The sequence below is a fragment of the uncultured Butyricimonas sp. genome, assembly GCF_959596855.1.
GTDB lineage: Bacteria > Bacteroidota > Bacteroidia > Bacteroidales > Marinifilaceae > Butyricimonas > Butyricimonas muris.
This window is the reverse complement of sequence record NZ_CAUFYA010000031.1, coordinates 1-57,671: the sequence shown is the minus strand read 5'-3', so window position 1 is coordinate 57,671 and position 57,671 is coordinate 1. Positions and strand designations below refer to the sequence as shown.

Here is a 57,671-nt window from a genome sequence, read left to right as displayed (position 1 = left end):
TGCTTGGCAAGAACCGGAATAGTGAAGAGGTTATTTACGCTATTTCGAACAACGCATTAGATTATGATCGGAATTATGAATCGTTCCAGAAAGAAGCTCCGGGGCATTTCCTGATTTCTTATCCTTATCTCACGGAAGATAAAAGTGAGATTGCCAACTTGGTGAATAATAGTAAGAACGCGTATACCAGAATAAAAGTGACCACGGTAAAGGAAATCTATCCGGAGGAAAATGATTTGAGAAGAAAAGAGTTTTGGTATAAATTGGGAGAGTTGAAGTATTATTCTAAATCGGAGTCAGAATCAGAGTCAGAGTCGGAAACAGACTTGGAGTCGAAAGAGGATAGCTTGTATTCTCCTTACGCTCATATCGCAAAGTGGCGTTATATGGTTCGACAAATGAAAGAAGATATCGCGGGTATGCCTGCAATCTTGACTGATTGCGATTGGGTGTTCTGGAGATTGGCGGACCTGATTTTATTACGTGCCGAGTGTCGGGTGCAGTTGGATATGACGGAGGAGGCTGTTAGTGATTTGGACCGCGTGCGTGAACGTGCAGGATTAGCAGGATATGCCGGTAGCACGAGCAAAGAGGCTTTGCGTGAAGAGGTGTTCTTGGAAAGACGTCGGGAGTTGTTCGGCGAGGGGCAGTATTATTTTGATATTGTGCGGAACGGGTATTTCCGGAAATATCTGTTGGGAGGCTATCGTACGCTGACCGACGAGGATGTTAAGAATGGCGCTCTTTACACGAAAGTGCATTCCAATGCTTTTAGAAAGAATACGTTAATGACTCAAAATACTTATTGGCAATGGCAAGAATAATGAATAATATATTGAAAATTGCGATTTGCATCGTGATGGTAGGATTGGTTTCGTGTACCAAGTGGAATTACGATGACGGGGGTGTGTCGAACGGGGTGCACGATTGTTCCATGTGGGAATACCTGCATACCCAATCCCGGGATTGGGATTCTACAATTGTGATGATTGAGCGTGCAGGGTTGAGAGAGTTGTTCGAGGGGAAAGGGGAACACGAGCAAATTACTTTCTTAGGATTGACGAACTATTCGATTCGTACCTATTTGTTGGATATGGGATACAAGCAGGTGAACAGTATGTACTGGGATGAGTGTCAAGCTATTTTAAGCAAGTTGATTATCACGGAACGAGTGATGGTGGCAGACGTGCCTCGCGGAACATGGGATAGCCAGACAGGCGAGGTGATGGGAGGCAAGGAATATACATTGCTGGATGGCACAACCGCGATATTGTGGACGACTCAAGAGCCTTATATGGATATGAATACCAGTGAAGTGGGTATCGTGCGATTGAATTTCAAGCTGGAGGAAACGAATGTGTCGCGGGCATTGATATTCTCTTCGGATATTCAGACGAACAATGGTGTAGTGCAAGCACTGGGATATGATTTTAACGTGTCGGATATATATTAAAATGAAAGCGATGAAGAAATTATTATATGCACTCGTGTTATTGGGATGTAGCTTTTTGTATGCTTGTAATGACGTGACTGTCGGGTATTTGGATTGTGCTAATGCCGGATATTCGAAAGATTCCTTGGAGATTGTGCGTTTTTCTAATCTAGCCACGGAGATGGAAGGTTTGAAAACGACATTGGATGCCTTGTATTCCAACGAGGAGTTGGCAGGGCTGTTTGACCAAATGGAGTCGTTGGATGTCGAATTGAAGGAGCTGGAAGCTAAGATGGAAGAGATGTATGAGCAAGCGTATGCGCTCATGGAGGAGATGGACATAGAGAATGGGGCGATGAATCCGGACTTCGATAAAATAGCAGAATTGCAGGCGAAAGCTGATGAAATGAATAATATCATGGAGAATGAATACCTCCCTCTGCAAATAGAATTGGAAGATGAAATCTATGCATTGATGGATCAAATCATTGAAACATGCACGGATATGGGGCAAGATGATCCTTTCATGCTGGAAGAACTGATCACGGAACGGCAAAACCAGATTGATAAAAATACCCCGTGGACAACCTCGACGATTGGTCAGATTCTGGGGACAGAGCCTATGCGCTACTACTTGGAAAGCGTTCGTAGTGACCGGGGAGAGGAAGCTGCGAAGGATTTTGCCTCTTACGTGCAAGTTGTCGGTGGCGGTCGGATTTACGTGGATATGCAGGTTGATTCTCCAGCAGGTAATTATTGGGTATCCTTGAGGGTGGAGAATGAAGGGCATTCGGCTGTCTTGCGGGATGTGTTTAAGTTTATATTAAAAGATTAGATTCAAAAGAAGGAAATATTATGAGAAGGATTAAATACGTGTTGGTGTTCCTGTTGATGGGGATGGTTGGAAATCTATCCGCTCAAATTACTTTTTTTCAAGGTACTTTCGAGGAGGCTTTGAAAAAAGCGAAGGCAGAGAAAAAGGATGTTTTCGTCGATTTTTACACGGAGTGGTGCGGACCTTGCAAGGTGATGTCGCAAAAAGTGTTTACTGTTCCGGAGGTGGGTGACTATTTTAACACGCATTTCGTGAGTTGCAAGTTGAACGCGGAAGCTCCCGAGCAGGCTGAACTGGTGAAAAAATACGGGGTGGAGGCTTTTCCCACGATGATATTCGTGAACGTGAAAGGAGAGGTGTTGCGCGTGGTGCGGGGGGCGAAAGCCCCTGCCGCGTTGCTCAATGAAGCGAAGATGGTGACGGGTGATATGCTGACTTTCGAGAAGTTGTACGAGAAATCGAAGAAGGAAAAGAAGAATACCGACCTGCAACAGGAGTTGTTGTTTCGGGCTCCAGAGTTTATCGCTACCCAAACCGGGTATAACCGGGATAAATGGATGGTGCGTATCGAGGCTCTTTTCCCGGAGTACGTGAAGAACAAGAAGTTGGAGAATATGATTAACGCCGAGGATTTGTATATCATCAGCATGTATCACAATGAAATCAAGGATAATGATGAGATTTTCGATTTTCTGGTGAAGAATTACCAGCAATTCGGAAAGATTGTGGGGAAAGAGAAGATTCAGGATTTCATCTTGGGCGTTTATAATAATTATATCATCTCTTTTTGTAAAAACGGAAAACAGGATTACAAGAAACATTTGGAGCGAGTAAAAGGAGATTTGCAGTCGGTATATAGTGATATTTCATTCGGTTCGCTTTCCGCTTTTGAGGCGATATCTTTGTTATCGGACGGGTATTACAGTCTTTTCCGTAAGGATATAAACACGTTTTTCGAGAAGATGAATCAATACTTTTCCGGCGCAGAGAAGGCTTTGACGGTAAACGATTATACCCAACCGATTGAAGATTTGTACACCGTGTACCGGGGTAATTTGCCGGAGGGTGCGAACGAGAAAGTGATAGTGTGGTTGGACAAGGCTTTGCAATACGAGATGGCGGCACAGTTGCGTACTCGTTTGTTGTATATGCTGGGAGATTGTTTCAATGCCACGGGTAATCCGGAAAAAGCAAAACAAAGTTTGAATCAAGCTTTTGTCGTTAGTTCCGGAATCGAAGAGGTGGAGTTGATGAAGCAGTTGCAGAACATGATACAAGAGAAGTTGAGGGAGTTATGAGAAGTTTGTTACTATTGTTTTTTGTTTTTTTATCCTTCGGGCAATCGATTTTAGCGCAAGAGGAATCGGTGAATTTCCGGCAGGGGCGATTGGAAAACGGGCTGACGTATTACATTCGCCGTACGACAAGTTCGCCGGGACGTGCCGATTTTTATCTCGTGCAGAACGTGGGAGCGTTGATGGAGGAGGAGCAGCAGAATGGTTTGGCTCATGTGCTCGAGCACATGGCCTTCCATGCCACGGATAATTTCCCGGATGGGGTTCCGGCTTTTTTGAAACGGCACAAGATAAGTAATTTTAATGCTTACACGGGACACGACGAAACGGTGTATAACGTGAATAATGTTCCTACTGCTTCGAAGTTGTTGGTTGATTCTTGTATTTTGGTATTGAGGGATTGGTCCGGTTTTCTTAAATTGTATCCCGAGGAGATGGAAATCGAGAGGCAGGTGATACAGGAGGAACGGCGTGCGGGAATGGATTTGTCCGCTCGATTGCAGAAGCAGGCGAACTTTTTCATCTACAACGGGAGCAAGTACGCCACGCATGACGTGATTGGTTCCGTGGAAGTGTTGCAGAGTTTCACGGCGGAACAAGTGAGGGATTATTACAAGGATTTCTATCGTCCGGACCAACAAGCCGTGATTATTCTCGGGGATATAGACGTGGATGCGGTGGAAGCGGAGGTGAAACGCTTGTTCGCTCTCATTCCCCGGCGGGAGAATCCGAAACCTCGCCTCGTGTACGATATTCCGGATAGTCCGCAACCTCAATATTATAAGTTGATAGACAAGGATGTGCCGACGAACGGGATGGTGCTTATGAAGCGTTTCCGGAAGAATCCGGTGCGTTCGTTACGGGATATGTTGCGGGAAGATTTGATGCGGGAGTTTTACAACAAGATGATGCGCGACCATTTGGCGGAGTGTATGGAAAATTCCGATGTGGCGTTTCTTAACGCGAGTATCGGTATCTTCGATATCGTTCGGGGTTACGAGGGATTGAATGTCGTGGTGTCGTCTTTGCCCGGGCAGGAAATCGAGGCGTTGGAACAGTTGATGGAACAGATGGTGCGGGTTCATCAGACGGTGATAACCGATGAAAAGTTACACGGCATGGCGTCCGGTTATCTCAAGCGCTTGGAGCAGTTTAAGTTGCAAAAAGAGCGATTCCCGAATAGTATGTACTTGCAAATGTACCAGAATAATTTCTTGTTGGGGTACCCGATTAGCGAGTTCGAGCAGAATATAGATACGACGGCAGCGATTCTTAACGGTCTGACCGCCGAGGATTTCCGGAAGTGGATTGCTCGCTGGTTTGACGACGACCGGAATTGGATTTATATCATGCAAGGAAATAGCGCGGATTATCCTTTCCCCGCGGAAGAACAGATTTCAACCGTGATGCAGGAGGCTCGCGAGTGGACATTTGAAGCCGGGGAGGGGCAGGAGAAGTTGGCGTGCAACGGTGTTTTGGTCGATTTCGAGATTCCGGCGGGTAAAATTGTCAAGGAGAAAGCGTTGAAGCCGATAGAGGCGGAAGAGTGGACGTTGAGTAACGGGGCGAAGGTCTATTACAAGTACACCGATTACAACAAGGGTATGTTTAATGTTTTGATAGGTAGCCGAGGAGGACGTTCCTTGCTTCCGGCAGAGGATTTGCCGTCAGCCGACGCTATGGTGGCTTTATTCTTGAAGAGCGGTTTGTACAAGTACGGGACTCGAGAGTTGAACGCGCTCGTGCAGGAGCATTCCATCAACATGGATATTTCCTTGGAGGAGAACTCCGAAAGTATCAATTGCACGAGTACGACGCGTGACGCAGATTTCGCTTTCCAATTTTTGCATTTGGTGGTGGAAAAACCTCGTTTCGATAAAGCCGCTTTTGACAAATATGTGCACGTGAATAAGTTGACATTGGCTTACTCTCGTAAAACGACGGACGACACTATCAATGACGTGTTGCGTGAGTTGCGGATGGTGAAGTCGCCTCGGCTTTGGGTGAGGGATACGCGGTATTACGAGGCGATGGATTACGAGAAGATGGTTCGTATTTTCAAGGAGCGTTACCGGAATGCCTCGGACTTTTCTTTCTATATCGTGGGTGATTTGGAACGGGAGGTAGCCCGGGAGCTTGTTACTCGATATATCGCTTCGCTTTCTTCTACTTACCGCAAGGAGAAGCCCGTTAAGTACGAGTACTATAAAAAAGAGAGCGTGGCGAAAGATATTGCCGTGGATATTCCGGAGCAAAAGTACATGGTGGATATGGCTTTCACGAACACGTTGAAGACGAAACCGGCGGATAAGCTTTGCATGATGATTCTTCAGAAGCATTTCGAGTACTTGTTTCAACAGCGTATCCGGGAAGCGGAGGGCGGTTCGTACGGAGTACACGTGCGGACGGATGTTACCGGTCAGCCCGACCCCTCGCAGTTATTTAACGTGCAATTCGAGAGTTCCTTGGAGAAAGGGCCTCGTATGCGGGCTATCGTGCACGAGCAGATTGAGCAGTTCTTGAAAGAGGGAATGTCCGATGAAGACGTGGAGGATTTTATCCTGTTATTGAAAAAAGAACGGGATGCCGCTCCGGATTTTGGAAGTATTCCTTTTTGGACGGAAAATATCCAGTTTTATCAACGCACGGGAAAAAGTTTGGATGCTCCCGAGTTTTTCGAGAAAGTGATTGATAAGATTAAGGCGAAAGACGTGTTGGCTTTTGCCCGTAAGTTTTTTGCTGATGCGCAATGCGTTGATATCGTGGTGAAATCACGATAGCCGTCACGAAGGCAAAAATGGGAGGGCGTGCAAAACACGCCCTCCCATTTTTGCCTTTATTTTATCTTCCAAGAGCCGAAAATGGTTTTCTTGAAGCGGGTCTTGTTTTTCTTTGCTTCTTCCGAGTCGTATTCGATGGCTCTGTCAAAGTATTCTATCGCCAAAGGAATGTTTTGTTCTGTACCTCTTCCGAAGCCATAGGCAACACCGAGGGCGTTGAGTACCATGGCGTCAAGTGGTTCCCACACGTCGTCGAGCATTTCATTCCCTTCAAGTTCGGAAAGGAATTGAAATGCCGTGTCGTCATCTTGAAAAGTCCCAAGACCGTCTTGATAGCAGATGGCAAGTTCGGCGGCAGGCTGCTAGCAATCCTCGGCTTCCATGTTTTGGTACGCTTTGTTGAGCCACGTTACGGCCTTGGCGTAATCCTGTGCAATATTGCCTCTTCCCTCGAAGTAAAAGTTGCCAACTTGAAATTGTGCGCCCGGGTGCCCGGCCTCGGCGGCAATCATGTAATTCTCGAAAGCTTTGTCCAAGTCTTGTTTTACGCCGTAGCCTGTCGCGTGGCACACTGCTATGTTGTAGGACGATTGGATATCACCACGTTCCACTTTATTTAGATGGCGCAAAAATACTCGATTATCTCTAAAAGTAGCCTTTGTACGGGTGTAGATGCACTCGATTACCACTAAAACGAAGAAAGCACCTACTTTCGTAAGTGCTTTTGATACCCGCTTGGTAGGTATCCGGATTGTTGTCAGTGTGTAGTATTTGTATTTATTTTAGGTAGTTGTTCCGCCAGTTCGTTGATGGAACTGCCGGAAAAGACGATTCGTCCTTCGCTATCAATGATAAAGAAGGTTGGAATACCAATGAGATTATATTGTTCCGCGAACGCTTTGGTTTGTTCGGGCAAGCTGCGGAATTGTGCCCACGGCAGGTTTTCTTCTTTCAAGGCTTTTTGCCACTCTGCCTCTTGTTGATCGAGGGACACGCTGATAAAACGGATGGAATCCCCGTGAGTTTTGTACACTTCGCGTAGGTATATCAGGCTTGCTCGGCAGGGAATGCACCATGATGCCCAAAAATCAATCAGCGTGTATCCATCTCGGTTTAATTGGGCGAGCAGCGATACGCTCTTTCCTTTATCATCGACCACTTCGCCTTCTTGTAATGGTGAGCCTTGAACCAGCCGGGAGGCGTCACGGAGATAATGGCGAAACTCCCTCAATGCGGCACAAGTGTCTTGACAGGAAGCAAAGAGTTCTTCCAGTTCGTCGAGATAAGCCTGATTGTAGGTGAAAGCGGGTTTCTTCAATGTTCCGACAATGTAGAGGTTCGTTGCCAGATTATCGTTGTTGCGGATAAATGCCCGGCTTGCTTTGTCCAGTTCCGATTTCATGGTTTCCAATCGGCTGTTATAGTCCGGGGTTTGCTTCTCCTGCTTGCGGAGTTCCTGTATACCGTAACGCAACGGAAAGGTTTGTTGTTGGTAGCGGTAGTATGCTTCTTGAGCGCTGGAACCTTCCACTCGGTAGTTCTTTTCTTTCCGGATGTCGTAAAGCCAGTACGCTTGTGGTAGGCTGTCGATATGTGGCGTGGTAAAGGTGAGTTTGCCGTTTTCGACAAAGAAATTAAGCTCGTAACAATATGCCGATTCTTGATTTTGCTTCGAGCGTAGGATATAATCCGTGTTACTCACGCTAAATTTACACATGGAGGGAGCGTCCAGTTGCCCGCGCAACTCGAATTTCCCGTCAATGACGTAAGCGCTGGCTAAATCTTTGTCCCATCGGGTGATGGTTCGTAGGGTAACTTTCGTGCTGTCTATGGCACCGGGAACCGTACCCCGTAGGATAAAGTGGTCGGCAGGCTGCCGTGTACAAGCGGCAGCACTGAGCAGTAATATAAAACAGAGTTTTTTCATTGTTCTCTTATTTTTTTGTTTTAATCTTTGGAATATCTTATTTTTCCAAATATTCTTCAACAGTTACTCGTAATGCGTTGGCATCGTTACCGCTGAAAACGATTTTGCCATCGGGTGCGATGAGCATCAGGCGCGGAATGCCGCTGATATTGTAGGCACGTTGGGCAGCGGTAACTTGGTCACGATTGCCTGTCCATAATTGAGTCCAAGGCATGGCTTCCTCTTTCATTGCCGTTTCCCAGTCTGTTTTCTTTTGGTCGAACGATACGCTGATTACGGTCAGGCGGTCTTTTGGGGAGTGTTCATAAATTTGCTCCACTTTGGGGATGGCCCAGCGGCAGGGACCACACCACGATGCCCAGAAGTCTACCAACGTGTAGTGGTCGGGAAGTATATACTGTGATAGTTTCACGGTTTCGCCTGTCGGATTGGTCAGTTCAATGTCCTTGTATGATGCTCCTTTGTATAATATGCTTGCAATTTCTGCCATCTTTAATACTCGGGGACGACGCACTGAATCTTCGATCTGTTTGGCAATGCGTGTCAGTTCTTTTATCTCTTCGGGAGTGCGCGTAAAAGTGGTGTTCAACAAGCCTTCCGCGATGAAAAGCGATACCGGTGATTGTGGATGTTGGCGGATAAATTCCATTTTAGCAGCATCAATAGCTGCTTCCGCTGCCAGCTTCTTAGGATATAGTTCGTCAAATCGGTTGTTGAATTCCTCCGTTGTGTATTGGTTTTCTTGCATATTCAGCGTGGCTGAAGCGATATTCACTTCCGAGGCAGCCAACAGCAAAGGCATTAAAGCATCACGATATTCATAATATTCTCGCTGTAGTGGACCTCCTTCTACACGAGCTTTCGATTCGGCAGTTTCAGCCACGAAGGGGTGGATGAATTGCAGACTGTCGAAATGGGCTGTGTTTACCGTCAGTTCGGAATTGTCTAGAAACATGTAAATATTAACCATTTTGCCCATGTGGGGGGAAGAGGTGTTAGAGCTGATCAATAAATTGCAGTATTGCGGTGAAGCAGTTACGCCCTGCAATTCAAATTTGCCGTCTTGAATGGTATCTGTTGCCAATATCGCTTCACCTTCCATGGAGCGAAGCGTGACCAGCATCCCGTCTTGTAACCCGGGAAAATTGCCCCGTATCACGAATCCCTCGGGGCGGGAAGTACAGGCACCACACAATAGCAGTGCCGCGATAAAAAAGAAAATTCTGTTCATAGAAATTATTTAGAAGTTTATATTATTTCTCTGCATCTCGGCAACAACGTATGCGCATCATTCTTTCCAGTGTCACCGTTCCTCGGTAGACAGTCGTGTAATGGGCACATATTTTCCGGAACCAGACCGTTGTGGTTTGTAAACCGTTGTTCTCCACCTCTGAAGCCGACCAAAAATACCCGTACTCGCCGACAAAACACAAGAACGGGGAACGTCCCCAAGCTTCAGCATCTGCAACCTCGCCTCCTAATTGGAGTGCCATGCCTGTTCCTTCTGACCCTTGGCGAAGAAGGGTGGCTTCCTGATTTCCCCGCCAGCCTTCCGAATCGGCTTCTCCGGCAGACATGCCCAATGCTGTTTCCAGATTCTTCCAGTCCTCATCGGTGGGCAAACGCCAACCTTCAGGACAAAGCGTGCGGGCTTCCTCCCAAGTATAGAAGTTCCCATATTCCTTGTAATCTGCCGCAAAATCGATATCGAGGAGATGGGACTTAATCTTGACCGGATAGTTAGCCCTAAACAAGTCGTACGTGCATTCGTAATAAGGTGCCTCGGAATAATATTTTAGATTGGAAGTCATCCATTCCAAATTGCCGATTCGAACCCACCCGTAGGTGTTGCCGTCACGTTCGTCTGTGTACTCGCCGGTAGTGGAGGGACTGACTCTCGGCAAATTATCATCGTCACTGCATGAGCAAAATATAGCACTGCAACATACAAATAAAGCTATTATATACTTTCTCATAATCAATTAAATTTAATTCCGGTTGCTTCGAGCAACGGTTTGATGATATCATATTTTTTTCTGGTATATCCATTGATGTCGTTCTCCCCGTATTTTTCAAAGAATTCTTCCTCCGTCAGCAACAAGCAGGCTTTGATATAAGCCACGGCATCTTCTTTCGGGGAGGAGAAATTATTTTCATAAGGATCTTCCAGAAATCCCATCTCCAACGGATTCAAAATCTCCGTGGGAGCCCACCAGTATGACTTGGGGGTGGAATAATTGTTGTAGTTGACCGCGAAGAACTCTCCAGCTTTTCCGTCTGTATACTTGTTGCCCGCTGTTCCCCCGAAAGAGGCAAAAATGATCTCGCAGCAAATATCCTGTGCGTAGGCTTTACGTTCTTCTTGAGTCAATTCCCACAATCCGCTGACATTTAATGCCAAACAACGCAAATTGTTATAGGTCAACGGGGAGCCGACATAATCATAAGTAACGTCCGTGGTATTTCGCTGGTATTCATCAATACCGTTAGCCACTAGCAGGGAATAAGGCATCACGTTTTTAATATACGGTAGTAAATCGTTCTGCAAGAAAGTTGTGACTTGACGCTTTTGTTCTAACGTTTGCAAATAGTCGAACTTAAAGCGGAGATTGCTTGTATTCGTTAGCTGGTATTCCAGGCCCAAGAGTTCTGTTTCATAAAAAGGCTTGCCATTCTCGTCCGTCCCTTTGTATTCGTGTCGGAGCGTATCGTTGAAAAGGAGATGACATCCGGTGGTATTGAAAAACTCCTCTTTGAGTTTTGACTCCTCGTCCGTGGCTCCGGGCGAAATGGCAAAAGAATTGGTCACGGCAAGCGGCTCCAACTCGTCTTCTTGCTGGCAAGCATATAAACTACCAGCCAAAGCAATTATAAAGATTAATATTTCTGATTTCATATCTTTGCGTTTAAGTATCTGTTAATTACCGATAGGTATCGATTTCCCTTTTCGAACCGGACGTTGGTTTGTCTGTAGTGTATTCTGAAAATCTAAAACCTCTTTGGGGAGCATCAGCGTGTAAGCGTCGTCGTTCTCCTCCAAAACGTATTCCACGATTTCAGTCGGGGTCGATATGACAGGAATGAATCCCGATTTCACGTATTTGATATAGCGGTGTGTAATCTTTTTGGAATATGGGAATTTGTCACATACCGTGTAACGACGTAAATCGAACCAACGATGACCTTCAAAGCATAGCTCGCACTGGCGTTCGCGACGGATGAGGTCTACCAGTTCCTTGCCGCTTGCTGTCACTTCACGACTTTCTTTCAAGCGATGATTCAACAGAGTTTTGAGCATCGTGCGGGCTGTTGTTTCGTCACCCGAGTAAGCTGCCGCTTCAGCCGCATTCAAATAGGCTTCCGCTGTCCGGAACATGAAGTGGTCGGAAGCTTCCTTGTAACCGAATACCCAACCTTGTACTTTGGATAGTACCCATGCATCCGTGTAGACGTAATTAGTCGACATACCTCCTATTGATTCTTTCATGATATAATATTGTGTGCGCCAATCATTATCGCCTTCGGTAAAAGCCGATAGCAAATCTTGGGAAACGACGTAAGCCGGGAACTTCTCCTCTCCTTCTCTTGAACAATACATGCAACCGGCCAACGGGTAGCCTCCCATGGAGAAGATAGTTTCGGGCGAGGCTTTGGTTAATATTTCTGTGTCCGGGGTATGTGTATTCAAGTCCAATAATCCGTTCCGCTTGTCCAATACCATGTTAGCGTATTCCAAGGCTTTTTCCCAATTTTGCATGTAAAGATACACTCTGCTTTTTAATAAATACACGGCAATGATATCTGCCCGGTAAGGATAGTTTTTCACCTCGTTATCTTTTAGATAAGTTTCGGCTTCGTCTAAATCGGTAAGTACTTGGATGTACACTTCCTCTACCGTGTTGACGGTATACTCTTTGTCTTCCACGTACTCCGTCAATTTAAGCGGTATGGCCGGAGTGCCTAGCGTTTGTGTACAATAAGGCTGTCCGTATAGATTACCTAAGGTGAAATAGTAAAGCGCACGAAGGAAATGAGCTTCTCCCTTGATACGTTTTTTTTGTAGTTCCTCCACTAGATTATTTACGGACAAGTCATTGACGGAAGTCAGTACCATATTGCAAATGTTGATACAAGAATATGCCTGCTTCCAATCTCTGCTTTCCGAAGTACGGGAATTGCCCTCGTAAGGTAGACCAACGCTTTGCTGCCACGTGTACCAACCGAACATTTGGGGTTGTATTCCTGCAAGATCGCCTAAATTGCTTCGTTCGTTAAAAGCCAATTCATCTGCCATGTGATGGGTAGCTTGGAAAAAAGCATTCACGGGTGATACTCCATACTCATTATTCTCGAATCTGCCTGATGGCATATAACCTTTTCCCAATAGCACTTCATCCAGATCGGAAAAAGTTTCCACTTTAGCAAGGTCCTGCGAGTGTTCTTCCAAAAAATGGGAACATCCGCAAAATAAACCCGCCATGCAACATAGAACAAGTATTTTTTTCATGTAATCGATGTTTTAAAATGAAACGGTTAATCCTAAAGTATATGTAGGTCGATCGCTCAACTGGATGCTGGCAAAACCTCCTTGTGTCGGGGCTTGTCCCTTCAACTCTTTGGCCGAAATAGTGAACAGGTTAGTGGCTGAAAATGATACATCCAATTGTGACAGACGCAGTTTTTTCAGTATCGTTTCGGTGAACTGGTAGGTTAAACTCAAGTTGGAACATTTCAAATAATTACCGCTTACCACACGGTGGTCACCGTAATCATACATTTCCCATGCGGAAATTGCTAAAGGTTGAATATCTTGATATTTATCGCTCCAGTGTCTTTCATATAGCGTATAATTGTCATCGCCTTTTCCTATAATCGCCGGGATATTCGTGTGGCGCTCGTCGCCCGGTTTGCGCCAGCGGTTCAAGAAATATTTGCTGACGTTATTTTCGGGGCGGATATTTTGGGCATCCATTACCGCATCGCTAGCAGCATTGTAAATGGCAAACAGACGAATTTTATTTCCCATGCTGTACGCGAAGTTTCCGCTCAGACGGATATTTTTCCAACGTAGTGTCGTGTTCAAATTCCCTGATATTGTCGGTTCGCGTCGTCCGGAAGGCTTTAAAACGCGTGTGTACGTGTCATATTTATTCAGACCGCGCAATACTTCGGGATTGTCGGCATAATCATCGAACATCGGTCCGCCGTTTACAGGACTCAGCCCGATGAATTTATAGGAGTAAAAAGTACCGATAGGTTGACCTTTCACGAGAGCCGAACCATTAAGGAAGTTCGAGAGTTCATACTGATCGACATCCGCTTTACTCTTCATTTTATTAAAAGACTTGGAAATTGAAGTCGATACGGACCAGAACCAATCTTGGGATTGCAATGGCATGAATGTCAGCGAAACATTGTACCCGTGATTGTCAATGTCACCTTGATTTACTTGGTAAACGTCATTGGGCACCCCGTTCATTGTCGCGATAGCTTTATCCATAAAAGCATCCTCGGTGTGTTTCCACCAGTATTCAGTTTCTATCATTACTTTTCTCTGGAACAACCCGAGCTCTATTCCTAAATTATAGGAAGTGGTGGTTTCCCATTTCAAATTTGGATTAGGATAGCGTGAAACTGAAGCCACGTTCTCCCCGAAATGGGAATCGAGTGGCTCTTTGGAAATAATCATTACCGGACTTTGGTCACTGAGCATATTACCTTGGTACCCAAACGACGCTTTCAAGCGGAGAAAATCCAACCAGTTTGCTTCTTTTAGCCCCCATAATTCCGAAATGTTCCAGTTGGCAGAAGCGGACCAGATGGGCAATAATTTGTTATTGCTTTGATCACCGAATGCGTTGGAACCATCAATTCGGGCATTGGTATTCACGGTAAAATAATTGTAGTAGCTATATGATATGGAAGCATAGCTTGATACAGTATTGCTTTTACTATCAGTCAACCGAGCAGGATTTTGAAATACCCATCGGGCGTAATCGGGAAATTTCTCGTGGTCAATGTTATTCACGAAACTCATCCCCCGGTCTTTGTAATAACCGCGCTCGGTACGCACGTAGCCGCGGGTGCGGGTTGAACTCATTTCAAAACCAATGGAGCCGTTGAGGTTATGCTGGTTTGATTTACCGAAAAAGTAGTTCCCATCTAACTGTAAACGCACCGTATAAGACTGATTTCCCGATTGATCGTGTGTTAGTTCTCCACCATAGGGCAATAGACTTGTTCCCCCGATATAGGTAGGGTTGCCCAAGTAATCCGGTTCTCCTTCGGTTCTTGGTGCCGGCAATACACCGTATTCTGTGCCCCGTAACATTGCGGCATAGCTGGTCTTCTCACCCCACCAGTTTTCTTGAGTCGTGTTCGACGTCTGGTAGGATGCGACAACGTTAGCTTTTAACCAATCTAGCAAACTGAATTGCAAATTTGTCGTGATGGTTAATCCGGAACCGTGTTGATTGTAGGAACTGTTTTCCAATTCATTGAGAATATTGTATTGGTAATATTCCGGACTCATCGTTCCCCATTTTCTTTTCAAGAAATAGAAATATTCCCCGTTCTCGTCATAGGCGGGTAATGCGCGAGTTGTTTTGTAGGCGTACTCCATGGGTGACAACTCCTGTTGGTAATATTGGCGGGAAGAAATATTCCCGTTCATGTTCAAAGAAGCGTTTAGCCAAGGTGTGAGGTTGGCATTCAGTTTCATCGTGGCAGTATAACGCTCGTTGTTACTGTCCCAAATCACATCATTATCGCGCGTGTAACCGATCGAGGCGTAATAAGTGGCTTCCGGCGACCCTCCGGAAATACTGATCGTGTGTGAATGTGATACGGAATTTTTAGTCAGTAAGTCGAACCAATCCGTGTTGATAACGCTAAGGCGTCCTACTTCTTTTTCGAATTGTTCGTCGGTCAGTTCATGATTGTATAATTGATTCAACAGACCTTCATAACCAACCATGTTTATATCATCCGGGAACGGGTAATGTTGTGCTACCAATTCACGGGAAAACTGGATGCGCTCCTTGGAATTCATCACGTTAATTGCCCGGTCGTTGTAGGAGGGGCGTTGACGAAGAGTTGTTGTCAAGTTGTAATTGACAATAGGTCGTCCGATGCGTCCCTTTTTAGTTGTTACCACGATCACCCCGTTGGCGGCGCGAGTTCCGTAAAGAGCGGTTGCGGCAGCATCTTTCAGTACGTCTATACGCTCGATATCTTGCGGGTTGATTCCGGCGATGGCATTACCGATACGGTTGATATAGTCCGGGTCATTCAAATCCGAAGCCGGCACGTTTACGGGATCCTGCATAATGATTCCGTCGAGTACCCACAGCGGTTCGCGATTGCCGATTAGCGTGGAGGTTCCACGGATACGCAGTTTGGGAACTACGCCTACCTCTCCGGAATTACTCATCAAAATCAAGTCCGGGATACGTCCCTGCAACATCTGATCTATAGAGGAAACGCCCGGGATGTTTAAATCCTCCATTTTAATGGAGGTCACGGAACTGGTGGATTTCCGGCGGTCTACCGTTTGGTAGCCGGTGATTACAACCTCGTCCATTTGGGTGGTTTCCTCTTCCATCGTTATATGTAATTCGGGTTCTCCCTTCCAAATGACTTCCCGCGTTTTCATTCCCACGAAAGAAAATACCAGAGTAGTTTCCCGGGAAGATACTAGAACCAGTTTGAAACGACCGTCTTTGTCGGACGTTACTCCTGTGGTTGTCCCTTTTATAATAATGGTCACTCCCGGCAATGGTAATTTATCTTTATCTCTGACAATTCCTTGGATGATAGTGTTTTTTGTTTTTTGAGGTTTGATGATCACCGTTTGTTCGTTAAAAACAAAGTCGAGTTCCAAATTTTTGAATAGTCGTTTCAGTAAAGTTTCCACTTCTTCGTTCTTTGCTTGAACGTTGAGTTTTTCGATGTGTTTGAAATTCATGTGATTATAGACAAAAAACAAATCTGTCTGTTGCTGTATAGCTTGAAAGAGTTCCATTACCGTACACTCTTTCAAATCTAACGTGACACGTTGTTGTTGGGCTGACGCTCGTGCCGACACACTTAAACCGCTTAACGTCAACAAGACTATTACTAGTAATTTCATGACTTTTCCGGTTTTCTGTAGATAGATTGTTCCGGGCCATCGAATGGTTCGATTTTTTTTCATACTTTTGAATGTTGATTAATACTACAAATACTTGACAAAATGTTAGTTTAAGGTTTTGATCATTCCGGGAGAAAATGGCCGTTTTCTTCCGGATTTTATTTCAATACCCGACGATAATCTTATTTTGTACCATTTTAAAATGCACGTATGAGGTTTGCTCTATTTTTTGGAGAATGGACATAACTGATTCTCCCCGGGGCAAATATCCACTGAACTTTTCCTCTTTTACTCTCGAGTTTTGGTATTCAACCCGAATGTCATACCATAATGACAATTCTTGCATAATTTCTTCTATAGTCGCTTCTTCGAAACAGAAACGTCCATGACGCCATGCGATATATTTTTTGATATTTACTTGTTCTACAGTGGTTTGTCCGGAAAGTAAATCCGTCGTTGCCATTTCTCCCGGGGTTAAAGTATATGGAATGCCTTCCTTGAACGCTACTTGTACTTTTCCTTCCACCAAGGTAGTCCGTATGCTGGTTGGAATTCGGGTATTGACATTAAATTCTGTTCCTAGCACCGTGACAGTCAATTCACCGGTACGCACGATAAAGGGTTTGCTCGCGTTGTGACTTACTTCGAAATAGGCTTCACCGTGTAATTCCACTTCGCGTATGCTTTTTTCGAAATTTGTCGGGTAACTCATGCGCGTATCCGAATTCAACCATACCCGGGTGCCGTCACTCAGTACCAAACGATATTCTGCACCTTTCGGCACTTCTATTTCGTTATACATAGGTTGTTCGACTTGTGGTTCCTCGGGGTTTTTCTCGTAGATAAGGGTTCCTTGGTCTTTAACAAGTTTGGCTCCGTCAATCTTCAACGTATCCGATATAGTTTGAGATGACAAGTTCAATACCTTTCCGGAGGCTGTTGTCAGATGTACAGCATTCCGACTTGGTTCTTGTGCGAAAGGCTCTACAATGGTATGCGGTTTGTTTTCCATGCTTAACCACCAGTAACCGCTTCCTAGAAACAAAAGTAAAACGGCAGCAGCCACTGACAATTTTAGAAATATGCGCTTCTTTTCCTGTCGTTTACGTGCAATTAGTTTTTCACGGAATGCTTGGCGCCAGCGAGTAAATTCTGCGGTGTTGTCGTCCATGTTGTTGGCACATTTGATTTTATCGTACAGCATCCTATGCTTAGGGGAGGCCTCTAACCACTCGTCGAAGAATTGCTTTTCTTGAGGTGTTAATTTCTTATCTAAACTTTTTTCAATAATCCACCAATCTATCATAGTGTATAATTTATATGATTTTACCCTAGTAACACGGTAAATAGTGAATGGTTACAAAAAAAATCATATTTTTTTTGTAATTTCGGTGGAATTTAAAATTTGTGGAAAGGTTATTACTTTGAATTATTCCCGGTTGGATGGCGAAGGTACGGTTGGTGAGAGTATGGGGAAGATGAACATTAATATCCCTATAATGTGTTCGTTACTATTGGTCAATGCTTCTTTTATTTTCTGTACGGCTCTGTGAATTTGGACTTTTGCAACATTTTCACTGATACCAAGGCGTTCGGCAATCTCCGAATACTTTAGATTATAGTAAAACCGGAGTTCACAGATATTCCGATACTTTTCTGGTAATCCGGTAATAATTTTCTTTATATCTTTGATTAATTCTTCATCGTCTAGCCATTCTAATGCTTCCGCTTGCTCGATGGCTTGAAGATAAAGAATCTTATGACGATCCTCCACTCCCCGATCTCGTAAATAATTCAGACAACTATTGCGTATTGTCACGCAAAGATATGCGCCGATATTTACTTCCGAATTAAGTAGAGAAATATTTTCATATAGTTTGATTAAAGCATTCTGAACGATGTCTTTAGCAACTTCTCCATCAAATACAAAATTCCGGGCAAATCCATGTAGCCTGGCAAAATAATGATCGTACAATTCCATGTAAGCACGATTTTCTTTTTGCTGTAAACGATGTATAAAATTCTTTGCCATTTTTTTGAGTATGTTTTCTGTTTGCAAATATATAATCAAAATGGAGCAAAAAACAAATTTTCGTAATAGAATTGAAGAATACCTATGAAAACAGTTTTATTTCCTATATTTACGGTTGAAAAATCAGATTTACAATGGAATCATTGCCTCAAGAGTACGTGTTGTTGAAGAAAATCAATACATATATTGATAAATTGTTAAACGAGTCTGCCGCATCGGAAATCGCTCGATTGAATGATATATATGACTATATTAAAGGTAAAGAGGATTTCGCTAAACATTTTCCGACTCCGGTGGATTTTAGTCGTTTTATGAGAAAAATGCACGATCAGGGTATTTTGAAGCAATTGATTAGAAATTGCACGGTGGATACCACTATTTATCATCATTACCAGTGGCGTTTTTTTCCTAAAGCCAGAGTGATTAAAAAGGAAACCACTTGTGAAGATCGGAATGTGGCGGATTCGCATCCCGGGGCGGGAACATTTTTCAAGAGTGCTAAAAAGTATGAAGCGGCTAATGGAGTACTCGTGCGTTCGACGCAGGAATTGTATATACTGAATCAATTGTTGGCTGTGGATTTTTTTGACGTGTATTATGAGGCGCCTTTGGCTGTCGGAAAACAGAAAAAGTTTCCCGATTTCACGGTACGTAATAAAATCACGGGAACGATATTTCGGTGGGAGCATTTCGGTATCAATGATGAATCGGATTACGGGGAGGCGATGGCAGATAAGCTATCGTGGTATAGGGATATCGGATTTCGGAGTATCGAGGAGGGGGGAAGATTGGTGGTGACGATTTATCAAGACGACGATCAATTGGTGGCAGCTGTCACACGTTTAATCGAGAAGATGAAAGGGAATTGATCTTATTTTTCTCAAAAAATGAAGCGTGGTTGACATTTTGGTTGACAAAAACTATTCAAGTCTCATGAAAACCGTTTAAAAGTAAAAAGCACTTACCTTCGTAAGTGCTTTAAAATGAGAGCGGAAAACGGGACTCAAACCCTAAATATAATATATTAATATAGAGGTGCTTGAATGTAACTCATGGTATACTTACACCTCAGGTTATACCTGTGCTTGGTTAAACAATATTTTTCTTACAAATCATATTCTCTTTATTCTTCCCATCATAATGGAAATGTAGAGGCTGAATAAGTATCATGTTACTGTGCTCATAATTCAATCATTAATTTCTAGTTTATTAAAGTCAATAATCCATTTGTGCTTTTTGAGAAAGTTTGTTCCTAGTACCCCAGAAAACATCTTCTCTTTGGATGTGCAATAGGAGCATAGGCTTTGGTCAATGTAAAATAGTTCAGAATAAGTCTTTCCATTATATTCAAATTTGAGTATAGTAGATTCACATCCCATTATAACCCCATTTTTACATCTAACCTTCTTGATGCCTTCTCTCTTCTGGAACACCTCTCTAAACAAGTACAAAGGGGCTTTTATGGGGTATTCTGGAGTGGGGAAGTTTAAGTTCAACCACTCATGAGATTTAATCTTTTCCTGTGAAGCTGGATATTCCTCATGAAAGAAGTCAACAAAGCAAGGAGCAAGTAGATTGTACTTACAACTAGTATCCACCAAGAAAGTGAAGCCTACACCCTTGACTTGAATTAATATCATAGGTTGATCCTTAAATTTTTCCATTGCTTTTTACTTCAAGTATTTCAATATTTACAACTATTCATTTTGAATCGGAAATGATATACTTTATGTGTCTATATAATTGCTTATAGATAATATATGCTATTAAAGATATTTTTGAGCCTCTACCTTACCATGTTTAACAGCTTTCTTTAAATCTTTTCTTGCTTCTGCTTTTCTTTGTAGTTTTAATTTTGCTAAGCCTCTATAATAATATGAGTTATCATAGGAGGTTTCTCCATCTGTGATAGAAATGGCTCTGTTCATATCTTGAATACACTTTTCATATTCACCCAAATGATAATGTAGTTCACCTCGTGTATCCCATATAAAGGATACAGCACTGCTAAATTCTAGGGCTTTATTCACAAGTGGTAGTGCCTCAGTATATTTTTGAGCCTTGATTAATCCATAAGCTTTATTATTGTATGACATAGCTAAAATAGTTTTGTTGGAGCATCCTCTATTAATGATGGTATTGTAATCGTTTATAGACATTTGTTCATTACCTATCATATCCCAGCATCTTGCTCTATAAAACATGATTATGCCATTATATTGATTATTCAAGTATAAATCATAGTTTACTATTGCATTCGAGTATTCTTTTCTTTGTGTATGCCATTGAGCTGCTGATGCAAAATATTTGTTAGCTTCTATAAAGTTTTTAATGTGATTTAGGCATACTCCTTTTTGATTTAATAATTTTCCCCAATTGAACAAAGTTCCATTAAAACGGGTATTTAACTCTATACATTTGTCATAATAGAATGATACTAATGTGTAATTAGGCTCATTTGTCCCTAATTCTGTTATTGCTTTGATATAATATTTTTCAAAATCTTTTTCAGCTGCTTTATAAGCTTCTGTTGCTATTTGAAGAGGTTTAGCTCTTTCATCAAAAGTTATAGCCCTAAATTTCGACGTAACTTGTGATTTAGTTTCTGTTGTGGCAAATAGTATTATTAAGATAGAGACTATTTTTAATAATGATTGTGAATTTACTTTTATCATATGCTTAATTATATATTTCTAGTTTATTAAAGTCAATAATCCATTTATTGTTAATCAAGAATTGTATTCCAAGTACCCCGTGTATCTGTATTCCAGTTTCATTTTGAACTTCTCTTATAGCCTTATTTGCCTCTAAAACAGAGAAAGTTGATGTGTAATCCCTCCCTTCAAAATTGAATGTGGCTTCAATGATAGGAGTTTCTTTGTAGTGTCCTTCTATTCCCATGATAGCCTGTGTATTATCCAGTATTTTAAATTCATCCCTAAAGTGTTTATGTACAAAATCAAATAAGATATTATGTGTTGAGCCTGTATCAATCAAGAAACAAAGATTCTTTAGTTTACCTGATGTTAGCACTAAGGGTAATCCGGCTTTTTGTAGTCCTAATATTAGTGGAAATTCCATTTTTCATCTATTTATAATTAGTCATTATTTCATCTTGCATCTAAATCACCCTCATAAGCATCTGCTAAGCCATTATCTACACCTTCTTTACTCCAACCATCATAATAAGCTTGCTCATCTCCATAAGGGTCATCCCAATTATCCACATCATTCATCCTCTCTTCTTCATAATCCCAAAAAGAAGTTCTGTGGGAATGTGTTTTTGGAGTAACTTTTTTAGGAATCACCTTAGCAATAGGCAATGTTGTTTTTCCTATGTCTGACTTTTCCATCAGCAAAGGGAATATCTTACCACTACTATTTACAACAATGGCTATTACAGGCTCTTTAGGAACCCCTGTTACTGCTACAAACCCTATATTACACCCATAGGTGAAAAGTACTTGATTTATATTGGAGAATGCTTTAACGTATAATGTTTCACAATTTGTCAATTGTTTGAATGCTTCCACTGAATAGGTATTGATATAGGTTAATCCATCAAGGATGACCTTATTTGCTAATTTATAAAGGTTTAGCTTCTCTTCTTTATCACCTATAAATGCCTTGATAGAAAAAAGATATTCTTCTTTTATTGCCCATATCTTATCATATTTGAATGGAACAACAATATTACCTAATGTATCTATGATTCCCCATTTATTATTTTCTTCTAAATAATGGTATTCTGTTGCACGGGTAAAACCACAAGTAAACTGAGGGTCACACCAAGAATATCTCCCAAATGGTACAACTTGCTTGTTCATATAATTGATGTAAGCATATTGATATTGAGAGTTTCTAACTAATGCCAAACCACAACTGAATGGCTGAATCTCTTTATATTGAGGTGGTATGACAATTTCACCCACTTGGTTCTTTACTCCAAACAAGTCCTCTTCTTGGAAAATGTGCAAATTATTATCCATCTGATACACTTTTTGTAGCCATAGTACAAAAAGAAGGTGTGAGCCAAACCTCAATTGCAAGTCCAAGGTATTACCACACACCTATAATCACACAATATAAGGGAAGCCCACACCATATGGTATGAGTATCCACTACTTACTGTTGTGATTATTAGTCTTCAAGGTGGTAATTTTAGGACTATCACGAGTAAGAAGCAAACACTTCTTTTTCTAGTATGTCTTGATTAAACTTCTATTTCATTAGCAATCATTTAACTGTTACTACCGCAAAGTTATGACTTTTCAGCAATAAACAATCATTTAAAAGCTATTTTAGAAGGTTTTCAATCCATGCTAGTACCACAGGCATGAGCTTGTATCCTTGTTTGTGTTCAATACACTCCAGAAGAGGAAAGAAGTACTTCAATCCTTCATTCTTGATGGCAAATGTACCACATTTCTATCATTTGTCCCTGATTCTCATATCAATTCAATTTGAAAGCCCCAATCTTTACCAGAAAGGGGCTTGAAACAACAATAAAACAATCACACGAGGGATACCCCTCATTCATCCTTGGCTATAACACATATCATTATTATCCAGATAATAACATGAACAATAGCCTCGATAATCATATTCATTAGACCATATTTATCTTGTACAACTTTAAGCCTGTTATCTAAAAGCTACTCCAGAATAGGGTATTGTTGATAAACAGGGGATACATCAACCCTTCTAGACACTATAAACCACCTTCAACGCGTAATCACGTCTTTAATTCCAGTGGCAGGTTGTATTCACTTCTCCTTTATTAAACAATGGAAGTGAATACATGGCTCACTTTAATGATATAATCTATTATTATATACCCAAGTGAGCAATGTCGAATTTTTCCTGTTTAACCTTATACGGTGTAACATCAATTTTTTCGACACTATAAAATTTCCCATCATAATGGATAAAATGTAACTGGTAGCTCCAGAAGTTGAGTTATGGTGAAGAGAATTACTGGATAAACCATGAATACTCGTTTCTTTCATTTAGAGCCTTGTTTAGCCCTTCTGTCAATTGGGTGGCATTAAGAGCCCTATCAATGAAATTATCAATGTAGGATGACTTGTTAGCCCCTGTAAGAAGGTTGTAGACTCTCCACATGCTGATTTCCCTGTTGCCTTCTTGAATGGCAAAGTTTTCATCATTGTAATATGCCTTGGCTACAAGTCCTATCTGGGTATCAGTCATAAGCATTGAAGGCAGCCTCTTCTTCTGCTCACTGGGTAGGAATTGATACATCCTGCTCTTTCCCAAGAACTGTGCAAACTGGCTTTCAGTCATGTAACAATCCTTGTAAGTAGCCATGTTGTGAAGGTGTTGGGCTGCATTATACTCGTGAATTAGCCTTATTGTGGCATTAAACAGGTCTGCAACACTCGTCACCTTCAACTCTGACTTGTACCCGTCGGTTGAAACACACATGTTGCAGCAAACCATGTTCTTGAAGCCAATAAACACCTTGAACTTCTCGATGCCCTTCTTGCTGTAAAGATTTTCATGATTGTAAGTCCTAACCCCTCCAACAGTGAGATTGAGCCTGTTGCCCTCTATATCCTCGTGAATGGAGGGGATTTGAATACAAAACATCATTCTTTCATAGTAGATGGTCTTGTCTTCATCCAGCAAGTCTTTCACTGGCTTGTGAATGGCATCCGGTGTTCTACCTTTAATAACATGGCTAACCCTGATGGAGGGTTCTTCAATCTCTTCCCTTGGAAATGCTTGATTGGCAGCTTCCCAGACAGTTTCAATGAAAGAAGGGTGAGAGATGGTTATTTCATTATCCTTGCTGAATACAGGCACCACGCAATCATTTTTCAGGTGTTGCATGGTGGCTTCTCTAGTGTTTGCCTCGATGAAAGGAAGTTGCCTCTCTATTAATATAGCATCTTCTGGAGCCCCTTTCATTACTCCAGTTTCAGGAGCAACAGGTGGAGAGCCTGCTCCAGCATTGTAGGTAGTGATGATGCTTGGATAAATATTAGTTCTGACGGGCTGTAATAGCATTGTTTCCATATCTTGTAAAATTAGGTTGGTAATTGATACTGGGTTGTTTCATGGCTTCTTGTAGTTGGACTCTCCTCGTGGTGAAGTCACTTGATAATTGAATGTTCCATTCAGGGTAGGCATGGTAAATAGTGGTCAGTTCTTCAATGGTTCTGGCTTGGTTAATCTTGCTTTTAACTATCTCCATGCTTACCCCTTCATTGCACCAGTCTAAAATAGCCTGTCCTGTAGTGGGGGTAATGATAAACTCTGGTTTATTTACAAACAGTGCTGTTCTATCCTTTGATGCAATAACTTGATGCTTCATGTTGATATCAAACACTATGGTAAACTCGTAATCTATCCCATCTCTCATGACAGCCTTTAATCCCACTTTCTCTGGAATCATCTTGCCATTTTTTTCACTAAGTACATAATCCTGCTTACACCTCATTGTGCAAATAACATGGCTTGGGGATTGTAGAATCTTCTGCATGAAGGCATTAATTCTTGGTGTAATCTTCTGCCAGTTAGTGAATGAATTGCCTTGTAGATTAGCATGATACTCCAGAAGGTTATCCCAACACTGGGAGATACTGTCAATGATTATCACCTCCATTTTAGCCTCTTCACATATCTTTATAGCTTCAATATAAGTTTCAGGTGTGAAGTTGTCTTGAAGGGGTAAAACATTGTAGTTACCTAAACTAGCATATAAATCAGCACTTCCATTCTCACTGTCAATGATGGCTATTTTAGTCCAGTCACCACAAAGTCCATAAGCTAACAATAAGGCTGAATAGGTCTTTCCTGAGCCTGCACAGCCTTGAAGGGCAAGCTTTATCTTGGCTTGCTTCTTTGATGATACTCTTAAATTTAACATGAATATATTCTATTAATGATTAACTACTTAGAAAAATGAAAAAGGCAGTCAGACTATTAATCCAACTGCCCTTCTGGAGTGTATTCATTAGCTATTACAAGGTAGCCAATGTAGTAGCCCCTCCTTCTCCTTTCTGGTGCAACAAGAAGAACATCTCTCCAGTTGTAGCGGAGCATACTTCAGAAATTACTGGTACTGTTAGTTCTCCTGTTTCTACCTTCCTTGAACAAGCACCAGTTTCAAAGCCATAGACAAAGAAACATTTGCCAGTGTGTTCATTCCTTTTCACTTCAATCTTTTCTACATTGTGGTGTGCTTTAAACTCTGCTACACTCATTGTTTTCACGAACTTTAAATCTCTTTCCATGATTGTGAATTTATTATTGTTGTAGGGGGGGGCTATCCCCACCTGAGTGATGGGGAGGGTGATTGGGATGGAGTATATCACGTTTATAGTAACATGAAAACTTGGATAAATGCTAAATTTTTTTTTAATAATTGAGTTCAAGGCAGTAAATATAGCTATATATTACCAGTGTGATAAATAAAATATCCCCTGAATTAGTGATAAAAACAGGGGATATGAGGTAATAGAGGCTATTTAATAATGATTCTCTCGTGTTTATAATCAATTATCCAATTATACTTATCAAAAAAGTCTGTTCCTAGTAGACCTGCAATATCAGGTGCAAGATTGGAAGTTATTGTTTTCATTTCATAACAAAAGACCTCAAAATCTTGTTGGGCAATAGTAATATTGATGCTTCTTAGTATTAATTCGTATCTATCTCCAACAACTCCAAAAGCTTCAGTTTTTCTCCTGCATTTCTTATAAGATACTCCTTTTAGAGCCTCTCCTGTTATTGAAGTGCGAGAACAACCTGTATCAATTATAAAACATAATGTTTTCCCCGAGCAACTACAATCTATCGTGATGTAACCCTTATCTTTATAATCAGTATTAAAAGGGATGTAAACTTGATGAAGTTCTCTCTTTACAAACTTTGTAATAATAAGCCCTTCTACAATTACAATTAAAACAAGTAAAATAATAATCCAAATCATAGTATATTCAATTTAGTATTTCAACTTTAAGCTTAGGTAACAAACCAGTACTTTCAGTAAGAACTTGTTCCATTATCTTGTTTACAAATTCAGTATTATTAACAGTAGTACAGATTGAATCATGAATAGTGAATACAGGTACTTGATGATACCCTTCTTCCCATATTCTCTTGCAGCACCTGTGCAATATAATTTCACTTTCAATGGATTGTAATAAGCAAGCCAAATCTTCTTTGTGATTCGATTTAGTTAGCCTGATAAGTTCATATATACTAGGAAAATGCTGATTGAAAACTCTCTTCAACTTGGCATCTACTTGATGAAAGTACCTGTTGCTTGAGAAGAAAACTACTAGTATCATTGTTTTAACAGTATCTCTATCAACTAGGTTGCTTGTGCTCCTTGAGTTTATTATATTTACCATGTAGTCATATATTTCTCCTTCTGATGCTTTGGTGATATACTCCTGTACCTGTTCAAGGTTTAATGAGTGCAAATAGTTTACAATATTAGCTATTTGCTCTTCTGAGAACCTTTCTTGGATATTAGGGGGGAGTATCCCAATGTTTAAGTTTAAACTAGAGTTCTTATCCCAAAATAAAGGGTTTAGGAGTAAGCATAGTAGATATGGTTGACTGTTGGCTATATCAATATTGACTAAAGGAGTCCCATTATACGAGAGAAACTTCCTGTAATCCTTTTGCATATTAGTAATGGCAGAATGAAGCCTGTGGACATTAGAATCTATCTTGACATTATATTCTCCTAGGGCAATAGATGATATGTTATGCATTATAGCATTATATTGGCTTCTTGGATACTTTCTGCAAGTATAGTTTCCATGACTTTTGTCCCTGTTTATATCCCATGAGGAGACTCCAGACATGAATTTTTTTTGCATGATAATATAAGCATGTTCGGATGCTTTGGGTTCATCAATACGTAATAGCTTTTGTTCATACCAGTAAGATAGATAAGGAAAGTTTAGTAAAGGGTTGGGTATATATTGTTTAGTTGCTTCATCATATATCTCTGATGGGATAGCTTCTATTTGTTCACCTTGTTGAACTGTAGAATAGGTGTATTTTATTAAACGAGTTTCTTTATATTGAGGTGCAAACTTGAAGCCTCTGGAGATTTTGCCGGGGATATAATGTCCATCACAAGTAAATACTTCAGTTCTGACCAAATAGTCAAGATAAGAGAGGTAATCTTTAAAAAACTTTCTAAGTAGTGGGGTATTGATGTGAACAAATCCATTCTCATCTATTGAATCTTTATTCTTTGCAGGAATAGAGCTGATTAAGCCAATAAGATAAATTAATCTCTCTTTATCAAAGTATGAACCAAGTGTTCTATTCCTGTTTATAGTTTTGATATGAACACCATCTGTGCAAGCAAAGTAGTAATTGGTGATGGGATAGGCTTGCAGATGGTCATCAATATTCAAGTTCTCGGGAATCATGGCAGTAAAACCAGCATATTTTAAAGGGATAGGTAAAGCACTAACTATAAGCTTCCGAAACCCTTGAGATGAAATCTCTTGAAGGATAAATCTCTTGGAATCTTCCCAAACTTTATCAACAATTAATCTTTGAATATCTTTATTTTTATCCATTATGATAGGAAATTTATTTCGGTTATAAATTTATAAAAGAATCCCTATAGTCCAATCAACTACAAGGATTCTTTTTTAACCTCACTTCTGGAGCCTATAATGGTTCCTTGTGCTCTTGTTTGCTCTCTAGTTGCTTGGATAGCTGGAGCATATGGTTGCTGACATTTTTGTTTATCACTTGGGCATAAGATTTTTGAGTGATACTGATATTAGCGTGTCCCAACAATTTACTCACTATTTCGATAGGAACATTGTTATAGAGGAGGATTGTTGAAGCAAAGGTTTTTCTAGCCGTGTGATGCGTGAGTTTTTTCTTTATTCCCACTATCTCGGCTATTTCCTTCAAGTAGCTGTTCATCTTTTGGTTGCTGATAGTTGGTAATATGTACCCTTGCTCTCCCGCTTGATGATACTTTTGGATGATTTTTAATGCTTGTGGTAACAGGGGAATGTTAATCTCCCCTTGTGTTTTCAGTCTTATCATCTTTATCCATAGTTGATTATCAAAACCTTTTATGATATGTTCCTCTTTTAGCTCGAAAGCTTCATTGTAAGCCAGTCCAGTATACACGGAGAACATGTAATAATCCCTAACCCTTTCTAATCTCTCTTGAGCAAATTGGAAGTTTTCCAACTTCTTGACCTCTTCTTCAATCAGGAATACAAGTCGTTTTACCTCTTTTAGAGGCTTGTAGCCCTTGAAGGGATGTTCCGGGATGTATTTATATTTTACTGCCAGTAAAACAATCTGGTTGACTCTCTGGATGATTTTATTAATGGTGATTGGCTTGTGTTTCTTTTGAATTAAAAGATACTCTTGGAAGTCTTGAATAAACTTGAAGTCTAACTTCCTGAAAGATACATCATTGAGTTTATAATTATCATGGAGGTAATCTTCCACATGCTTGTAGACCTCCTTGAACTTTCTAAATGTCCTCGTGGTGTATTCACTTCCAACAAGTTCCTCCATTTTGGAGAGTCTTTCTTTGAATAGTTTTAATAAAGTGGGGGAGTTATCCTCGTACTCACCCTTGAATATCAGGTATATGTCTTCTATTGAATACGAGTTAGTTTTTTCAATCATTAACTTGGTTTCAGCTTCTGCCAGTTTGTTCCTAATCTGGTTTAGATGGAGGTTAATAGCTTCATTGTTAATTGATTTCCCTTTAGCTTTTTGTTTCATTTTATCCCATTCTCTAGTTGGAATGGCTATCCCTGTTGAGAATTGTTTCCTGAGGTCATCCATTACTATTCTACAATAGATTGTGGAGGCACCTTTGGCAGTCTGTTTTGAGGTCAATAAGTAGAATGAAATTTTGATTTTAGGTATCATTTTTATGTGCTTTAATGCACAGGTATATAGTGAGTTATATTGATTCTAGGTGTAAGTGAATTTTGATGCATCAACTTACACCTGAATTTATACCTGAACCCTCTCCATTTTGGCTCTTTTACCCTCTTGTTCATTAATGATAATCCTTACCAGTGATGTGTAGTTTTGTTGATAATTGATTGATAATTAATGTATTGTTGGTTTTGTGGAGCTAAACAAAAAAGCACTTACTTTTGTAAGTGCTTTAAAATGAGAGCGGAAAACGGGACTCAAACCCGCGACCCCCAGCTTGGAAGGCTAGTGCTCTATCGACTGAGCTATTTCCGCGAATGTGGGGAGAGCAGGATTCGAACCTACGAAGACGATGTCAGCTGAGTTACAGTCAGCCCCAGTTGGCCACTTTGGTATCTCCCCTTTGTTCAAAGAACGGTTGCTTTTGTTAAGCGGGTACAAAGATAGAGAGTTTTATTGAAAGTCCAAATATTGGGAGAGAAAATTTTGAAAAAAGATATTTTCGTCGTAAAAAAAGTACGGGGAAGTTCAGAACGAAACTTCCCCGTTACATCTTACCGTCACGAAGAGACCTATTTACGAGGACGATAAGTAATGTCAATTGTTTTTTCTTTTTGATCAAACGCTTTGTAGTGTATTCGGAGTTCGACAGAGTCCGTTACCTCGCTAAAGGTTTCCTTTAGCGGGAAACTCACGTAACCGTTTCTACTGGTGTTTTCCGGATCGTTGTAAGCGTTATGGCGGAATTCCAGTAATACCTTTCCGTCGGCAGTTTTTTCTTCATGCTTGGTGAGGTTTACCATGTGGGTAATGCTTCCGCCACCGCCGTAGAAAAAACGGAAAGTGATGAAGTCATTGGCGATCCAGTACTCGGGTAGTTCTATCGGATCCATTCCTAAACTGTCGCTGATGGCTTCTTTGTACGGTACGATCGGTTTCGTCAGTAATTCCTGCAAACCGTTTACTTTCACGTAATGATCCACGTCTGAGCCCGGGTTGGCATCCTGCAGGATCGTGAAGTCCGCGAATACTCGTGCGTTGTTTTCCAGTGAACGGGCGGGTACGTTCGAAACGGAGGGAAATAGCACGGGACCTTTATCCAAAAGGATTTGGTATTCGTTATCTCCGGTTTTCTCGATCGTGCCAAACTCTAGCCAAAATTTATCCAAGCTATACCCGTCATCGTTACAAGAGGAAAACGTGAGTGTAGTTATGATCAAAAAAATAATTAGCGTGAATGTGTTCTTGCTTTTCATTTTTTCCCTTTCTTGTTACTTGTTGTTATCACATCTGCCATTAAGCATCTATGCATTAGATGGATGATTAACAAAATGGTTGCGTTGAATAGTATTAAAATAAGTTTATAAAGTTCATAAGGTCCATAAAGTTCATAAGGTCGAAAGTCTGTGGACCCCTGCGGGGCGCTATACCAACGACAGCACAAGCTGCCGTTTTGATTTTGTCCGAAGGACACCCATGACTTTATGGACTTTCGACTTTACGGACTTTATAAATCTTATAAACCCTTACGCATTCTCGATCTTCCTTAGCGAGAACAAAAATTCCAATCCCCCGTCTTTCCTGTTTTTAGCTGATATTTCTCCTTTATGGAAAAGGACGGCGTTCTTTACGATAGAGAGTCCCAAGCCGGAGCCTCCGGATTGACGGCTGCGTCCCTCGCATACCCGGTAGAAACGTTCGAAGATACGGTTCAGATGGTTTTCATCGATGCCTCGCCCCGTGTCGTAATAGGAGAAATAATAGAATTCGTTGTCTTCCGTGTAATTGTTGATCCCGATAGAGATGTTTTCCCCGGCATAGTTGATCGTGTTTTCGATGAGATTACGGAATATGGCATACACGAGAGTCTTGTTTCCCTCGATAGAGATTGTCGGATCGACGCTATTTTTGACGGTGATGCCATGAGATACGATCGGCTCATGTAAATCCGTGATGGCTTCCTGTAGAGTGGCGTGGATATTGACTTGCTCTTTTTCAAACATTTCCGCAGCTTCTTCTGTTTTCGTGATTAAGGCAATATCCCGGATCAGATCGGATAATCTCACGACTTGCGAATAGGTGCGTTCAAGGAAAAAACTTTGTTTGTCGGGAGCGATATTCTGTTGTTCCAACAAGGTTTCGATGTAGCCGCGGATACTACTCACGGGGGTTTTCAGTTCATGGGCGATATTGTTGGTCATCTCTTGTTTCAACAAACGGTTTTTCTCGTTGTCAGAGATGTTGTTTAGCGTGATTTCAAAACTGTTATCCGTGAATATTAGTAGTTGAATGGCGAAGTGCTTGCCGGATTTGCTGATTTTATTCTGGTAAACGGGGATGTTCGCGGTGTTGGGGTTGACCGGGGTGTTGCGTTTCAGGAAGTCTGCCACTTCTTTGAAATCCGGTTGGTCGAGGAGTCCTTCCACCTTAAAGGTCGGTTCATCCAAAATCGTGTTCAGGTATTGGATAAAATGCGTGTTGGCGTATATCTTTTCTTGGTTGGCAGAGAAAATGGCGATACCCTCGTCGGAATAATGGAAATGGCGGAGTAATTTTTCTTGTTCCACGTTGATTTGCTTGTTGCTTTCTTCCAGTAGACGGTAGCTGTGGATGATTTTCTCTCCTATTTCTCCTAATTCCGTGTGCGGGAAACGAATATTTTTGTAGTCGATATTATGATTCTCCGCGGAGATAATGAAGTCTTTCAAGCCGGAGATAGCTTTCCCGAACCGATCGGATATGTAAATCAACGAGATTAGCGTGATGAAGAACAACAACGTGATGAAATAGAGGAATATATTGTCCGTTTTCAAGAAATTCTGTACCTCGATGTCGTAGGGGAGTGCAACCCGGATGTAGTAATTGATATAGTCTTTGGCGTAGTAATAATATTCTATTCCCGTGCTTCGCGAAAGACGTATGGCTGTACCCGTTTTTTGAATGGACGCGGATTGTATTTCGGGGCGTTGTAGATGGTTTTCTATCTCTTTTCCCGTGTCGAGATTGTTGTCATACAGGACTTTCCCGTCATGGCTGACTATCGTCAGGCGTAAGTTGGAAGGCATGAGCGTTAATACGCTGTTTAACGAGTCAACCCGATGTTTTTCAAGTAAATGATGTTGATGGATAAAACGAGCTATGATGTCTGAATAGTCATCCAGCGTGGTGCGTAGGGTTTCGGTCTTGTATTCCTTTTCCCGGTTCTGTTGGAAAAAGGTAATCACGATGGTGAATGCCGCGAATACAATGAAGAAGTAGATGAATAACTTCTGTTTATAGGATAATTTCATGGGAATAATTTTTTAAAGTTCTATACAATAGCCATACCCAGAGCGATTGATGATATGTTTTCCTTGGTCTCCGAGTTTTTTTCTCAGCCGGGTGATATGGACGTCTACCGTGCGTTCCAGCACGTAGCTGTCATCGTTCCATACTTTATTGAGAATATCTTCGCGGGAAAATATTCTTCCGGGGGCTTGTGCCAACATGTTTAATATCTCGAATTCTTTTTTAGTGATCGGGATAATACGGTCATTAACGGACACGCATTTCATACTTTGGTCGATATGCATCTCGCCGACGTCGATGATGGTTTTCTTACTCTCCGGGGAACCTGTTCGTTTCAGTACCGCTTTCACTCTTGCCGATACTTCTTTTATCGAGAAAGGCTTGGAAATATAATCGTCCCCGCCGATGCTGAAACCGGTGAGCATATCGTTTTCCGTGTCTTTGGCGGTAAGGAATATAACCGGGGTGGCATTGTGCAGGTCTTTGCGCATTTTCTCTGCCATTTTGAAACCGGACATTCCGTCCATCATGACATCCAGTAATATCAGGTCATATTCCTCGGGGAGCATCTTTAATGCCTGTTCCGCGGAAGGAGCCGTGGCGACGAAGTAACCCTCGCTCTCGAGATTGAATTGCAGGATTTCTCTTAAATCAGCCTCGTCGTCAACCACTAAAATGCGTTTTTTGTCCATCGTTTCAATTTTAATTGTTATGAATATGTTTTGCGTTCTTGCCTTCCATGAGATAGATAGCCGCTTCTGCTATATTCGTGGCATTATCGCCGATTCGTTCGATGTTGTATGACATGTTGCTCAGTGACAAGGCATCTAATAAATCTTGATCTTTGACGGTTCTACCCACGAAATGAAGAGGTATCTCGTGAACGATTTCTTTGTGGTTTTTGTCCACGATATCATCCGTGCGGATAATCTCTTTCGCCAAGTTTTCGTCTTCACACGTGAAAGCAAAGATAGCATTTTGTGTCATTTTTTTCACTATTTCCAGTTGCTTGCGAATGATTTCACGGAAGAGGGTATATAATTCCCCTTGGAGCTCGACTTCACGCAGGAAGTCCGCGATGTTTAAAAGCAAGTCCCCTATTCTTTCCAGATAGGCCGTCATGTCGTGATAAGACATGATTTTACGGCAATCGCTCGCTCTGGGGCAATAGAGTACGATGGAGTTGATCACTTCGTCCCGTATTTTTACTTCCAGTCCGTCGATGATTACTTCGTTGTGTTCTATTTTATCGTGTAATTCTGCGTCTTTATTACTTTCCGTGAGTGTGAACACGATATCCATTTGCTGGATAACGACGGTAGACAGTACTTCAAAATCTTCTTTTATTTTCTCGAGGTATTTTTCTCTTATTGTAGTCATAATATGAAATTTGATGATTTAAGATTGATGATTAGGGATTTACGATTTATGATTGTAGATTTATGATTTATTGTTTGAAATTTGAAATCATAAATCTGAAATCATAAATCGTAAGTTGTTATCCAAATTGTCCCGTCAAGTATTCTTCCGTGCGTTTGTCACTCGGGTTGGTGAACATCTTCCGGGTTTCATCATATTCAACGAGGTTTCCGAGGTACATGAACATGGAGTAATCCGAGATACGTGCGGCTTGTGACATATTGTGCGTGACAATCAAGATCGTGAACTCTTTTTTTAAATCGAGTAACAGTTCTTCTATACGGTTCGTGGCAATCGGGTCAAGGGCGGAGGTCGGTTCGTCCATCAGTAGTACTTGCGGTTTTAGCGAGAGAGCCCGCGCGATGCAAAGGCGTTGTTGCTGTCCCCCGGAGAGGAAAGTTCCTTTTTTGTGCAGGGCGTCTTTCACTTCATTCCACAGACCCACGTTCTGGAGGCTTTGTTCCACGAGTTCGTCTTTCTCCTGTTTGGAGAGGGAGATGCCGTTCAGTTTATATCCGGCAATGACGTTGTCGTAGATGCTCATGGTCGGGAACGGGTTCGGGCGTTGAAATACCATACCTGCCATGCGGCGTACCTCCATGGGATTGGTTTTCAATATATTCTTCCCGTTCAATATAATTTCTCCGGTGGTTTTTATATCCGGGTATAACTCGTGCATCCGGTTGATTGCCCGTAATAAAGTACTTTTCCCGCATCCCGAGGGTCCCATGATTGCCGTAATCTTTTTCTCGGCGATGTCTGCGCTCACTGACTCCACGGCATTTTTCCCGGGTGTATATGAAATAGATACGTTTTTCAGTTGTAGTATAGGATCTTTGATTTCCATGTTGGTTATGATTTTTGATTTTTGATTTACGATTGATGAATCTGAAATCGTAAATCAAAAATCGTAAATTATTGGATTCTCCATTTTTTAGCGATCTGTTTTGCTGTGATATTAAGTGTCAGAATCAAGAGCAGCAGGAATAATGATGAACTCCAGATCATGTCTATCAAGTTGGGATCGTTGTAGAATTCCCAAATTAATAGAGGTACCGCACTGGTAGGTTTCACGATATCCCAGTTGATTGTGGTACTTCCCAGAGCCGTGAGCATGAGTGGTGCTGTCTCTCCCATAACGCGGGAAATCGCTAAAAGGATTCCCGTGAACAGTCCCCCGAAGGCTGCCGGCAGTAATACTTTGAGTACGACACTCGTGTACGAGGCGCCGAGGGCGAGCCCGGCTTCTTTCAGGCTGCCTGGTAACATTTTTAATGTTTCTTCCGTTGAGCGGACGATCAAGGGGAGCATCATGATACTCAAGGCAACGCTTCCCGCCAAAGCGGAATAGCTACCGATTGGTTTGACGATCCATGCATAGGCGATAATGCCAATCACGATAGACGGACTACCTTGTATCAAATCCGTTAGAAAACGGGTGATATTGGAAAACTTGGTTTTCGGGTGTTCCGACAGATGAATACCTACCATGATCCCGATCGGGATAGCGATAACGGCGGCCAACACGACCATAAGTAATGTACCCGTGATTCCGTTAGCGATACCGCCGGGAATGATGTCACCCGTGTTGCGTGCTAACATGGCATCCAAGGTGCTGGGTGCGCTTTCCGTGAAAAAGTTCCAGTTGATTTGCTTGTAGCCTTTTCTGATGAGTTCCCATATAATAGCGAATAGGGGGACTACTGTCAGTGAGGCAAAAAGGCACGTGATGCAGAAGAATGCCTTGCTTTTTATCGTTCTATATTTTAGACTACTCATTTCTCTATCAGTTAAGTTTCTTTATAATGAGTTTCGCTATCAGGTTGATGATAGCCGTGATCAAGAACAAAAGCAGCCCGATAGCGATGAGCGAACTTAATTTCAGACCGTCCGCCTCGCCGAACTGGTTGGCTATGATACTTGCCATCGTGTTACCCGTGTCTGCAAATGAGGTCGATAGATTGTTCGTGTTACCGATTAGCATGGTCACCGCCATGGTTTCACCTAAAGCCCTTCCCAAGGCAAGGATGTAGCTGGCAAATACGCCGGAGCCCGCTGCCGGGAAAGTGACGCTTCTGACGACCTCGTAACGGGTGGCTCCAAGGCTATATGCGGCTTCTTTCAGTTCGTTGGGAACCATGGATATGAATTCGCTACTGAGAGAGGATGCATAGGGAATGATCATGATTGCCAGAATGATAGAGGAGGTTAATATCCCGAATCCTTGCGCGTTCACGCCCATTTCTATAATGAGCGGGCGGAAGGTATAAAATCCCCATAAACCGTAGACGATAGAAGGGATTCCCGCCAATAAATCAATGATAGAACTGATAAAAGTGGCTATTCTTTTGCCTTTGAAAAATTCTCCGGTAAAAAGAGCGACGGGTAGGGAGAACGGGATGCAAAATATTAATGCCAGAAAAGAGGTTAATAATGTTCCGACGATAAACGAGAGAGCCCCGTATGTTTCTCTGTCCGGGTGGGGATCCCATTCTGTTGAACCGATGAACTGGAAGAATCCGTACTGACCGAATGCGGAGAGAGAACCACTCACCAGAGAGTAAATCATTCCGGCACTGATCAAAAGTATCAAGATGCAACAAATGGAAAGTAACCGTTTAAAAATAATATCACGCATTAAATAATAATTTAAGTTACAAGTTGCAGGTTACAAGTTTCAAGTCGGGTGCCGTGGAGAACCTGCAACTTGCAGAGCCGTAGGCTCAACTTGTAACCTGTAACTTTATTATTTAAGGACTTGTTTGCCCTCGAAACTTATAGAGTTTAATAGTGCTTTGGCGTTGTCCACCGCGGATTTTGGGAGTGGGGAGTAGTGTACTTTTGTTGTTAAAGCTTGTGCCTCGGGGCTTAACATCCAGTCCAGTAATTTAGCAGTGGCTTGAGCCTGTGCCAAAGTTCTGTTGGCGTATGCCTGTTCTTTGTAAAGGATAATCCACGTGAAACAGCTGATGGGATACGCGTCCGGTGCGTCCGAATTGGTGATCATGGTACGGGTATCTGCCGGGATATCCCCTTTTGCCGCGGCAGAGATACTTTCGGTATTCGGGGTGATGAAGTTCCCGGAACTGTTTTTCATTTGTGCCATCGGGATATTCAACGAGAACGCGTATTCAGAGCCGATGTACCCGATTGCTCCCGGTGTTTGACTGATCGTTCCGGCTACGCCCGGGTTTCCTTTGGCTGCCAGTCCTACCGGCCATTTCAATGACTTTCCGGTACCCACGTTCTCTTTCCAGTTTGCGCTTACCTTGGTAAGATAGTCGCTGAACACGAAGGTCGTACCACTACCGTCCGAGCGGTATACCGGGGTAAGTTCTTTGTCCGGGAGGGTAATGCCGGGGTTCAATTCTTTGATTTTGGCATCGTTCCATTTGGTGATTTTACCCAGATAAATATCGGCAACCACCTCTCCGGATAACTTCAAATTTTTCACTTCCGGCAAGTTGTATGCCAGTACCACGGCACCCATGCAAGTGGGGATGTGTATCGCGGTATAAGGCATTTCTTGCATTTCGGAGTCGGAAAGATAGGCGTCCGAGCCCCCGAAGTCAACAATTTTATCTTTCAAGCTTCTGATTCCGCCGCCACTACCGATTCCCCCGTAGGTTACCGTGTTGCCGGTCTTCTCTTGGTAGGTTTTGAAGGCCAGATTGTAGAATGGCAGAGGAAATGTAGCTCCGGCGGCAGCGATATTCATTTTCTTGTCTTCGGAACCCTTGTTTTTCTTTGAGTTGCCGCAAGATGCAATCGCGATAGCTAGAAGAATAATAAATAAGTTTTTCATTTTTGATTGTATTAATTTCAACATCTATTGATTCATTTTTTACAATGCAAGTTTAGATGAATCTTGTTACATGAATGTTGCACGAATGTTACATTAATGTTACAACTTGAATTCGATGTTCAAATAAGCGAAAGAACTTGATTTTCCGTCTCTTGGATTCCATGTCGAGAAATTTGGGGCTATCTTCAACTGTTTGATCGGGGAGTATTGGATACCGATTAAGACCCGTTGCCCGTCTGCGCTGCTCCAATCGTCTTTGGAAGCCAAGTTGTCATATCTCCCGAAAGCGTCGAATTTTTCGGCTAATTTCACCGTGGAGTAAACGGAGAAACCGTTTTGGTCTTTATCTTCTTTGGATTTGGTGTTGAACATTTGGTTGTATTCACCGCCAAGAGAGAAAAGTTTGTGTTTATATCCGGCGAAGAAAGCCAAGTTCTGTTGATCTTTCAATCCGTCTGCATCACTGCTTTTGCTGGCGAGGTCATAGTAGGCACGGATAGTCAGACCTTTTACCGGGAATAAAGTGGCTCCGACGGCATATCGGTATTTGTTGTCTCCGTTCAATTTTTTGTACCCTTCGCCGTTGCTGATCGTGATATCGGCAGAGAGCCATTTGGTAAATTTGTATCTGCCCAAAATACCCATGTCTGCGCTGGAACCGAACTTGTACTCGTCTTGGAATGATTTCATGATGTAACGGTATCCCCAGAACTTTTCTTGCACGTTGAATTGTTCCAAACCGATCAACCCGAAATCCAAGGTAAAATCTCCTGTCTTCCAGCTTAACATGGCGTTTTTGATATAAGCCACTCTTTCAAGGTCTGCGCCGTCTACTTTCGTGGAGCCCATGTCGAATACTACCTTCCCGCTAAGTTTCTCGGTTAGTGAAAATTGATAACCCAAGTAAGCGCGATCCAACGCGAATCCGGACTCTTTGTTCGCGTCCCCCAATCCGGCATGATAGTTAGCGAAAACGGTAACGATAGGTTTCCCGGTAATCTGGAATTTCTTTTTTTCTTCTTGTCCGAAACTGCTCATGCAGGCGATAATCAAAACCACACTCATTAAAATCTTTTTCATTTGTCTAAATTTTAGTCGTTAAATAAATAATTGAAAACCTCTTGTTTTCGACGGCTAAAGTAGATTGAAAAGATTTCTAAAAAGATACATTTTAATTACAACAATGTTACATTTTCTATTTCCTGAAAATAGAAAAATTTACGCTGCCGTATTGACGGTGTTCGGAGAAGAAGGGGGCAGATGAGAAGTCTACCGTGCCGGGATGTTCAATAATAGCCAACCCGTCCGGGGCTAATAATTCATTGTCAAATATAGCGGCCGGGATATCCATAATCTTTTCCAGATCGTATGGAGGGTCGGCGAAGATGATATCAAAGGACTGGCCTTTCAGTTTTTTGCAAGCGATAAACACGTCGGTTTTGAATACGTTGATATTCTTGAAACCGAGTTGGACTATCGTCTTTTTTATAAAAGAGTAATGATTGTAGTTCAATTCCACGGATACGATTCGTTCTGCACCGCGTGAGGCAAATTCGTAGCTGATACTTCCCGTGCCGGAAAATAAGTCCAACACGACGGCTCCCTCTATATCGATGTAGTTGTTGAGCACGTTAAACAAGTTTTCTTTAGCAAAGTCCGTTGTCGGGCGAGCCCTGAAATTTTTGTCCGGGAATATGACTTTCCCCTTGTGTGTGCCGCTTATAATCCGCATCGATGAAGATTTAACAAGTGAATGAAATAGGATGAATTGATCTCCTTGCCGGGCAAGATACCGTTTAATATAGGTTCTTTCGCGAAATAAGGAGTGGGTAAATAGGTCGAGAGCAATTCTTTCAGTTTCTCGTCATTTGTTGCTGCACCGAACACCGAAACGTGTAGTTTCTCTTTTTGAATGTCACATTCTTTGATGCAATTCAACAGGAAATAAACGATGTCGGTTGCCGTCCTGTGATTAAACGAGTTGAATAATTGCACCCTTGTATCTTTTATAAATAGGATATCGAAAAAATCAGCCTGTATGTTCAGGAATATTTGTTCCGAACCATGCAATGCTTTTGTTAACGCTCCTTGTATAAAGGGGTATGCCTCGTTCACGATTTGGAGCACCGGGAAATGTTCCCGAACGAAATTGTTGAGAGTGGTATTGATCGTTTCCACGAGGTAGGCATCTATTTTCTCGATATGATGATACAAAAGCGTATCATCGGGGGTAATCTCTTGATTCACGGAATAGAGGGTTGCCACGTTCGCCTTGTTAAAGAGAGCCCCGGGGATAATGGTTCTCTCGCTGAAACAGGGCATAAGATATACCTTTTTGAATCGCAGGTTCAGAATCACGTCGTTCACGAGATAATTCTTCAACCGGGCAATCACGGCTTCACGAGAGTCCGCGGCATAAGGTTCGTGAACAAATACCATTAATTTGTCACGGGCGTCATGCACGCAAAACGAAAATCCATCCGTTGCATAACGGATGGATAATATCGATTGTGTAGATAATTCGTAAGTGAAATCCGAGTCAACAAAATAAATACTCTGCATGTATTCCTCGTTTACGAACCGGAATGTTACTCCCAGTTACCCACGTTATTGTTTGCCTCTGCCACGCTACCCACTTTCAGACCGGGGTATTTTTGTAATCTTTTTCTTTCACCGTTGTATTCGAGAATGGCATCTTCGTATTCTTCAAATAAATCTTCGAAGATAATCATGTTGTTTACACGAGCCTCGAACACGGGAACCTCGATACCTGATTCCGTCCAGATCATGTTTGTTCCCATCTTGAATTCATGTTTCCGTTTGGTGAACGGTACATAACGAAGATCGTCGATCGGGTAGTTTTTCCCGAAAAGTTGCTCAAGTGCGGATATACGCATCGTGTCACGGATGATAAGACCTTTCTTCAATGCCTCTTGTTCCGTCATACCTTGATCCAGTTGGTCATCGGTAAGCTCTCCGATAGAACGCACTGTTTTCAACGAATCGTATTTCACGAAATGAATCAAAGTATCGAAACTACTAGTGTATACCCCGTGGATACTCTTGTAAGCATCTTGTGCAGTTCTGATATCCTTTAACCTTTGGATAATTCTATCGTATCTTTGGTTTCTCAATTTTTCAAATTGAATAGGGTTCTGCACGCTTGCATAACACAAATAACCCAGGTAGATAGCCGCAAGTGCTAAAACGATTTGGATAATGATCTTAACTGGTTTCATTTTTTCTGTCTGTATATTTGTTATATATTAAACAAGTTAGTTCTACTGTTTTCAAGCTGTTTTTTTCATATCTTTACACGGTGTTTATTCAACACCTCGCACGAATCCACGTTGGATTACAGTGTCGGCAAATATAAGAAAAAAAAAGTTTATACCACAGTTTTGGCTATTTATTTTAATCATGATACATGAACATTTTGAACGTATTGTAAAAGAGAAGTTTGGGTTTGATTTCTCTCCCTCTCAACAGGAGGCGATGAGATGTTTCACGACTTTTTTCTTTGACCGAAACCCCGAAAGTTTGTTCTTGTTGAAAGGATTCGCGGGAACGGGAAAGACCTCTCTGGTGGCGGCAATCGTCAATACATTGCTGCAATTCGAGTATCATGTTGTGCTGTTAGCCCCGACGGGACGTGCGGCAAAAGTGTTTTCCGGTTATTCGGGGCAATCGGCGTACACGATACACAAGAAGATTTATCGCCAGAAAAATGCACAGGAAGGAATTGGCGTCTTTAACTTGGGATTTAACGCGGGAGCCAACGTGTTGTTTTTCGTGGATGAGGCATCCATGATTTCGATGAGTTCTCAGGATTCTAATTTCGGAACGGGTTCTCTATTGGATGATTTGTTTGAATTCGTGTATAACGGGCGCAACAATCGTTTGGTGCTGATCGGGGATACGGCACAGCTTCCCCCGGTTGGAGTGGATGTCAGTCCGGCATTGGATGCCGAATTTCTGCAAGTGAGTTACGGTATGGAGGTTTACGAGGCAAGCCTCACGGATATTATGCGTCAATCCGAACAATCCGGTATCTTGTATAATGCGACTCTCGTGCGGGAGATGATCGGGGCGGCTCCTTATGCCAAATTGTTGTTGAAAGTTGCACCCTTCCCGGATATAGTACGTGTCGGGGGAGGAGAACTGTTGGATGAATTGGATCTTTGTTACGGTAGGTTCGGCATGGACGAAACGATGGTTATCTGCCGTTCCAACAAGCGGGCGAACCGTTTTAACGAGGGTATCCGTGCCCGTGTGCTTTACCGGGAAGAAGCATTTGGCGGTGGAGATAAGATCATGGTTGTAAAGAATAATTATTTCTGGGGTGCCGAATATGATAAGATTGATTTTATCGCCAACGGCGATATTGCCACCGTAGAGAAAGTGGGAAAATACAAGGATTTGTACGGCTTTCATTTCGTTCATGCCCGCCTCAGTATTTACGGGTACGAGGAAGAGATTTCGGCTTGGGTGATGCTCGATACTTTGACCTCGGAACAACCCGCGTTGAGTTATGACGAGTATCGAAAGTTGTTTGCGGCAGTGGAAGAGGATTACATGGATATCCCTTCCAAACAAAAGCGGTACAAAAAAATACAAGAGGACGAGTATTTCAACGCCCTACAAATCAAATTCGCTTACGCTGTGACTTGCCATAAGGCACAAGGCGGGCAATGGGATGCCGTTTTTATCGATCCGGGATGGATGGGGGACGAGATGATGGACGACGAGTATTGGCGTTGGCTTTACACGGCATTTACACGTGCCCGCAAGAAATTGTACCTGATTAATTTCAAAGATGAGCTGTTTGGGGATTCGGGGAATTTATAAATAATGAAGCCCCCTAAAAACACCAAACTTTTAGGGGGCTTTATCGTACAGAATTTCCGCTATTATTTTTTCTTTACCCATTTGACCGCATCGGCTGCGATAAGTTGGGCGTATTCTTGACCGAATTTTTCATTCTTGAAGGAGGCTATTCCTCGGTCGTCCAATACGACACGTGATTCTCCTGCCGGTAAGGTAAATGTGCCTAATGATACCCATGCTTCTTCTGCTGGCAAAGGAAGTGTACATGCTACATAATAGTCTGCTTCTTGAGTTTCAATGACTATTTCTTTTTCGCCTTCCGGGGTATAGACGGTATAGTAGTTTTTCGTCTCGGGGTAATCGACTGCATAGAAAATGCCGTTGGGGCATTCGCAGACATGGGGCCGATGGACAAATATTTCGTATTTCCCTGCTTCCGGAATATCTGCCTTCCATTCGGCTTTGGATTTTCCTGTACCGGCTTTTTTGACAAAAGCACTGCGAATATGTTCTCCGTGAAACTCTTGTGAAAGAGTAAGTTCCCATGTGTTGCCTTTAACTTTATAGAAGGGAATGTATTTTTCATTATTCTCTTTTTTGATTATATCAGTCAGTCGTTTTCGATTGTTTGCCGAATCGATGAGGTGGAAATTAGCATCTTCGTTATCCACAATGATTTCTCCCGGGGGGTAGAATTGATTTCTGTCAAGTAACATGATACCTTTGTTAGGTACTGAGCTTGATACTGGAGATTGGCTGACTTTAATGTCTTGGGGAAAACATCCTGAAAAGTTTGTGGTTAATTGTAGTTTATATTCTATGTTTTCACGAACGACGATTTGTTTGTATTCTCTGGGTTTAATCAAGTAACTTTGAAGATTTCTGATTCTAGAGTAGTCCTTTGCAATAATTGAAATAATACCGTCTGTTTCGCTGGGATTGCCAACTTTAAAATCGAGGATTTGCGTATCTTCCGTTTTTTTCCGGTATATGTCTTTTATCGATAACAAGGGAACTTCGTGAGTTGTGTACCACTCGTCCATGTATGCCTTGATGTTTTGTCCGAAACGTTGTTCGAATCCCTCGATGAATGAATCGAAGTTAACTTCATGGAAAGGAATATGTGTGTTGAATTCTTGCATAAACTGGTTCAGTGAATCCCAGGTCGTGATTGTGGTAAGATACCCAAGTAGATGTGAAACTTTCGAACGGATTGCGATGTTTTGTTCTTGACTATACTCTTCGGCGATGATTCCTTTTAAGCCTTTTTCAGCGATGCGATTTAATAATTCCAAGCTCATGATATCATTGGGGCTTCTATATACGTCCGGATTTATCATTTGTTTGAATATTAGTTCTATGCCTTGATAGGTGTCGGACGTGATGCAGCTATTGTAATTAGTGAAAATATGTTTAATTCTTAGGTCGTTATTTAATAAAGAGGGGATATGAGAGTCCAGAATATATTCCTGTACGCTTTTGTCGTGGTGGCTGTTGTTTGTATAATCAGCAGGATTGCAATTTTCAATGCGGCATAATCGTTCATGGAAAAGTGCGATTTCCGGTTGCATGCAGTCGTTAAACAACGTTGAACGTAGAAAATAAGAAGATGAAGGCACCTCAATCAGTTTGAAATATTTGAAAGGATAAGGGTTGGATTTATCTTTTTCGATCTCATCTTTGCACAGGTAAAACATTTTTTTTAAATCTTTCTCTCGGTTCGGGTTGTTTTCTTTGAGGAGCTCCCATTCGTCGAAATATTTCATGTAGCAATCATTTCCCGGGTAAGTATAAAGTTCCACGGTAAGCGAGTCGACAGTGAGGGTTCTTTTCTCGTATTCCCCGATACAGAGGGTTAGTCCCGTCAAGTTTTGCAGATTATTAAACGTGACATACTCTCCTTCTGTCGTGGGTACTCCTTGGGATAAAATAGTCAGTTCGCCCGTTTTTTTGACGTGGAGCGTGTAACTCGTGAAATTCATTTCTGCAGATGCTTGCAATGCTATTGAGGGAACTGTTGTTGGGTACCACATCACTTCCGGTCTGAGGAAAGTGAATTTACTTGATACAAAAGCGGGATGTTTGCCATAATTCTCTTTAGAAAAAGGATTATCTTCTAGGGAGAAAAAAATCTCGTCAGGTATGTTTATCTGGTAAATATCTTCGTCAATGTATCCCTCGTACGTGATATCTAATTTGATATATTCATTCGGTGCCAGGGAACGTTCGATGACAACGGCTAGGAGCTCTCTATGAAAGGGAAGGTTTTGTCCGTTGGATTCAATTTTGTTAATTTTCAGCCCTGGGTTAAGGAATAACAAGAGCTGGTCCATTTTCTTTTTTTTCTGGTTTTGTACTTGCATTCGGCTTGTTGCCGAGAAAGTGTTGCCCTCGGGGCGATACGTGATGTCGTGTGTAATCACGCGGGCTTTGGGTGTTTCGGTGTATTTAAGAAAGGTTTCGCGGCAGGTAATTCTATTTTCTTGGCGGGATTGGTATTTTTCAATGTAGATGAAACCGAGGCACAGGGAAAATGTTAAAAACAACGTGGCTGGAATAGCTAAATAGTGTTGCCGCTCGGCGAATCCGGGGAGTCTTTTCACGAGTAAAACGCTAAAGTAAAGAAAACTAATTCCCAATAGCAAGAATACACCCCGGTGAAGTAGGAAACAGGATAGATCCATGAATCCTATTAGGGTGGAAAAAGAGTTGGGAAGCAAGCGTCCTTGGAAGTCCAGTATGCCGTAAAAAGCTGCTGCAGCGTAATTGTATTCGAAATAAAGAAAAGCCATTAGAATCAACCAACTAAACATGGGGTGTTTAATCAGTTTATTGATAAGTATAGATAGGCCGGTGATGAAAATTAGCGTGGGAACCGTATAGGTGAAAAGATAGAAAAGGTTTATCCATAAACTGACAGGAGAATTTGGGATAAATATGTTGATAATCATGGATATGAACATGAAAATAATATCTATCGTGAGGAATGGTCCAAGAATCCCTATAACCTCCCCGAGAAGGGTTTGCCCGTTGCTGATAGGTCGTGTCAAGAGAACTTCCCTCGTTTCTGCTTTTTTCTGTTTCCTTTGAATGTCACAAACAAGGGAAGTAACAATGAGAGATTGAAATAGATTCAGGAAATAGACTCCGCGTAGAGGCAGGGAAGAAGTTAATGCAACATCTTGCCACCCAATACACCCAATACCTAGGATAAAAACACCTGGGATTAGAGTACCTAATATATACACTCCCCCAATAATGAAAAGGTAGAATAGCCAATTCCTTCTTGTCAACTTGCTTTCGTAAGTTATAATTGTTTTTAGATTTGTAGTTTTCATGTTTGCAGGTTTATTTTTAGTACTATAGAGGGTGAAAATATAAATATTGTATTATGAATAAGAAGATTCTTTGAAAATAAACAAATAAAGAGAGGAGAAAGGCTCCTCTCCTTGAATATTTGGTTCATGTGAAATAACATAGCCTTATTATAGGCTTAAGATATTCTTGTTTTTGTAGAAAAATCTGAATAATTGTCGTGTTGAATTATACAGTTTTTAATTTATTGTTATCTTGCTATATGTACCTCTTCAATTGTTACCTCTTTTGTTTCTGCAGGCTCACTTCTTCCTACACCATTTATGGCTGAAACACGGAATGTTACTTTAGCTCCTTTCGTCATATTATCAACGTAATGACTAAGCTCTGTAGTTCCTCCTTTGCTTATCCATATGTTAGAATTGTGCTCTCTGCATTCAATTTCATAGGATACTATTCGAGACCCACCATCATCCTTGGGTGCTTGGTATGATATCGTGCATGAATGATCCGTTGTCGCATCTATTTTAGGAAGTCTCGGAGGACTAGGTCTACTAGCTGTGCTAGCAAATACGATTGTCGTAATGACTAAGCCTAAACAGATGAATAAAAATGGTTTCAAAAATTTTTTCATAATTTTGTTCTTTAAGGGTTTTATTTTTAGTATATCGTTGTAAATATAAGTAAATGCTAGACTATTGGCAAATATTTATCATGATTTTTAAGAATAAATTGTCTTTTGTAGAATAAATTTTTTGTAGGCTAAAGTAAATTTGACTATTAAATTGGAAATGGAACAATGATTATTTAAAATATATTAGCCGACTAATTCATAAAAATTAGTCGGCTAATACTTATAATCGGCAATCTCCGAATCACGAAATCACTGAATCTTTAAATCTTTGATAATGTCATCAATCCGGTCATTCGCCTCTTTCTGTGCCCGCTCGTAATCATTCACGTCTTTCATCTGGGTGCGGGCTTCAAAATAGAATTTGATTTTGGGTTCCGTGCCGGAGGGGCGTACGGAAATCTTGCTGCCGTCGGCAAGGAAGAATTGCAGTACGTCGCTGGTCGTTTCAAAATCAAGGTGTTTCTTTTCACCCGTGCGCAAATCGGTCGCTTCCAGTGTTAAGTAATCCTTTTTGAGGACAACGTCACTATGGTTAATGCTCTTCGGGGTATTGTGACGGAATTCTTTCATCATGGATTTGATTTCCTCTGCCCCGGTGATGCCTTTGCGCACGATGTAAATCATTCTCTCCTGCGAGAACCCGTATTTCGCGTAAATTTCTTTCAAGAACGTGTAGATGGTTTTGTTTTGCATCTTCACCCATGCGGCAATCTCTGCCATGAGTGAAGTGGCTGATACTCCGTCTTTATCACGCGTGAAAGCGCCCGGCATGAAACCGAATGATTCTTCGCCGCCACCGATGAATTTCTCTCCTCCTTCTTTGCGGATCACGTCAGCAATCCACTTGAACCCGGTGTACACGTCGTAACAAATGATATTATTTTTCTCTGCTATATCTTTGATTAATTCCGTGGTAACAATCGTTTTCACGGTGTATTCGCCACCTTTAAGCAGCCCAAGTTCTTTTTTTCTACGGATGATGTATTCCGTGAATACAATGTTGGTTTGGTTACCGTTCAGCAAAGTCCATTCGTTCTTGTCGTCTTTGACAGCGATACCGATCCGGTCGCCGTCGGGGTCACACGCCATGGCAAGGTCAGCATCTATTTTGCGAGCCAGCTCCAACGCCATTTTAAATGCGGCAGGTTCTTCCGGGTTGGCAGAAGCTACGGTCGGGAAATCCCCGTCCGGGATGCTTTGTTCGGGTACGGTATGGATGTTCGTGAATCCCCAGTTGCGCAAAGATTCCGGCACGAGTTCGTAGGTCGTTCCGTGCAACGGGGTGAAGACGATTTTTAAATCATGTTCTTTTTGGATGGCCTCCGGTGAAAGGCTTAATGTCTTCACTTTGTCGAGGTATTTCTTGTCGAAGTCTTGCCCGAGAATGGTGATCATTTCGGGAACTCCTTTGAATTTGATATCCGTGACTTGTACTTTTTTCACCTCGTTAATCACGTTTTTATCGTGCGGGGGAACAAGTTGCGAACCGTCGTCCCAGTAGGCTTTGTACCCGTTATATTCTTTCGGGTTATGCGAGGCGGTGAGAATAACTCCCCCTTTGCAACCTAATTCCCGGATAGCGTACGACATTTCTGGGGTGGGGCGCAGGTCTTCAAACAGGTAAACATGTATTCCGTTAGCCGAGAAGATATTGGCGGCGGTTTCCGAGAAAAGATGGGAATTGTGTCGGCAGTCGTGTCCGATACATACGGCTTTTTTCTCGTTCGGGAACATTTGGTTGATATAGTTGGAGAAACCTTGCGTGGCGGCTCCTACCGTGTAAATATTCATCCGGTTTGTGCCGACTCCCATGATTCCGCGCAATCCCCCGGTTCCGAATTCCAGATCGTTGTAGAACGATTCCACCAGTTCGGTTGTATCCGTGTTATTTAACAGGCGTTGTACTTCAACTCGTGTTTCTTCGTCATAAGCCTTATCCAACCATTTTTCGGCTTTGGCTCTGGCTACTTTTATGATGTCATTGTTTTCCATAAGCTATCATTTTATTTACCTTCTTGCAAAGGTAGGATTTTCCTGAATGAATAATATGGATTTTGAGATTAAATTGTTACGTTTCAAAGAAGAAAAATGCAATAAAAAAGCCTCGTTCTGCAACGAGGCTTTTTTATATGGCTAAAGCTTAAATTAAAATTTTCTCTCTTTAATTTTTGCTTTCTTTCCGGTAAGTTTACGGAAATAGTAAATTCTGGCTTGACGAACAGCACCTCTCTTGTTCACCTCGATCGCTTTGATATAAGGAGAACTGAAGGGAATGATACGTTCTACACCAACGTTTCCGGACATTTTCCGAACCGTGAAGGTTTTCGTGGTTCCGGTACCTTTAATTTGGATAACTACGCCTTTGAAAATTTGGACACGTTCTTTGTTTCCTTCAACAATCTTGTAGTGTACACTGATCGTGTCACCAGTAGAAAATTCGGGAATTTCAACACTGTTTTCCTGTGCAAAAGCCTGTTCCGCAATTTTAATTAAGTCCATTGTCTTTATTTTAAAAATTCACTTATCGAACGCAGTATTACGACTTTTGTCTTTCATGTAAGAGACTGCGTACGTTTTAAAATCGAGTGGCAAAGATATAAAAATAAATATTCCGGTGCAATAGCGCCGGAATATTTATTTGTTACAAGTTCACAAGTTACAGGTTGCAGGTTCTCGAACTTGCAACTTGCAGAGCCGTAGGCTCAACTTGCAACCTGCAACCGAAATTGGAAGTAGTAGTTATTCTACTACTTCCAATTTCTTGCCAGTCTGTTCGATAATCATACGCAAATACCATTCCGGTAAAGCGGGTTGCTCTACTTTCGGGTTCTTTTCTCCCGGGATAGCGGTTTTCACGTTTCCGTCCATGTATTTGCAAAACAGATAGCCGTAGAAATCTCTCCACGTGTCCACGAGCTGGTTTCCGGTACGGCAAGAAAAATCGGTGATAAATTCGATAGTTGCTTTTCTGTCTTTTGCTAACATTTCCTTTGCCCCGGCGTCAATCATCTGCACGAAATTCACGTATTGTTTTTCTAACGCAACTTGTTTCTCCCGAATTTCCGGGTGAATCAAGTTGTAGCGGGTATAAGCAAAATTCGTTACTTGGTTGAAAACCCAGAAAGCAGCCTTGTTCGTGAATTCCATCATGCTACCGTTACCTTCGGCAAATGCGAACGGAACTTCCGTTGATGCAGAGTACATCGGGAAATATACCGAGCTTGCCGCGTCGTCAACCCCGAACCAAAGGATACCGCCGATCTCGTCCGGTAGCCAGCTTCTACATTGAGCGACAAAAGTGAAGCCTGTTTGTTGAGTGGCGGTTGCTCTCTCGTGTACATATTCCTTGCCGTCGACCTTGAAGCTCATCGGGCGCCATCTGTAAGGGCATTCGTAAGGTCCTGCACCCATATCCTTGCTCATATCCAATTCAGTTCCTTCCAGATGGTCACGCATGAAATCCATTACCTGAAGTACGTCAACCTTCTCGCTCGGTTTGATCCACAACGGCATACGGTTCGTGGCGTATCCTTTAGCGTCGCGCTTGATATCTCTTCCGTTGGCGTAATTGAAATATTTTCCCATATCCGGGTTTACGGCATTGAAGAAAGCCCACACGCGGATTTCGCAAGCACGTGCTCCGCTGAAATCTACCGGTGCGTAGGTATCCGAGAAGCTGAAATCTTTATTTTTACCGTCTTGGGGATAGAATCCTTTTTCTTTTGCGAAAGAGATCACATCTTTAGCATACACGGTGGTGATGTTCGTGTCGTAGATCTTGTTCATGTTGTCGGAAGAGATAGAAGTTTTGCCTTCCAACGGGAACGTGGTGATACGGGCTTGATTGGCATGTGCCGATACGTATCCGTCCGGAACCATGCGGGCAACCCACACGGCACCTTTCTCGCCTTCTCCTTTACCGATAATTTCAAGAATCCATACTTCGTTGGGGTCGATGATAGAGATGGATTCTCCACTACTTGCCCAACCGTATTTTTCAATCAAGTCGGTCATTACAACGATCGCCTCGCGGGCAGTTTTGGCACGTTGTAACGTGATATAGATTGCACTACCGTAATCTATAATGGCTCCAGTTTGAGTTTCCAGTTCTTTTCTTCCGCCGTAAGTCGTTTCGGAAATAGCCAACTGGTGTTCGTTCATGTTACCGACTACATTATATGTATGTGCTACTTGAGGGATTTTGCCCATGAATTTACCGGTATCCCACTCGTAAACGTCGAGCATGCTTCCGGCTGGCCAATCCCGTGCAGGCCAATGATATAATTCTCCGTACAACACATGAGAGTCCGCGGAGTAGGTAACCATCGTGGATCCGTCTTTCGTGGATCCTTTCGTGAACAGAAAGTTCGTGCATGCCATCGTGTAAGAGGTGCAACAAACCAATGCTAATGTAATTAAGGCGTTTACTTTTCTCATTTTAAGTTATTGGTTTATATATGATTTATTTATTCATTATCGAATCCGATCCAAAGACTTCAGTAATTTGATGTCTTTGAATATTCCCCGCATAGCCATGTATGCGAGTACCACACATACCAAGGGAAGTATGAAACTTATTTTATATATGATATCTGCATCTATCTTGCTTTGGAATTGATTGATATGGTACCACATCAATATCATGGAGCCCAACAGAAGAATAATTTCAGCTATGCACAAGCGGATTTGCAGGAATCGCTTCTTGTAGAGGAATATAGTCACGAAGGGCAACCCGATCATGAAAATATTCAAGATAAGTAAAGCCCAGTAATTTGCTTGAAGTACTGTTTGTTGTCCGATCATGACCACCCCGTAAGTGAAAAAATTGTAATTTGCATCGTTGGGTACAAGTACTTGTGCGATGGGGGCAAATAAAGGTATTGCCATGATGATGGCAATGATAAGCAGGTAAACTGTTTGTATTCTTTGTATCATATCTAAAATTAAAAATTAACGCACGAGTGAATCTAACGTGTATTCGACAAGTTTTTTCATGTAAGGTTTGTAATTGGAAGATGCGTCCCCGTTTGCCCGGTTCGCTATGATCAGACAGAGCGTGGTAGCATGATGTCCCATGAGAGCGGAGAGTCCGGCGATAGCGGCGCTTTCCATTTCGTAGTTCACTATTTTATGACCGTTGAAATGAAAGCGGGCAATTTCGTCATTGACCGTCGGCATCTCTATCGGTAGGCGGAGTACCCGACCTTGCGGGCCGTAAAATCCGTTTGCGGTGAGCGTCACGCCTTTCACTGTCACGCCTTCCGTGTGCAATTTACTTACCAGTTCCGGTGAAGCCTTTACAGCGTAAGGGCGTGCGGCAAGGGGAGTCCAGTGACATTCTTTGATGAAAGCGTCTTCGAAAGCGCTATCACATACCGTTTCATTGTCCCGGTAGAAGCGTAATACCCCGTCGATGCCCAAACTCATTTCGGATATCACGAAAGAATGAACCGGAACATCGGCTTGCACGGAACCGGAAGTTCCGATGCGTACGATATTCAATCGCTTTTTCTCCGGCTTGATTTCTTTGGTTTGCAAATCAATATTCACGAGGGCATCGAGTTCGTTCATCACGATATCTATATTGTCTGGTCCGATTCCCGTGGAGATAACGGATATTCGCCTTCCCTTGTACAGTCCGGTGATTGTGTGGAATTCCCGGTCGCTTTTTTTGATTTCAATATGATCAAAATAAGAAGCGATCATTTCGACTCTTGACGGGTCGCCCACGAGGATGATTTGGTCTGCCAAATCACCGGGTTGCAGGTGAAGGTGAAAGACGCTACCGTCTTCATTCGTGATTAGTTCAGATGATTTTATCGGCTCCATAATCTGTTTACTTTTTTGAGCAACCAAATTTAGTAAAACAAATAATACCGGACAAACATTTGCCCGGTATTATTTGGTTTGGGGATTCTAAAACTATTTAGCGTAATTGATTGCTCGGGTTTCTCGGATGACCGTTACTTTTACTTGTCCCGGGTAAGTCATTTCATCCTGAATTTTCTTGGCGATCTCGTACGAGATTTTTTCTGCTTCCGTGTCGGAGATCTTTTCACTTCCCACGACAACCCGGAGTTCGCGGCCTGCTTGGATGGCGTATGTTTTCACCACTCCATTATATGAGAGAGCCAAGTCTTCCATTTCTTTCAGACGTTTGATGTAGGATTCTACAACTTCCCGTCTTGCTCCCGGTCTTGCCCCGGAAATAGCGTCGCAGGCTTGAACGATGGGAGCGATGAGTGTAGTCATTTCAATCTCCTCGTGGTGGGCCCCGATAGCGTTGCAAATATCCGGTTTTTCCTTGTATTTTTCAGCCAGACGCATACCGAGAATCGCGTGCGGTAATTCCGGTTCGTCGTCGGGTACTTTACCGATATCGTGCAATAGTCCGGCACGTTTTGCCTTCTTCACGTTCAACCCGAGTTCGGCGGCCATGATAGCGCAAAGATTCGCGGTTTCGCGGGCATGTTGCAATAGGTTCTGTCCGTATGAGGAACGGTATTTCATTTTACCTACCAAACGGATTAGTTCCGGGTGCAGACCGTGGATGCCGAGGTCAATCGTGGTACGTTTACCCGTTTCCACGATTTCTTCCTCTATCTGTTTTTTCACCTTGTTCACCACTTCCTCGATGCGTGCCGGGTGAATACGTCCGTCCGTTACCAGCTGGTGCAAGGACAGGCGAGCGATTTCACGTCTTACCGGGTCAAATCCGGAAAGAACGATAGCTTCCGGGGTGTCGTCCACGATGATTTCTACTCCGGTTGCGGCTTCGAGCGCGCGGATATTACGTCCTTCGCGGCCGATGATACGTCCTTTGATTTCATCCGAATCAATGTGGAATATGGATACGGCATTTTCCGTGGCGGTTTCCGTGGCAACCCGTTGAATCGTTTTTACCACGACCTTTTTCGCTTCCATGTTTGCCGTCATCTTCGCCTCTTCCATGATTTCGTTCACGTAAGACATGGCTTCCGTTTCCGCTTCGTCTTTCAAGGACTGGATCAGTTTTTCTTTCGCTTGTTCTGCCGACATTCCGGAAATGGCTTCCAGTTGCTCGATCTGTTGTTTTTTGAATTTATCCAGTTCCGCGTGTTTCTTTTCCCACAATTCCTTCTGCACTTCCAGCGTCTCTTGTTGAGTTTCCGTTTCCTTTATTTTCCGTTGGCATTCTTCCATTTTGCGTGCCAACTCGGCTTCTTTTTGTTTCAGCTTGTTCTCGGTGAGAAGAATTTTGCTGTTTCGGGCGTTTACCTGCTTTTCGTGTTCAGCCTTGATTTGTAAGAACTTTTCTTTTGCTTGCAGGATCTTGTCCTTCTTGATCACTTCCGCCTCGGCTTCCGCTTCTTTGATGATGTTTTTGCTTCTGTATTTGAGGGTGATGTTTATCAGGATATAACCGATAACGAACCCCACGACCAAAGCAACAACACCGGTAATTATTGTTGTTATCATATTTGTAACTTGAATTTATAGTTGTTGTATATAATTATTTTGGTGTTTTTTGTCAAAACAAAAAACCCGCACTATTTCTCTTTAAAAAACCCCTGTTAGACACGGGTAGAGCTGCCGTTAGATTCAGACTTCCACTGTCCCGAAGGAACCCCGAAGGGTCGAGGCCTGTCCTTGGCTAACAAAGCTTCACTCTAATTGGTTAAGTGTTGAGTTTTCCAGTTAAATACGAAATAATGCGGGTATATCTATTTCCTTTTCAAAGAACTCTTGTTTATTCTACTCTTTCAGAACTCCGTCCAGCCTGTTGCTGATCTTCCTCACTTCCTCTAATACGGGCTCGACGTCGTTTTGTTTCTCGGCTTCCAACATTTTTACCGTGAATTGTAACGCGGTAACTGCTAGAAAGTCGACGGGATCGGCATTCGCGTACTTTTCCCTATATTTTGCAATCTTACTATTAATCAGCTGGGCGGCTTTTCTGATCGCCTCTTCTTCCTCTCTCTCTATGGTCAGAACGCAAGGCCTACCGGCTATATTTAGAGTAACAGTAAGTTTATCATTCATATTTAATTATTCAAAAGAGCAATACATTTATCAATCTCCCGCACAAGTTGGCTTATTCTACTTTTCGCCTCGGTACTTCCTTCTCCGGTTGAAATAGCTGTCGCCACCTTCAATGTTTTGATTTCTTCATGTAATTTTATGTTCTCGCTTTTCATCCGCTCGATCCGGTCACGGAGTTCTTTAATTTCCGTATCCTTCTCTCTGTTTTTGTCCAGCGAGGATATATATAGTTTTATCAGTCGTTCAATTTTCTCGTTTAGCTCGTTAATAACGGCATTGTCTTTTGCTGTCATAACATATTCTTTACACGACAAAGATAGAAATATTTCTTTTAAATATCAAGAGTGTTATTAAATTTGCGGTGAAATTAATCGTTTTTTTATGAAAAGGAAAAGATTGTGGAGAAGGATTCTGTTGTCGGGAATCACGCTACTCGTTTTATCATCAAATATTTGCGCCCAGTCGGAGCGGTTGTTGTACCCGTTGCACGGGACCCCGCTATTGAGCGGAAATTTTGGAGAATTGCGTGCCACGCACCTGCATTCGGGGCTCGATTTTAAGACCGGGGGACGTGAAGGGCTGCCCGTGATCTGCGTGAAGGACGGGATGGTCGCCCGTGTCAAGGTGTCCCCCACGGGATACGGGAATGCCTTGTATATCGAGCACGAGGGAGGAATCACTACCGTGTACGGGCATTTGAGCCGTTTCGTGCCCCGGGTGGCGAAAGTGGTACGGGAGATACAATATAATAAGGAATCGTTTGCCATTGACGAGAACCTCGTGGGGCGGCAGCTTTTCTTTCGCGCGGGTGACACGATCGCTTATAGCGGTAATTCCGGTTCCTCCATGGGACCGCATTTGCATTTCGAGGTGCGGGAAACGGAAAGCGAGCACGCGCTGAATCCTTTGAACTATCTTTCCGTGGCGGATGAAACGGGACCTAACGTGCGGGGTGTTTACGTGTACACTTTTTCTCGTGAAGGAGTGAACGCCGGGGCCCGTCGGGTGGAAGTGAAAAACACGGGAAACCGGGTGTACCGGGGAGGGAAAATCAGCGTGCCTGCCGGTAATGTCGGTGTCGGCGTGCAAGCGGATGATTTCATGAAAGATTCATGGAATAAACTCGGGGTGTATGATATGGAAGTATCGGCGAACGGGGAGAAAATTTTCGAGTTGAAAATGGATCGCCTGTCTTTTGATCAGTCCCCGTTGGTAAACACGATAAAAGATTTTCACCAGTACCGGGAGGGCAGATACGTGTATCTGGCTTTCGGGGATTGTCAGTCCCGGTTGCTGGGAGCGAGCAACAGGCAAGGCGGTTTTATCGGGGTGCAAAAGGATAGTGTTGTCGACGTGGCAATCGAATTGCTGGATATAAACGGGAATCGTTCCAAGGTATTGTTTCAACTGGTGGGACGGCAGGAGGCTGCCGGGTTGGATATACCGGAAGGGGCGGAGGTTTTGACATGTGATCGGGAATATAATTTGCGGAACGGTAATTATTCTTTGTGCTTGGAAGCGGGGGCATTGGCATATCCCGTTATTTGTAAGCCTCGTGTCTGCTCGAGGGAGAAGGATAGCACGGGGGTGGTAGAGGTTTTTTCTTTGACAGAACGGGTATATCCTTTGTTGAAGAGTGCAAGGTTGTCCGTCGAAGGGGATTTCCCGGATAAATCCGTCTTTTGTCTGTTGGAAGAAAAAGGACGTTTATCTCCTTTAAATACCGTGTGGCGCACCGGAGGGTTGGAGGCGTCTACCCGTGTGTTGGGAGAATACACTATCCGGCAGGATACAATTGCCCCGGTGATTTTATACACGGGGGTGAAAGGGCGAAGGGTTCAATTCCGGGTATTCGACGATTTGTCCGGAATTGCTTCTTACCGGGTGGAGGTGAACGGGAAGTGGTGTCTGTTCACTTACGACGCCAAAAATCGCTTGCTCGAGGGAAGTCTTAACGAACCGGTCTTCGTGAAAGGGAAAAACCGGCTCGTGTTGAACGTGAAAGATGGCGTGAAAAATGAAGCGATTTTTGAAACCGACGTGTATGTAAAATAGTTCAACAAAAATTACTATCTTTGGAATGGACAAAAAAGTCCTGTTAAGTTTATACATATTATATAAGTAAATTTCGATATGATGAATATAGAAGAGGCAAAACAATTAGCGAAGAACGGACAGCGGGATGAAGCTATCGCGATGCTTTTGCAAATGTTGGAGAATGGTGCGGGAGAACGTGAAACCGTGTTGTTGGAGTTGGGGGCGGTGTATTATGCCAAGGGGGATACCACTCAAGCGTTGAATCATTTTAATGAAGTCGTGCGGATAAACCCGGAAAACACGAAGGCGAAGACCTATCTGGATATGATTAACGGCATCTTGAATTATTATTGCAAGGATTTGCTGAATCCTTGAGTTAGCGAGGGATAAATATTCTGGGGGTAAGGTCATGCTATGCTATAGATAGGGATGTTCTATGATTTTATCCGGTTTTTGGGTGGCTTATAGGCGGCTTTTGGGCGGCATCGCCTACACTTCGCCCATAGTTTGCCCACTTATCGCCCACGTTTTTGCATAAAAAAGGTATTTTTAACGCGGGCGGCATATCGATTATCCCGTATTGGGGTCCGGTTGCTGAAAAGCAGGTGAGGTGCTTTGCTGTTGGTCAATGGGAGTTTTACCCTTGTTCATGGTATTGTAATCAAGGAAAGGGAATGATTATTTCTTTGTGTACGAGAAAAAAATAGGCTGCAAGGGTTTTATATCTTAATTAATTGATATATCTTTGCAGCCAGTTTTTTGAATTGTTAAATATAAACTTCAATCCGCTTGAAAGGGGGTGGTCAATTATTATCGAGAGATTAAAAAGAATACATATTATTTAGTGGAGAACAGCACGATAAAGTGTTGTCGAATTTTGTGTTATATAAAAAATATTCATTTTAAATACTAGAAAATCATGATAATTGTACCATTAAAAGAAGGTGAAAACATCGAGAGAGCGTTGAAGAA

Annotated in this window: 51 protein-coding genes, 2 tRNA genes and 1 pseudogene (1 of these 54 running past the window's edge); 9 read left to right on the top strand and 45 right to left on the bottom strand. The window is 42.3% G+C overall.

The genetic code is table 11. The annotated features are described in order from the left end of the window. The 5 genes in view from Q5866_RS13650 to Q5866_RS13630 are tightly spaced (at most 20 nt apart) and all read left to right on the top strand, a layout consistent with a single transcriptional unit that may run on beyond the window. Positions 1-824: the 3' portion of a RagB/SusD family nutrient uptake outer membrane protein gene (locus Q5866_RS13650; RefSeq protein ID WP_303180789.1), read on the top strand. 772 nt of this gene lie to the left of the window's left edge; only the last 824 of its 1,596 coding nucleotides appear in the window; its start codon lies beyond the left edge, outside the window; its stop codon occupies positions 822-824. Next, positions 812-1,453: a hypothetical protein gene (locus Q5866_RS13645; RefSeq protein WP_292268430.1), complete on the top strand. Its 642-nt coding sequence runs from the start codon at positions 812-814 to the stop codon at positions 1,451-1,453. Before Q5866_RS13650 ends, Q5866_RS13645 begins: the two co-directional genes overlap by 13 nt. Positions 1,454-1,463: 10 nt before the next feature. Continuing rightward, a complete protein-coding gene (locus Q5866_RS13640) occupies positions 1,464-2,267 on the top strand; it encodes a hypothetical protein (RefSeq protein ID WP_186976796.1) in 804 nt (267 codons plus the stop codon). Between the two features lie 20 nt (positions 2,268-2,287). Next, complete coding sequence (locus tag Q5866_RS13635) at positions 2,288-3,565, top strand: thioredoxin fold domain-containing protein (protein ID WP_292268434.1); 1,278 nt, start codon at positions 2,288-2,290, stop codon at positions 3,563-3,565. Then, on the top strand, positions 3,562-6,342 hold the full coding sequence (locus Q5866_RS13630) for a pitrilysin family protein (RefSeq protein WP_292268436.1): 2,781 nt from the start codon (positions 3,562-3,564) through the stop codon (positions 6,340-6,342). Before Q5866_RS13635 ends, Q5866_RS13630 begins: the two co-directional genes overlap by 4 nt. Before the next feature lie 56 nt (positions 6,343-6,398). Here Q5866_RS13630 and Q5866_RS13625 read toward each other — a convergent pair whose 3' ends face one another. From Q5866_RS13625 to Q5866_RS13580, 11 genes and pseudogenes are all read right to left on the bottom strand, one after another. Then, positions 6,399-6,602 carry an SEL1-like repeat protein gene (locus Q5866_RS13625; protein WP_292268438.1) on the bottom strand — a complete coding sequence of 68 codons (204 nt, stop codon included), beginning with the start codon at positions 6,600-6,602 and terminating at the stop codon, positions 6,399-6,401. Between the two features lie 30 nt (positions 6,603-6,632). Continuing rightward, positions 6,633-6,686, bottom strand: a pseudogene (locus Q5866_RS21105) (hypothetical protein); the annotation flags it as partial. Positions 6,687-6,704: 18 nt separating this feature from the next. Beyond that, positions 6,705-6,971: a tetratricopeptide repeat protein gene (locus tag Q5866_RS13620; protein WP_292268440.1), complete on the bottom strand. Its 267-nt coding sequence runs from the start codon at positions 6,969-6,971 to the stop codon at positions 6,705-6,707. 128 nt (positions 6,972-7,099) lie between these two features. Continuing rightward, on the bottom strand, positions 7,100-8,269 hold the full coding sequence (locus Q5866_RS13615; protein WP_292268442.1) for a TlpA disulfide reductase family protein: 1,170 nt from the start codon (positions 8,267-8,269) through the stop codon (positions 7,100-7,102). Positions 8,270-8,306: 37 nt separating this feature from the next. After that, positions 8,307-9,500 (bottom strand): TlpA disulfide reductase family protein, encoded by a 1,194-nt coding sequence (locus Q5866_RS13610; RefSeq protein WP_292268444.1) that lies wholly within the window; start codon positions 9,498-9,500, stop codon positions 8,307-8,309. 22 nt (positions 9,501-9,522) lie between these two features. After that, a complete protein-coding gene (locus Q5866_RS13605; protein WP_303180784.1) occupies positions 9,523-10,245 on the bottom strand; it encodes a fibrobacter succinogenes major paralogous domain-containing protein in 723 nt (240 codons plus the stop codon). A 2-nt stretch (positions 10,246-10,247) separates the two neighbouring features. Further along, a complete protein-coding gene (locus Q5866_RS13600; RefSeq protein WP_303180782.1) occupies positions 10,248-11,165 on the bottom strand; it encodes a hypothetical protein in 918 nt (305 codons plus the stop codon). Positions 11,166-11,186: 21 nt separating this feature from the next. Continuing rightward, entirely contained in the window at positions 11,187-12,776 is a 1,590-nt protein-coding gene (locus tag Q5866_RS13595; protein ID WP_227216211.1) for a RagB/SusD family nutrient uptake outer membrane protein, read from the bottom strand. 12 nt (positions 12,777-12,788) lie between these two features. Further along, a complete protein-coding gene (locus Q5866_RS13590; RefSeq protein WP_303180780.1) occupies positions 12,789-16,400 on the bottom strand; it encodes a SusC/RagA family TonB-linked outer membrane protein in 3,612 nt (1,203 codons plus the stop codon). Between the two features lie 163 nt (positions 16,401-16,563). Continuing rightward, entirely contained in the window at positions 16,564-17,706 is a 1,143-nt protein-coding gene (locus Q5866_RS13585; protein WP_227216197.1) for a FecR family protein, read from the bottom strand. Positions 17,707-17,829: 123 nt separating this feature from the next. Next, positions 17,830-18,432, bottom strand: a complete 603-nt coding sequence (locus Q5866_RS13580) for an RNA polymerase sigma factor (protein WP_303180778.1) — start codon at positions 18,430-18,432, stop codon at positions 17,830-17,832. 134 nt (positions 18,433-18,566) lie between these two features. On the opposite strand from Q5866_RS13580, the gene Q5866_RS13575 reads away from it, so the two are divergent. Continuing rightward, entirely contained in the window at positions 18,567-19,301 is a 735-nt protein-coding gene (locus Q5866_RS13575; protein WP_292268451.1) for a hypothetical protein, read from the top strand. Between the two features lie 318 nt (positions 19,302-19,619). Here Q5866_RS13575 and Q5866_RS13570 read toward each other — a convergent pair whose 3' ends face one another. The 24 genes from Q5866_RS13570 to Q5866_RS13455 form a co-directional block, all read right to left on the bottom strand. Then, complete coding sequence (locus Q5866_RS13570) at positions 19,620-20,096, bottom strand: hypothetical protein (protein WP_303180775.1); 477 nt, start codon at positions 20,094-20,096, stop codon at positions 19,620-19,622. Between the two features lie 102 nt (positions 20,097-20,198). Next, on the bottom strand, positions 20,199-21,107 hold the full coding sequence (locus Q5866_RS13565) for a tetratricopeptide repeat protein (RefSeq protein WP_303180774.1): 909 nt from the start codon (positions 21,105-21,107) through the stop codon (positions 20,199-20,201). Between the two features lie 4 nt (positions 21,108-21,111). Next, a complete protein-coding gene (locus tag Q5866_RS13560) occupies positions 21,112-21,513 on the bottom strand; it encodes a hypothetical protein (protein WP_303180773.1) in 402 nt (133 codons plus the stop codon). Positions 21,514-21,542: 29 nt separating this feature from the next. Continuing rightward, positions 21,543-22,421 carry a WG repeat-containing protein gene (locus tag Q5866_RS13555; RefSeq protein ID WP_303180771.1) on the bottom strand — a complete coding sequence of 293 codons (879 nt, stop codon included), beginning with the start codon at positions 22,419-22,421 and terminating at the stop codon, positions 21,543-21,545. A 985-nt stretch (positions 22,422-23,406) separates the two neighbouring features. Continuing rightward, complete coding sequence (locus tag Q5866_RS13550) at positions 23,407-24,471, bottom strand: DUF3871 family protein (protein WP_303180769.1); 1,065 nt, start codon at positions 24,469-24,471, stop codon at positions 23,407-23,409. Next, positions 24,437-25,324, bottom strand: a complete 888-nt coding sequence (locus Q5866_RS13545; RefSeq protein WP_303180767.1) for an AAA family ATPase — start codon at positions 25,322-25,324, stop codon at positions 24,437-24,439. The genes Q5866_RS13550 and Q5866_RS13545 overlap by 35 nt, the downstream gene beginning before the upstream one ends. Before the next feature lie 94 nt (positions 25,325-25,418). Continuing rightward, on the bottom strand, positions 25,419-25,691 hold the full coding sequence (locus Q5866_RS13540) for a hypothetical protein (RefSeq protein ID WP_186976134.1): 273 nt from the start codon (positions 25,689-25,691) through the stop codon (positions 25,419-25,421). 230 nt (positions 25,692-25,921) lie between these two features. Continuing rightward, complete coding sequence (locus Q5866_RS13535) at positions 25,922-26,389, bottom strand: hypothetical protein (RefSeq protein WP_303180765.1); 468 nt, start codon at positions 26,387-26,389, stop codon at positions 25,922-25,924. A 7-nt stretch (positions 26,390-26,396) separates the two neighbouring features. Beyond that, positions 26,397-28,007 (bottom strand): hypothetical protein, encoded by a 1,611-nt coding sequence (locus Q5866_RS13530; protein WP_303180763.1) that lies wholly within the window; start codon positions 28,005-28,007, stop codon positions 26,397-26,399. A gap of 94 nt (positions 28,008-28,101) precedes the next feature. Beyond that, complete coding sequence (locus Q5866_RS13525) at positions 28,102-29,340, bottom strand: site-specific integrase (protein ID WP_303180761.1); 1,239 nt, start codon at positions 29,338-29,340, stop codon at positions 28,102-28,104. A 254-nt stretch (positions 29,341-29,594) separates the two neighbouring features. Further along, positions 29,595-29,667 (bottom strand) — tRNA-Gly (locus Q5866_RS13520). Between the two features lie 5 nt (positions 29,668-29,672). Continuing rightward, a tRNA-Tyr gene (locus Q5866_RS13515) sits at positions 29,673-29,754 on the bottom strand. Positions 29,755-29,924: 170 nt separating this feature from the next. Further along, positions 29,925-30,608, bottom strand: a complete 684-nt coding sequence (locus Q5866_RS13510) for a NigD-like protein (RefSeq protein ID WP_099290576.1) — start codon at positions 30,606-30,608, stop codon at positions 29,925-29,927. Between the two features lie 270 nt (positions 30,609-30,878). Beyond that, the gene (locus Q5866_RS13505) at positions 30,879-32,642 is read right to left on the bottom strand and encodes a cell wall metabolism sensor histidine kinase WalK (protein ID WP_303180760.1); all 1,764 of its coding nucleotides are present in this window, start codon (positions 32,640-32,642) and stop codon (positions 30,879-30,881) included. A gap of 12 nt (positions 32,643-32,654) precedes the next feature. After that, positions 32,655-33,332, bottom strand: coding sequence for a response regulator transcription factor (locus tag Q5866_RS13500; protein ID WP_099290574.1), 678 nt, complete (start codon positions 33,330-33,332; stop codon positions 32,655-32,657). A gap of 10 nt (positions 33,333-33,342) precedes the next feature. Continuing rightward, positions 33,343-34,020 carry a PhoU domain-containing protein gene (locus Q5866_RS13495; protein WP_303180759.1) on the bottom strand — a complete coding sequence of 226 codons (678 nt, stop codon included), beginning with the start codon at positions 34,018-34,020 and terminating at the stop codon, positions 33,343-33,345. Positions 34,021-34,138: 118 nt separating this feature from the next. Then, the gene (gene pstB / locus Q5866_RS13490; protein WP_227216186.1) at positions 34,139-34,906 is read right to left on the bottom strand and encodes a phosphate ABC transporter ATP-binding protein PstB; all 768 of its coding nucleotides are present in this window, start codon (positions 34,904-34,906) and stop codon (positions 34,139-34,141) included. A 68-nt stretch (positions 34,907-34,974) separates the two neighbouring features. After that, entirely contained in the window at positions 34,975-35,838 is an 864-nt protein-coding gene (gene pstA, locus Q5866_RS13485; RefSeq protein ID WP_186976786.1) for a phosphate ABC transporter permease PstA, read from the bottom strand. Positions 35,839-35,845: 7 nt separating this feature from the next. Further along, the gene (gene pstC, locus Q5866_RS13480; RefSeq protein ID WP_303180758.1) at positions 35,846-36,697 is read right to left on the bottom strand and encodes a phosphate ABC transporter permease subunit PstC; all 852 of its coding nucleotides are present in this window, start codon (positions 36,695-36,697) and stop codon (positions 35,846-35,848) included. A 108-nt stretch (positions 36,698-36,805) separates the two neighbouring features. After that, positions 36,806-37,864, bottom strand: a complete 1,059-nt coding sequence (pstS, locus tag Q5866_RS13475) for a phosphate ABC transporter substrate-binding protein PstS (RefSeq protein ID WP_292268459.1) — start codon at positions 37,862-37,864, stop codon at positions 36,806-36,808. A gap of 99 nt (positions 37,865-37,963) precedes the next feature. Continuing rightward, positions 37,964-38,944, bottom strand: a complete 981-nt coding sequence (locus Q5866_RS13470; protein WP_186976782.1) for a hypothetical protein — start codon at positions 38,942-38,944, stop codon at positions 37,964-37,966. A gap of 115 nt (positions 38,945-39,059) precedes the next feature. Next, complete coding sequence (locus Q5866_RS13465; protein WP_227216177.1) at positions 39,060-39,596, bottom strand: RsmD family RNA methyltransferase; 537 nt, start codon at positions 39,594-39,596, stop codon at positions 39,060-39,062. Then, a complete protein-coding gene (locus tag Q5866_RS13460) occupies positions 39,584-40,426 on the bottom strand; it encodes a DUF3822 family protein (RefSeq protein ID WP_227216169.1) in 843 nt (280 codons plus the stop codon). The genes Q5866_RS13465 and Q5866_RS13460 overlap by 13 nt, the downstream gene beginning before the upstream one ends. Positions 40,427-40,452: 26 nt before the next feature. Further along, positions 40,453-41,103, bottom strand: coding sequence for a hypothetical protein (locus Q5866_RS13455; RefSeq protein WP_303180754.1), 651 nt, complete (start codon positions 41,101-41,103; stop codon positions 40,453-40,455). Positions 41,104-41,284: 181 nt separating this feature from the next. Here Q5866_RS13455 and Q5866_RS13450 point away from each other — a divergent pair, with 181 nt between their 5' ends. Continuing rightward, the gene (locus tag Q5866_RS13450) at positions 41,285-42,712 is read left to right on the top strand and encodes an ATP-dependent RecD-like DNA helicase (RefSeq protein ID WP_303180752.1); all 1,428 of its coding nucleotides are present in this window, start codon (positions 41,285-41,287) and stop codon (positions 42,710-42,712) included. Between the two features lie 62 nt (positions 42,713-42,774). Here Q5866_RS13450 and Q5866_RS13445 read toward each other — a convergent pair whose 3' ends face one another. The 10 genes from Q5866_RS13445 to Q5866_RS13400 all read right to left on the bottom strand — a co-directional run bounded on the left by Q5866_RS13445 (position 42,775) and on the right by Q5866_RS13400 (position 54,955). Then, positions 42,775-45,504, bottom strand: a complete 2,730-nt coding sequence (locus Q5866_RS13445) for a hypothetical protein (RefSeq protein ID WP_303180751.1) — start codon at positions 45,502-45,504, stop codon at positions 42,775-42,777. A gap of 752 nt (positions 45,505-46,256) precedes the next feature. Next, complete coding sequence (locus Q5866_RS13440) at positions 46,257-46,640, bottom strand: fibronectin type III domain-containing protein (protein ID WP_099290564.1); 384 nt, start codon at positions 46,638-46,640, stop codon at positions 46,257-46,259. A 249-nt stretch (positions 46,641-46,889) separates the two neighbouring features. Beyond that, entirely contained in the window at positions 46,890-48,632 is a 1,743-nt protein-coding gene (locus Q5866_RS13435; protein ID WP_303180749.1) for a phospho-sugar mutase, read from the bottom strand. Positions 48,633-48,785: 153 nt separating this feature from the next. Next, positions 48,786-49,139, bottom strand: a complete 354-nt coding sequence (gene rplS / locus Q5866_RS13430; protein ID WP_099290562.1) for a 50S ribosomal protein L19 — start codon at positions 49,137-49,139, stop codon at positions 48,786-48,788. 240 nt (positions 49,140-49,379) lie between these two features. Continuing rightward, a complete protein-coding gene (locus Q5866_RS13425) occupies positions 49,380-51,077 on the bottom strand; it encodes a dipeptidase (RefSeq protein WP_186976767.1) in 1,698 nt (565 codons plus the stop codon). Positions 51,078-51,113: 36 nt separating this feature from the next. Next, entirely contained in the window at positions 51,114-51,575 is a 462-nt protein-coding gene (locus Q5866_RS13420) for a DUF4293 domain-containing protein (RefSeq protein WP_227216161.1), read from the bottom strand. A 15-nt stretch (positions 51,576-51,590) separates the two neighbouring features. After that, entirely contained in the window at positions 51,591-52,469 is an 879-nt protein-coding gene (locus Q5866_RS13415) for a nucleoside phosphorylase (RefSeq protein WP_303180748.1), read from the bottom strand. Between the two features lie 93 nt (positions 52,470-52,562). After that, complete coding sequence (gene rny / locus Q5866_RS13410) at positions 52,563-54,098, bottom strand: ribonuclease Y (protein ID WP_099290558.1); 1,536 nt, start codon at positions 54,096-54,098, stop codon at positions 52,563-52,565. 276 nt (positions 54,099-54,374) lie between these two features. After that, positions 54,375-54,662 carry a cell division protein ZapA gene (locus tag Q5866_RS13405; protein ID WP_099290557.1) on the bottom strand — a complete coding sequence of 96 codons (288 nt, stop codon included), beginning with the start codon at positions 54,660-54,662 and terminating at the stop codon, positions 54,375-54,377. A 2-nt stretch (positions 54,663-54,664) separates the two neighbouring features. Beyond that, positions 54,665-54,955 (bottom strand): hypothetical protein, encoded by a 291-nt coding sequence (locus Q5866_RS13400; RefSeq protein WP_099290556.1) that lies wholly within the window; start codon positions 54,953-54,955, stop codon positions 54,665-54,667. Between the two features lie 88 nt (positions 54,956-55,043). On the opposite strand from Q5866_RS13400, the gene Q5866_RS13395 reads away from it, so the two are divergent. Together Q5866_RS13395 and Q5866_RS13390 are read left to right on the top strand one after the other, a co-directional pair. After that, entirely contained in the window at positions 55,044-56,717 is a 1,674-nt protein-coding gene (locus Q5866_RS13395) for a M23 family metallopeptidase (protein ID WP_303180746.1), read from the top strand. Positions 56,718-56,795: 78 nt separating this feature from the next. After that, a complete protein-coding gene (locus Q5866_RS13390) occupies positions 56,796-57,074 on the top strand; it encodes a lipopolysaccharide assembly protein LapB (RefSeq protein WP_186976747.1) in 279 nt (92 codons plus the stop codon). Positions 57,075-57,671: the final 597 nt, after the last annotated feature.

Excerpts from the sequence above, each read along its gene's own strand:
- Q5866_RS13495 (WP_303180759.1), bottom strand. The coding sequence starts at position 34,020 with ATGACTACAATAAGAGAAAAATACCTCGAGAAAATAAAAGAAGATTTT.
- Q5866_RS13530 (WP_303180763.1), bottom strand. The coding sequence starts at position 28,007 with ATGGATAAAAATAAAGATATTCAAAGATTAATTGTTGATAAAGTTTGG.
- pstA (WP_186976786.1), bottom strand. The coding sequence starts at position 35,838 with ATGAGTAGTCTAAAATATAGAACGATAAAAAGCAAGGCATTCTTCTGC.
- Q5866_RS13510 (WP_099290576.1), bottom strand. The coding sequence starts at position 30,608 with ATGAAAAGCAAGAACACATTCACGCTAATTATTTTTTTGATCATAACT.
- Q5866_RS13505 (WP_303180760.1), bottom strand. The coding sequence starts at position 32,642 with ATGAAATTATCCTATAAACAGAAGTTATTCATCTACTTCTTCATTGTA.
- Q5866_RS13590 (WP_303180780.1), bottom strand. The coding sequence starts at position 16,400 with ATGAAATTACTAGTAATAGTCTTGTTGACGTTAAGCGGTTTAAGTGTG.
- Q5866_RS13525 (WP_303180761.1), bottom strand. The coding sequence starts at position 29,340 with ATGATACCTAAAATCAAAATTTCATTCTACTTATTGACCTCAAAACAG.
- pstS (WP_292268459.1), bottom strand. The coding sequence starts at position 37,864 with ATGAAAAACTTATTTATTATTCTTCTAGCTATCGCGATTGCATCTTGC.
- pstB (WP_227216186.1), bottom strand. The coding sequence starts at position 34,906 with ATGGAAATCAAAGATCCTATACTACAACTGAAAAACGTATCTATTTCA.
- Q5866_RS13610 (WP_292268444.1), bottom strand. The coding sequence starts at position 9,500 with ATGAACAGAATTTTCTTTTTTATCGCGGCACTGCTATTGTGTGGTGCC.
- Q5866_RS13395 (WP_303180746.1), top strand. The coding sequence starts at position 55,044 with ATGAAAAGGAAAAGATTGTGGAGAAGGATTCTGTTGTCGGGAATCACG.
- Q5866_RS13420 (WP_227216161.1), bottom strand. The coding sequence starts at position 51,575 with ATGATACAAAGAATACAAACAGTTTACCTGCTTATCATTGCCATCATC.
- Q5866_RS13595 (WP_227216211.1), bottom strand. The coding sequence starts at position 12,776 with ATGAAAAAAATACTTGTTCTATGTTGCATGGCGGGTTTATTTTGCGGA.
- Q5866_RS13635 (WP_292268434.1), top strand. The coding sequence starts at position 2,288 with ATGAGAAGGATTAAATACGTGTTGGTGTTCCTGTTGATGGGGATGGTT.
- Q5866_RS13625 (WP_292268438.1), bottom strand. The coding sequence starts at position 6,602 with ATGCTCGACGACGTGTGGGAACCACTTGACGCCATGGTACTCAACGCC.
- Q5866_RS13585 (WP_227216197.1), bottom strand. The coding sequence starts at position 17,706 with ATGATAGATTGGTGGATTATTGAAAAAAGTTTAGATAAGAAATTAACA.
- Q5866_RS13540 (WP_186976134.1), bottom strand. The coding sequence starts at position 25,691 with ATGGAAAGAGATTTAAAGTTCGTGAAAACAATGAGTGTAGCAGAGTTT.
- Q5866_RS13545 (WP_303180767.1), bottom strand. The coding sequence starts at position 25,324 with ATGTTAAATTTAAGAGTATCATCAAAGAAGCAAGCCAAGATAAAGCTT.
- Q5866_RS13445 (WP_303180751.1), bottom strand. The coding sequence starts at position 45,504 with ATGTTTAGTTGGTTGATTCTAATGGCTTTTCTTTATTTCGAATACAAT.
- Q5866_RS13440 (WP_099290564.1), bottom strand. The coding sequence starts at position 46,640 with ATGAAAAAATTTTTGAAACCATTTTTATTCATCTGTTTAGGCTTAGTC.
- Q5866_RS13555 (WP_303180771.1), bottom strand. The coding sequence starts at position 22,421 with ATGGATAATAATTTGCACATTTTCCAAGAAGAGGACTTGTTTGGAGTA.
- Q5866_RS13615 (WP_292268442.1), bottom strand. The coding sequence starts at position 8,269 with ATGAAAAAACTCTGTTTTATATTACTGCTCAGTGCTGCCGCTTGTACA.
- rny (WP_099290558.1), bottom strand. The coding sequence starts at position 54,098 with ATGATAACAACAATAATTACCGGTGTTGTTGCTTTGGTCGTGGGGTTC.
- Q5866_RS13450 (WP_303180752.1), top strand. The coding sequence starts at position 41,285 with ATGATACATGAACATTTTGAACGTATTGTAAAAGAGAAGTTTGGGTTT.
- Q5866_RS13535 (WP_303180765.1), bottom strand. The coding sequence starts at position 26,389 with ATGATTTGGATTATTATTTTACTTGTTTTAATTGTAATTGTAGAAGGG.
- pstC (WP_303180758.1), bottom strand. The coding sequence starts at position 36,697 with ATGCGTGATATTATTTTTAAACGGTTACTTTCCATTTGTTGCATCTTG.
- Q5866_RS13460 (WP_227216169.1), bottom strand. The coding sequence starts at position 40,426 with ATGCAGAGTATTTATTTTGTTGACTCGGATTTCACTTACGAATTATCT.
- Q5866_RS13405 (WP_099290557.1), bottom strand. The coding sequence starts at position 54,662 with ATGAATGATAAACTTACTGTTACTCTAAATATAGCCGGTAGGCCTTGC.
- Q5866_RS13560 (WP_303180773.1), bottom strand. The coding sequence starts at position 21,513 with ATGGAATTTCCACTAATATTAGGACTACAAAAAGCCGGATTACCCTTA.
- Q5866_RS13470 (WP_186976782.1), bottom strand. The coding sequence starts at position 38,944 with ATGAAAAAGATTTTAATGAGTGTGGTTTTGATTATCGCCTGCATGAGC.
- Q5866_RS13425 (WP_186976767.1), bottom strand. The coding sequence starts at position 51,077 with ATGAGAAAAGTAAACGCCTTAATTACATTAGCATTGGTTTGTTGCACC.
- Q5866_RS13645 (WP_292268430.1), top strand. The coding sequence starts at position 812 with ATGGCAAGAATAATGAATAATATATTGAAAATTGCGATTTGCATCGTG.
- rplS (WP_099290562.1), bottom strand. The coding sequence starts at position 49,139 with ATGGACTTAATTAAAATTGCGGAACAGGCTTTTGCACAGGAAAACAGT.
- Q5866_RS13550 (WP_303180769.1), bottom strand. The coding sequence starts at position 24,471 with ATGGAAACAATGCTATTACAGCCCGTCAGAACTAATATTTATCCAAGC.
- Q5866_RS13575 (WP_292268451.1), top strand. The coding sequence starts at position 18,567 with ATGGAATCATTGCCTCAAGAGTACGTGTTGTTGAAGAAAATCAATACA.
- Q5866_RS13400 (WP_099290556.1), bottom strand. The coding sequence starts at position 54,955 with ATGACAGCAAAAGACAATGCCGTTATTAACGAGCTAAACGAGAAAATT.
- Q5866_RS13435 (WP_303180749.1), bottom strand. The coding sequence starts at position 48,632 with ATGGAAAACAATGACATCATAAAAGTAGCCAGAGCCAAAGCCGAAAAA.
- Q5866_RS13605 (WP_303180784.1), bottom strand. The coding sequence starts at position 10,245 with ATGAGAAAGTATATAATAGCTTTATTTGTATGTTGCAGTGCTATATTT.
- Q5866_RS13570 (WP_303180775.1), bottom strand. The coding sequence starts at position 20,096 with ATGGAAAAATTTAAGGATCAACCTATGATATTAATTCAAGTCAAGGGT.
- Q5866_RS13565 (WP_303180774.1), bottom strand. The coding sequence starts at position 21,107 with ATGATAAAAGTAAATTCACAATCATTATTAAAAATAGTCTCTATCTTA.
- Q5866_RS13415 (WP_303180748.1), bottom strand. The coding sequence starts at position 52,469 with ATGGAGCCGATAAAATCATCTGAACTAATCACGAATGAAGACGGTAGC.
- Q5866_RS13630 (WP_292268436.1), top strand. The coding sequence starts at position 3,562 with ATGAGAAGTTTGTTACTATTGTTTTTTGTTTTTTTATCCTTCGGGCAA.
- Q5866_RS13455 (WP_303180754.1), bottom strand. The coding sequence starts at position 41,103 with ATGAAACCAGTTAAGATCATTATCCAAATCGTTTTAGCACTTGCGGCT.
- Q5866_RS13640 (WP_186976796.1), top strand. The coding sequence starts at position 1,464 with ATGAAGAAATTATTATATGCACTCGTGTTATTGGGATGTAGCTTTTTG.
- Q5866_RS13500 (WP_099290574.1), bottom strand. The coding sequence starts at position 33,332 with ATGGACAAAAAACGCATTTTAGTGGTTGACGACGAGGCTGATTTAAGA.
- Q5866_RS13580 (WP_303180778.1), bottom strand. The coding sequence starts at position 18,432 with ATGGCAAAGAATTTTATACATCGTTTACAGCAAAAAGAAAATCGTGCT.
- Q5866_RS13600 (WP_303180782.1), bottom strand. The coding sequence starts at position 11,165 with ATGAAATCAGAAATATTAATCTTTATAATTGCTTTGGCTGGTAGTTTA.
- Q5866_RS13465 (WP_227216177.1), bottom strand. The coding sequence starts at position 39,596 with ATGCGGATTATAAGCGGCACACACAAGGGGAAAGTCATATTCCCGGAC.
- Q5866_RS13390 (WP_186976747.1), top strand. The coding sequence starts at position 56,796 with ATGATGAATATAGAAGAGGCAAAACAATTAGCGAAGAACGGACAGCGG.